Genomic DNA, 57214 nt, shown 5'->3' on the forward strand with positions numbered 1-57214 from the left:
AAGTGCGCCCGGTCATCCGCGAGCAGTCGCGGCTGACTTCGGTGCTGATCGAGGCCTACGCCACCTCGCGCGGCCGCAAGCAGCTCAAGGGCATCGAGGACGTCTCGAAGAAATACGGCTTCAAATATGGCGTGCAGACGCTGCTTTCCTTCGGCGGTCTGACCTCGATCAACCACCCGCGCCTGCACGAGACGATGATCTCCGGGCCGATCGGCGGCATCCTGGGTGCTGCCTATGTCGGCAAGCTGATCGGCAACGACTCGCTGATCTGCTCGGATATGGGTGGCACCTCCTTCGACATGGGCGTCATCACGCGCGGCCAGACGCGGATCGAGAACGAGCCGCTGATGGACCGTTTCAAGCTCAACGTGCCGACGCTGCATCTCGACACAATCGGCGCCGGCGCCGGCATGATCCTCAAGGTCGACCCGCTGACCAGAAAGGTCTCGCTCGGACCGGAAAGCGCCGGCTCCGATCCTGGCCCGATCTGCTTCGCCAAGGGCGGCACTGAGCCCACCATCGCCGACTGCGACGCCATCCTCGGCCGGCTGAACCCGCATTACTTCCTCGGCGGCAAGGTCGTGCTGCAGGTCGAGAAAGCTCGGAAGGCCTTCGAGGAGAAATGCTCGCGCCTGCTCGGCGTCGGCGTCGAGGAAGCGGCCGAAGGCATGATCGACATGCTGGAGGCCGACGCCAACAATGCGCTGCGCCGCGTCATCTCCGGTCAGGGAATCCACCCCTCGGAATTCACGCTGCTCTCCTATGGCGGCTCCGGGCCGCTGCATCTGGCCGGCTGCTCCAGGGGCATCGGCTTCAAGGACATCATCACCTTCCAGTTCGCCGCCGCCTTCTCGGCCTTCGGCTGCACCACCGCCGATTTCATGCGCCGCCACTCGGTGTCGACGCAGATCGACATCGGCGCGCGCGCCAGCGATGACGAGCTGCAGGCTTTCGGCGCGAAGGTCACAGCTGTCTGGGACGATCTCACCAGGGCAGCGGTCGACGAAATGATCGCCGACGGCCATGGCCGCGACAAGATCAAGACCGTGCCGTTCCTGATGATGCGCTACACCGGCCAGCTCGAGGACGTCGAGGTGATCGCGCCGCTGTCGGCGATCAAATCGGCTGACGACATGCGCAAGGTCATCGCCGAGTTCGAGGCGGTCTATGCCAAGGTCAACCACCGCGTCTCGCGCTACGGCGAGGCCGGCTTCTCGATCACCGAGCTCGGGCTGATCGCCACCGCCGACAAGGTCAAGCCGACGCTGGTCAAGCGGCCGCTGGGCAAGTCCGATCCGGCATCCGCCCACAAGGGCGTGCGCGAAGCCTATATCGGTGGCCGCTGGCACAGGGCTAATCTCTACGAGATGGACCTGCTCCAGCCCGGCCATGAGGTCATCGGCCCGGCCATCATCGAACACCCGGCGACGACCCTCGTCGTCCATCCGCAGGACCGCGTCCATGTCGATGAATGGACGCTGCTGCACTACACCCACGCTTGAGAAGGGCGAACGCCATGCTGGACAAACCCGCCTCTGCGCTGCGCATCCGCGAGCGGCTGATCGAATCCGAACGGCTGATGGAAGAGACCGGCTGCTATGACGGCATCACGGAACTCCATTTGCGCAACCAGGACCCGCTGAAATTCGAGACGCTGCACACCAAGCTGCGCGCCTATTGCGTCTCGGCCCGCGAGATGGCGCGCCGCATCTCCGCCTCGCCCGGCGTGCGCGAGGTCGGCGAGATGGTCGTCGCCATCTACACGCCGGAAGGCGACGCCATCGCGCTCTCCAACGGTATCATGGTGCATGTGCACACGATGAGCCGCTTCATCAAATGGATGATCCGCAACGGCTACGAGGAAAACCCGCGAATCCGCGACGGCGACATCTTCGCCAACAACGACGCCTTCATAGGCACCGTGCAGGTGCCCGACGTGATGGACGTGGTGCCGATTTTCCATTCGGGCAAGCTGGTCGGTTGGGCCGGCGCCGTCTGTCACGAGCTTGAGGCCGGCGGCATCACACCCGGCGGCGACGTCGCACTTGCACAGGAACGCTTCACCGAAGGCCTGTTCGTCTGCGCCGAGAAGGTCGGCGAGAACGATGAGCTCAGGCGCGACTACGTCATCCGCTGCGAGCGCAATCTCAGGATGCCGATCTACTGGGTGCTGGACGAGAAGGCCAAGGTGGCGTCGTGCATCGACATGCGCGAAAGCGTCAAGGCGCTCATCGACGAGATCGGCCTCGACTACTGGATGCAGGTGTCGAAGGAGTTCATCGAGGAAGGCCGCCGGGCCCAGCTCGCCCGTACCCGCCAGCTCACCGTGCCCGGCATCTATCGTGGCCACACCTTCTACGGCCATGTCACCGCCGGCAAGCCGGGCTACCAGCCGCTCGGCGATCCCGACTGGCTCTACAACATGCCTATCGAGATGGAGATTAGGTCCGACGGCAAGATCATCATGGATTTCGAGGGCACGCAGCCCTGGGGCTACCATTCGATGAACTGCACGCCGGCCGGCATGGATGGCGGCATGTTCGTGACGCTGACCCAGCACATGAACTTCGAGGGCCTGGTCAATGACGGCGCCTGGATGGCGACCGAATTGAAGCTGCCGCACGGCACCTGGACCAATCCCGACAACGAGATGGTGGCGACCGCCACATCCTGGGCGCTTCTCCTGCCGGCTTACGGCGTCTTCCAGCGGCTCTTGTCGCGCTCCTTCATCGCGCGTGGCTTCGTCGAGGAAGCGTTCGTCGGCCAGGTCAACAGCCCGATGATCGAGATGGGAGGCACCAGCCAGTACGGCACGCCGTTCGGCATGGCGCATTTCGAATGCGCCGCCGCCGGCTCGGGCGCGCTGGCGATCAAGGACGGCCTCGACACCGCCTATGTCGGCTGGAACCCGGAATCCGACATGGGCAATATCGAGATCTGGGAACAGAACATGCCGATGCTCTATATCGGCCGTTCCATCGTTCCCAACTCGGGCGGCGCCGGCAAATATCGCGGCGGCTGTTCCTTCCTGTCGACTTGGCTGGTCTCGAAGACCGATCATCTCAGGTTGGTGACGTCGGAGCACTCCTCTCGCGTCTTCGACAATGGCGGTCTCTGCGGCGGCTATCCGGCGCCGACCTGCCAGAAGCATCGCGCGGTGCGCGACTCGAACATCTTCGAGCTTGCCGAAAAGGGCGCGCCGCTGGCGCATCACACCGGCACCAACCCATACCGCTCGGAGCTGGAGGTTCGACTGGAAGGCCAGCATGTGACGATGGAAGGGCCCTATATCACCGCGCCGCACAAGACGGGCGACGTCTTCACCCACTCCTACAATGGCGGCGGCGGCTACGGCGACGTGCTGGAGCGGGACCCGGTCAAGACCGCCTGGGATGTCGAGAACGGCTTCCTCACGAGGCAAGCGGCAGAAGGCATCTTCGGCATCGTGCTCGACGAGGACGAGGAAGGTTTTCCGGTCGCCAATCTGGACGCCACCGAGCGCCATCGCGCCGATATGCGGGCCAAGCGCTTGGCGCGCGCCAGGCCGGTTTCGGAGTGGATCGCCAAGGAGCGAGAACGGGTGAAAGCCGCCGACTTCGCGCCCGAGGTGAAGAAGATGTATGCCAGCGCCATCAAGCTTTCGCCCCGTTTCACCAAGGACTTTTCGACCTTCTGGGATGTCGATGCCAAATCGACCTTCGGCGTGGAGTAAGGACCATGACCTCATACAGCAAGGAAGTCATCGCCGATCTGGTTGCCGGCACGCTGCCCTGGCCGCAGACGCGCCGCATCATGAGCGCCTACAAGGACGACGATCGTTTCTTCAAATATGTCGCGGTGCTGCAGGACCGAGTCGGCTGGAAGGACCCGATCCTGCTCCCCGTGGGCGACCATCTCTTCATCTGCCAGAGCGGCGAGGAACGGGTGACGAAATGCGAATGCGGTCATTCCTTCGGCGACTACCGCAAGAACTGGAAGCTGAACGCTTCAATCATCGTGCGCGACAGCGAGGAAACGCTGCGCGAGATCTACCCCAACAGCGACCTGCCGGATCCGGACTGGATGGAAATCCGCGAGTTCATCTGCCCGGAATGCGGCACGCTACACGAAGTCGAGGCGGCCGCGCCGGGCTACCCGATCGTGCATGATTTCGAGCCGGACCTCGAAGGATTTTACCGCGACTGGCTGGGTAAACCGCTGGAGCCGACTAACAAGGGAGGTTGACGCCGAGAATGGGCCGCGTCGCAGGCAAGGTAGCGCTCGTGACCGGGGCCGGTCTCGGCCTCGGGCGGGCGTCATCGCTTCTGCTGGCGGCGGAAGGCGCCAGGCTTGTCGTCAGCGACATCGAAGAAGGCCTCGCCGGCAATACGGCGGCGGAGATCGTCAAGGCGGGCGGCGAGACATTGGCGCTTCGCCACGACGTCTCGAAGCCCGAGGACTGGCCGGCCGTCATGGAGGCGGTCGAGCAGCGCTTCGGGCGGCTCGACGTGCTGGTCAACAATGCCGGTATCGCTATCGCCAAAAACGTCGAGGACACGACGCTCGCCGAATGGCGGCGCACCATGGCGATCAATCTCGACGGCGTCTTCCTCGGCTGCCAGGAAGGCATCAAGCTGATGAAGAAATCCGGCGGCGGATCGATCATCAACCTTTCCTCCATCGACGGCATCATCGGCGAGGCAGAGCTTGCCGCCTACTGTGCCTCCAAGGGTGGCGTGCGCACCTTGACCAAGGCGGTCGCCGTGCATTGCGCCGAGCAGCGCTACGGCATCCGCTGCAACTCCATCCATCCGGGCTATATCTGGACGCCGCAGACCGAGAACTACCTGCGTGATCTGGGCAAGCTCGAGCAGGAGAAAGCCAAGGCGCTTTCCCGCCATCCGATAGGCTTCCTCGGCGAGCCGAACGACATCGCCTACATGGTTCTCTACCTCGCCTCGGATGAATCGAAATTCGTCACCGGCTCCGAAATGGTCGTCGATGGAGGCTATCTTGCAGTGTGAACACGGAGTGCGTTCGCGATGACCAACCTCACCGGCCGCAGCGCCATCGTCACCGGTGGCTTTTCCGGCATGGGTTTCGCCATCGCCACGGCGCTCGCCAAGGCCGGCGCCAACGTTGCCGTCGGCTCCTATGTGGCGTCGCCGCAGGCGGGCAGGGTCGACGCCGCCTACTATCCCGGCGCGGACGAGATCGAGCGCGTGCGCTCGGCGCTGGCCACACATGGCACCAAGGTGCATGCCGCCCATCTCGACGTGCGCGACAGCGCGCTCACCAACCTCTTCTTCGCGCAAGCCCAGGCGGCCGTCGGCCAGGCAGACATCCTGGTCAACGCCGCCGGCACCACGGCCGAGCAGCCGGTCTGCGGTCATTCCGACGAACTCTGGGACAAGATCGTCGACACCAATCTCACTGGCGCCTTCCGCACCACGCGTGCGGTTCTGCCCGGCATGATCGAGCGCGGCTGGGGCCGCATCGTCAACATCGGCTCGACGGCCGCTTCCGTCGGCTGGAAGGACAATCCGGCCTATTGCGCCTCCAAAGCCGGCCTGCTTGGGCTGACGCGCTGCGTGGCGCTCGAAGGTGCGCCGCATGGTGTCACCTGCGTCATGATCAGCCCGACCTGGGTCGAGACCGAACTGATGCGCCGCAATGTGGCTCAAGTCGTCGAGCGCGAAGGCAAGGGCCGCAGCGCCGAGGAACTGATGGACGAGTTCAGGAAAGGCAATCCTCAGGGGCGCATGCTGCAGCCGGAGGAGATCGCCGCGCTCGCGGTGTTCCTCTGCTCGGATCTCGCCAAGGGGATCACCATGGAAAATATCCAGATCACCGGCGGCGCCTTGTGGTAGCGTCGGTCGGGGTGATGGATCCCGGTCTCGTGGGAGGGGCCGGCATAAACAGAAGGACCATCAACCAACAGGGGAACTGACATGAAGATAGGAAATGCCTTGCAAGCGGCCGGAATTGGCCTGGCGCTGATGCTTGCCGCAACGACGGCCGGGCAAAGCGCCGATCTCGGCGCGAAAGACGACCCGATCAAGCTCGCGATGCTGGAATGGACCGGCGCGCACGTCTCCACCCACATCGCCGGCCAGATTCTCGAGAAGCTCGGCTACAAGGTCGAATACGTCACCGCCGGCAACTTCCCGCAATTCTCAGGCCTCGCCGACGGCTCGCTCAGCGCCTCGGTGGAGATCTGGTTGAACAATGTCGGCGACATCTATCCGAAGGTGCTGGCTGCCAAGCAGATCGAGGACATCGGCAAGCTCGACCTGAAGACCCAGGAAGGCTGGATCTACCCGAAATTCATGGAAAAGGTCTGTCCCGGCCTGCCGGACTGGACTGCGCTGAGCAAGCCCGAATGCGTGCAGGCGCTGTCGACGCCCGAGACGGCGCCCAATGGCCGCTTCCTCGACTACCCGTCCGACTGGGGCTCGCGAGCGGCGACCATCCTTGCCGACAACAGCATGCCCTACACCGCTGTGCCGTCGGGGTCGGAAGGCGCGCTGGTCGCGGAGCTGGAAGCAGCAGAAGCGGCCAAGACGCCGCTGATCATGATGTTCTGGGGTCCGCATTACGCGCTTGCCGAGAACGATGTCGGCTGGGTGACGATGCCGCCCTGCAAGGAGCAGACCAACGAGCACTGCATCACGCCGCCCGATGTCGACAAGATCGTCTGGTCCGGCTTCGGCGCCAAATGGCCGGCGGCCTACACCTTCCTGAAGGCCTTCAAGATGGACGCGACAGAGCAGCAGAAGCTGATGCTGGCGGTTGACAAGCAGGGCAAGGACCTCGACGCCGTCGTCAAGGAATGGATCGACAAGAACGAGGCGGTGTGGAAACCTTGGCTGGATGGCGCCAAGGGATAATTCGCCGATATGCCTGACAAGGGCTGAGGGCAACAACGACCCGGCTTTCGCAATGCGCGGACCCGGGCGAACAATCGGCATGGGTTGATGGGAACGGACACTGCCGCGCGCCCGATAAAGCTTGCCTGTCGAAACGTCTGGAAAGTCTATGGCCGGCGCCCGGGCTATTACTTCGACTCGCGCGGCTATGTGATCGATCCCGACGCGCTGGCCGAGCGGCTGCGCGCGGAGGCGCATCTGCCGGCCGTGGTCGATGCCAGCTTCGAGGTGGCGACCGGCGAGATCTTCGTCATCATGGGTCTGTCCGGCTCCGGCAAGTCGACCCTGGTGCGCTGCCTGTCGCGTCTGGTCGAGCCGAGCGCCGGCGAGATCCTGCTCGACGGCAGGAACCTGCTCGCCGCCAGCGGCAAGGAGCTCATCGAACTGCGCCGCCACGCCATGGGCATGGTGTTCCAGAATTTCGGCCTGCTGCCGCATCTGAACGTGTTGGGCAACGTCGCCTTCCCGCTGAAGATCCAGGGCAAGCCGGCGAAGGAGCGCGAGGCCCGCGCCCGCGAGATGATCGCGCTGGTCGGGCTCGAAGGCCGTGAAGCGTCCTTCCCGCACCAGCTCTCCGGCGGCCAGCAGCAGCGCGTCGGCATTGCCCGTTCGCTCGCTGTGGGGCCGGAGCTGTGGTTCCTCGACGAGCCGTTCTCGGCCCTCGATCCGCTGATCCGCAAGCAGATGCAGGATGAGTTCCTGCGCCTGCAGCGCATGCTGAAGAAGACCATCATCTTCATCACCCACGACATCGCCGAGGCCTTCCGCCTGGCCGATCGGCTGGCGATCATGCGGGCCGGCAAGATCGTCCAGATCGGCCGCCCCGCCGACATCGTCCTCAACCCGGCCGACGAGTATGTCGCGCAGTTCACCGATGATATGCCACTGCTGCGCGTCATCACGGCCGGCGACATCGCCACGCCGGCCAATGGCGCGGCGCTGCCCGAACAAAGCGTCGCCGCGGACACCAGCCTCGAGGCGCTTATCCCGCAGCTCGCCTCCGGCGTCGGCGCTTTCACCGTTCCCGGTGCCGGCGGCAGTCCGCCGGCATTGCTCAGCGCCAGCGCGGTGCTTGCCGTGCTGGAGCGCGAGCAGGCGAGGCGCACCCGCGAATGACCGCGCCGGTCGCGCTCGCACCATCCCCGCAAAGGTTCGCCATCGCGCCGGCCCTTTTTCCCTGGTGCGTGCTGGCCGTGCTGGCGGTGCTTTGCCTGCTCCTGAAAGCCGAGCTTCCCTGGCTGGTCAATTTCCCCAAGGAATGGACGCTGCCGCTGGCCACTTACATCAACGCGGTGACCGACGCGGTGGTCGCCGTCATCCAGCCCGGATTCCGGGCGCTCTCCGCTTTGCTCGATGCGCCGATGCGCGGCACGCGGCTGGCGCTCGCCTGGCTGCCCTGGCCGGCGGTGATGCTGGCCGTCGTCGCTCTTGCGCTGAAGTCGAGCGGCGAGCGGCTGGCGATCTTTGCGCTGGCCACGCTCGCCTATATCCTGCTTGCCGGCTATTGGCCGCAGAGCATGAACACGCTGGCCTTGGTGCTGCTGGCGGTGCCGATCTCGACCGTGCTCGGCTTCCTGCTTGGCGTTCTCGGCTACGCTCGCCCGCGCTGGCGTCCGGTGCTGCTCGGCGCGCTCGACCTGATGCAGACGGTGCCGGCCTTCGCCTATCTCATTCCGCTCCTGCTTCTGTTCGGCTTCGGGCCGGTGGTCGGGCTGATCGCCTCGGCGATCTACGCGACGCCGCCGATGGTGCGCAACACCATGCTCGGATTGGACCGCGTGCCTGCGGCGATCAGCGAGGCCGGCCTGATGAGCGGCTGCACGCGCCGCCAGCAATTCTGGCAGGTCGAGGTGCCGACGGCGCTGCCGCAGCTTCTCGTCGGTTTCAACCAGACGACGATGGCGGCGCTGTCGATGGTGATCGTCGCCGCCATCATCGGCGGTTTCGAGGACATCGGCTGGGAAGTCCTGTCCTCGATGCGCAAGGCCGAGTTCGGCCAGAGCATCCTCTCCGGCCTGGTGATCGCGCTGCTTGCCATCCTCATCGACCGCCTCACCATCGGCTTCGCCAAGGCGCCGGAAACCGGGCCGACGCGCGCCATGCGCTGGATGACGTCGCGCCGCCTGGCCATGACGCTGGCGGTCGCGCTGGCTCTCGCCGTCGTCATCCGGCTCGCAGCCCCCGATGCGACGCTTCTGCCGGAAACCGGGCTGCGCATGCAGATGGGCGCCGTCAACCAGTGGCTGCTGGGGCTGGTGCGCGACTATGCCTGGTTCTTCAACGGCCTGCGCAATTCCGTGCTCTATTGCCTGCTTCTGCCGATGCGCGTCGGCATTTCGGGCTCGGCAACGCCGGCAATGTGGGGCTTCGTCTTGCCGCCGTCGGCACTGGCCGCCTATGTCGTCCTGGTGCTGGCCTTGGCCGTTCTGGTTGTGCGCCGTTCCGGCTGGCGGGCGGCGGTCGCCGTGGTCGCCGCCGGCCTCGTTCTCTACACCGGTTTTCTCGATCTGCCCTGGCCCATCTTCATCCTTGCCGTCGCCCTGCTTGCCGCCCAGGTGGGCGGGCCGCGGCTCGGCCTCTTCGCGGTGGCGGGCTTCGGGCTGATCCTGGTCAACGGGCTGTGGCCACAACTGGTGCAGTCGCTCTATCTCTGCACGCTGGCGGTCCTGCTTTGCCTTCTGGTCGGCGGCGCGCTTGGCACATGGGCGGCGCATAGCGACCGCGTCTCGCGCATCCTGAAGCCGATCTGCGACGCGCTGCAGACCATGCCGCAATTCGTCTTCCTCATCCCGGCGCTGATGTTCTTCAAGGTCGGCGAGTTCACGGCGCTGATCGCCATCATGCTCTATGCCATCGTGCCGCCGATCCGCTATGTCGAGCACGGACTGAGGCATGTGCGCGCCGACGTCGTCGAGGCGGTCGAGCAGATGGGCGCGACGCCGATGCAGACCTTGCTGCAGGCCAAGCTACCGCTCGCTTTGCCGGTCGTCATGCTCGGCCTCAACCAGACCATCATGGCGGCGCTGTCGATGCTGGCCATCGCCGCCCTTGTCGGCACGCGCGATCTCGGCCAGGCGGTCTATGTCGCGCTCGGCAAGGCCGATGCCGGCATGGGCCTCATCGCCGGCCTGTCGATCGCCTTCCTGGCGATCCTTGCCGACCGGTTGATCCAGGCCGCCGTCGCGCGCTCCGCGGTTGCTTCACACTGATCAGACCGGCGCCGGGACGCGGCCGTTGGCAGGTCTGTCATCCTCGGCGGGCATGGCAACCCTGCGGCGCCGGAAAGCCGGCAATGGGGTCAGCGTGAACAGGCCGTAATAGACGATGAAGGATGCCATGAAGTAGGGGCCGAGCATCTCGACCTCGAAGAAGGAGCGGATCAGCATCAGCCCGATCGCGCCGGCAAGCACCACCGAATCGGCGTTCCAGTCGCCAAACACCACTTTCGACACATGGCCGTAGAAAGAGCGCAGGATCACCAGCGCCAGCAAGGTGACGCCGATGAAGCCGATCTCGACCAGCGTCTCGACATAGGTGTTGTGGAAATGGAAGCCGGAGCGGGTCGAGATGTAGAACTCCGCCCACAGCCGCTCCGGATCGGCAAAGCCCTGCACCCAATAGGCGGCATAGCCATAGCCGAGCAGCGGATGCTGCTGCGCCGCCTCCCAGCCCTGCTCCCACAGATAGGTGCGGCCGGTGAGCGTCGAATCCTTGCCGAAGAGGCCGAGCACGACGTCCAGCAGGCCGAGGTTGAGCGCTGCGACCACGCCCGTCACCAGCGCGCCGGCGCCGACGATGAACAGCACCCGGCGATAGCGCAGCGACAAGACCTTGGTCATGGTGAGCAGCATAACGATGCCGATCACCGCCGGCAGCGAGGCCACCGACGTCGCCGAATGGGCGATGGCCAGCATATAGACCGACAAAAGCATGATCGGCGCGGTCCAGACGAAGCCAAGCCAGTTGCGCCGGTAGAAGACCAGGAATGCAAGGCAGAAGAAGATGCCGAGCGACGAGAAGAAGCCGATCTGGTTCTTGGAGCCGAAGGCGCCGACGAAATTGACCGTGCCGTCGATCGTGTCGAGCGCGTAAGCGCCGACTTTCAGGGAATAGAGCAGAACGAAGAAGATGCCGATCAGCGAGCCCACAACCAGCGTGCGCATGTTGATGGTGCGCGCCGCCACATAGGCGCAGACGATATGTGAGGAATATTGCACCGCCGCGCGCGCGCTGATGCCCGCCGCCTGGGACCAGAACACCGAGAAGCAGACATAGGCCGCAAGCAGTATGGGCAGCCAGGCGCTGGAAAGTCTCCAGGTGAAGCGCCGATAGTCGACGAACAGCAGCGGCAGCCAGACGGCGTAGTAGGCAAGGATAAGGATCTGCCCGAAATTCGGCGAATAGGCGAAGGCGAGCATCGAAACCGCGACGGCGAAGGTGCCGTAGGTTTCGTTGCGATTGGGATCGATCAGGATGGATTTCGGAATCTTCATACCGGATTTTGTCCGTTTAGCCCTTCTCTAAGCCACGGCCCGGGCGCGCTGCATTTGCCGTTGCAGGAAGCGACGCACCGGCTCGTCATAGATGCGCGTGGCGATATCGGCGATGACGATGACCAGGGCCGCCATCACGATGCCGAACCACGGATGATGGGCGAACGGGTCGATCGAGAAGGCCTTGCCAGCCCCGGCGATGATCATCAGCATCGGCGTGTGAATAATGTAGATCGGGTAGGAAATCCGCCCGAGCCAGCCATAGAAGCCGGACAGAAGCGGCGCGGTCGGCGCCACCGCGCCGGTCATCACCATGACCGGGAAGACGATGACGATCGCGGCAAGGTCGTAGGCAACGCGCGCGCCGCCGGCCGGCGCGATGGCGAAGACGCCAAGCGTGAGCAGGATCGCGCCCTCGACCCATAAGCCGCGCCGCAGAAAGCCGAGGCCATCTTGCCAGCGCGCCATCGATCGGCAGAGCAGCACGCCGAGGAAGAACGAGAAGGTGACGCGCGGCAGCCCGCTGAGGATGGTGCTGCCGGTCATGCCGAAGTCCAGCGTGCCGGCTAAGATCGAGGCGACGATCAGCAGCACGAGGCTGACGGCGACGATCCCCGTCAGGACGCGCCGCGACAAGATGACGAAGACCGCGACATAGGCGATGTTGACGATGAGCTCGAAGAACAGCGACCACGAAGCCGGATTGAGCGGAAAGATCGTGTGATAGGCATCGCTGACCAGCGGGATGAAGAACATGCCGGTCGTCAGCTGCATGGCGATCTCAGACAGCGGCATGTATTCGGCCGGCATCAGCCCGTTCTTGACCAGCAGATAGAAGAAGCCGAGCAGCGTGCCGGCGAGATAGAGCGGATAGAGCCGGATCAGGCGGATGGCCAGGAAAGTGCCGAAGCCCATGCCGTTCTCGATCTTGCGGTCATAGGCATGCGCGATGACGAAGCCGCTGAGCAGGAAGAAAAGATCGACCGCAAGATAGCTCGACGGCAGCACCTTGGCGTCGGCCAGGAACGGCGAGAAGTGGTACAGCATGACGCTGATCGCCGCCACGCCGCGGATGGCGTCGAGGTTCAGATATACGTGACGCGGGGCTGCGGCCTGCATGTTATGCCTTCAAGCGGTCCAAAACAGATCGCCCGCCCGCGCCTAGAGCATGATGCCGAAAAGTGTGAAGCGGGTTTTTGGATGACATCATGCTCTATCTCTTTGGTTTAGAGCCGGATGATTTCGGGTCATCGACCTGAAATCATCCGGCTCGACGCGAACGAGCCTGGCTTGTCCCTCCCGCCTGCGTTCCCGGCTCGCTCCGCGCAAGCCTCGGACCGGCGGCGCTACTGGCTGGCCGTCGGCGCCAGCTTCACCTTGATCACGTCGCCCGGCAGCACGGGCGTGTCTTCCTTGGCTTCGATTTCGCTGGTCTTGCCGTCTGCGACCCGCACCAGCGAATAGAGCAGGGTCGGCTCCTGGTCGCCGGTCATGCTGGCCGCCGTCGCCGGGTCCGACGCCTGCGCGATCAGGCCTTTCTGCATGCCGGCCTTCAACGTCGCCTCGTTGAGGTCCGCCTCGGCCTGCTGGCGGTTGGCGGTGAGGGTGGAATTCAGCGAGTTCTTGGCATCGATGGCGTCCTGATCTGCCTTGCTGATCGACTGCTTGGCGGTGAGGATGGCCGTCTCATAGTCGAGGATCTTGCCTTGCAGGTCGGTGACCGACTGCTGCGAGGAAAGCAGGCGCGCATTGGCAACCAGGCCTTTCTGCGCCAGCGGACCGATGCTCTCGGCCTGCTTCTCGGCCAGGTCGACCTGCTTCTGCTGGTTGGTGATCTTCTTCTGCAGCGATTCGATTTCCGACTGCAGAACACCCTTCAAATCGTCGAGCGCATCGAGCTTCAGCTTCAGCGATTTCTGGTCGGAGACCAAGATCGCCGTTTCGTCGGCAACGATGGTCGCCAGTTTCGGATCGCCCTCGATTTCCTTTGGCACCTCGAAGGTCGTCTTCCCGGCGAGGTCGGCATCGATCCTGGCGCGTTTGACGAGCAGGCGGATGCGCTGGTCGTCATAGATGTCGAAGCTGCCCTTGGCGGTGACCAGATCCTTGCCGAGCTGGGGGCCGTAATCGGCGTTGCGCCTTATGCCGCCGGCGATGCTGATTGCCTTGAGCACCGTCAGATCGGGCACGAAGGGAAACTGGCCGGGGGTCTGGACTTCGCCCGAAATGTAGAACGGCCGGAACTGCGCCATCTCGACCGAAGCTTCCGGTTTGTCGGGTAGCGCCAGCTTACGCTGCAGCGCAAGCCCGATCGCCGAGGCGACATCGGCCGTCGTCTTGCCGGCGGCTTGCAAGTTGCCGACGAACGGCACCGAGAGCGTCCCGCCCGGGCCGACCGAATACTCGCCATTGATGGCCGACCAGTCGCGGAACGTGCCGTCGACCGTCTGCCATTCGGCGACGCGGATGTTAAGCTTGTCCTGTGGGCCAAGCTGATAATCGTCGGCGGCCGCCAGTTGCGGCATGGTCAGCGACGCCGCAAGCAAAACGCCCGCGAAGCGGGCTGGTGTCCGGGATATGAGACTGCAGGCGAAAGACAGTCCTAAGAGGGCTTTTGTCAAATGAACGTTTCCGATCCGCTTTGGCCCCATCCGCCCGATGAGATCACTGCCGGATGCCTGCCCCGAGTTCGGCGGGGGCAGGCCTCGTTGGTCAGTAGCTGCCGCGCGACATCCACACGGCAGGAACGGTCTTGAAGATGATGCGAATGTCCTGGAACATCGACCAGTTCTCGACATAGTGGCGGTCGAAGGCGACGCGCGTGTCGTAGGACACGTCGTTGCGCCCGCTTACCTGCCACAGCCCGGTGAGGCCGGGACGCGACTTCAGGTAATAGACCGCGGCGCTGCCATAGATCTCCAGCTCGTCGCGCACGACCGGGCGCGGGCCGACAAGGCTCATATCGCCCTGCAGGATGTTGAGGATCTGCGGCAGCTCGTCGAGGCTGAGCTTGCGAAGCACCTGGCCGACGCGGGTGACGCGTGGATCGTTCTTCAGCTTGCGCGTCGCGATCCATTCGGCGTTGGCTTCCGGATTGGCGGCCAGATAGGCGGCGAGCACGCGCTCGCCGTCCGTCACCATGGTGCGGAATTTGAGGCAGGAGAAAATCCTGCCGCCGCGGCCGATGCGCTTGTGGCCATAGAAGATCGGACCATTGTCCGAAAGCTTGACCAGCAGGGCGACCATTAGGAAAAGCGGGCTGAGCAGAACCAGCCCGGACAGGGAACCGACGATATCGAAACTGCGTTTGAGCAGACCGCCGATGGGGGGTGGAAAATCAACGCCGACCTGCGCAAAACCCGCATTAGCCGACTTGGCGACGTCCCTCATGCAGAAGCTCCATACGTTGAACGGATGGTTTACGGCAAGATATCAAAAAAATGCTGCAGCGCAACACACAATTTCCCATCGCATTGAAATGTTCACGTCATGAATTGACTAAATAATAAACCTGCCCTGCCCAAATTTTCACCTTTGTGGCACGTTTATGACAAGATGAGAGAAAACCAGGAAAATGTAGTCCACCTTTTGGGCCATTTTTGGACAGTGCGTTCTTTGCTGCAGAAGAAACGCGGTTGCACACGGCTGGAAGCACTCGCCATGGTAAGTTATTCAGGTAAAATACTAATCAAAGTGACGGGTTTTACTGGAGTGGTAGGCGGCTAATTGAATAGCTGCCGGAGCCGGAGTGTGCGACGCAGCATGGCAGAGTCGATCTCGTAAAATCGTTGGAAACCATACCTGCGCGGCCTTGCTCCGGCAGGCGCGCCTTAATAGAGTCGCAAAATGTTCCTGTCATAGTCTGCATGGGTAAGGAAGGCCGGAAGCAACCGGCCGGATAGGGCAGCCATATAAAGCTCTTTGGCGCAACGGGGCGTTACGCGGGTGGGTAAGTCGCAGCTTCTGCATGCTCGTCTCGGTTGAGGGGCCGGCGAACATGTCTCTGCCGAAATTCATCATAGGCATGATGTTCGCGCTGGCGATCGTCATCGGCTGGTCCTATTTCGATGGCGCCTCGGCGGGCACCATCCTGCTTCGCGCCGTCGTCTGCGCCGTCATTATCCAGGCCGGCTATTTCCTTCTGGTCTTTGCCATGATCGGCAGAACCACGCCGACATCGGCCGACAAGGCCCGCGAAGCCGACCGCGGCGCAATCCTGAACAAGGTCGCCGAAGGCGAAAAGCTAAGCGCCAGACGCAGCCTCCACTGATCGTTCGGCCGGCGCCGGTATCGACCCGGCCTCGACCGATGGCGCGGTTTCGCGCTCGGCTTGCTCGCCGGAAAGCATCCTGGCCAGGCGGCTGCTGGCCTTCGCTTTCAGCCGCCGATATTGTCCGACCTCGACGATGCGTCCGTTCTCGATCGCCACGACCCAGTCGGCGAAGGCGATCATCGATGGCCGGTGCGCGATGGTCAAAATCGTCATTCGGCCGCGCAGCGCCTCGATCGATTGGGCGATCAGCGACTGATTCTGCCAGTCGAGCGCGCTCGTCGCCTCGTCGAGGATGAGCAGCGACGGCTTGCGCAGCAGCGCCCGCGCCAAGGCGATGCGCTGCCGCTCGCCGCCGGAAAGCCGCACACCGCGGTCGCCCACCACCGTATCGAGCCGCAATGCCAGCCGCTCGACGAAATCGGCGGCGTGGGCGTTGCGCAAGGCCGCCCATAGCTCGTCGTCGCTGGCCTCAGGCGCGGCAAGGCGCAGATTGGCGGCGATCGTGTCGTGCAGCAGGAACACGTCCTGCGGCACATAGGCGACCTTGTCGCGCCAGGCCCTGCGATTTTGCGCCGTGATCTCGACGCAGTCGGTCAGGATATGTCCCTCGGTGGGTTCGAGCAGGCCAAGCAGCATGTCGGCGATCGTGCTCTTGCCGGAACCGGAGGGGCCGATCAGCGCCGTCACCTTGCCCGCCGGCAGGCCGAAAGTGATGTCGCTGACCACCGGCTTGCCGTCGCCCTCGCCATAGGCGAAGGCCACATCGCGGATGTTGAGACCGGTTTCGAGCGACAGTTTTGCGCCTTGTTCGGCCATGCTTTCCTCCGGCTCGCGCTCGGCGTCAAAGCGGGCCTGGAGGTTTTGCATCGAAGCGTAGGCCGGCAGGTTGATCAGCACTTGCTGGGTTTGAAGCTGCATATCCATGAAGCGCGGCGCGACCCGCATGAAGACCAGCAGCAGCACGACGATCTCGGCCAGCGACAGGTGGAAGCGGACCAGCGCGATATAGATGAAGAGGCTGAGCCCGATCACGCTCGTAACCTGGAACAGCGCGGTGCCGAGCGAGCTGTTGCGGACAAAGGCGATGTTGTCGGCCTTCATCCTCTCCAGCGTCGCGCCGAGCTCGGAAAAGTAGCTTGCCTCGACATTCAGGCTCTTGGCGACCTTGATGCCGCCGAGGAACTCGGAGACCGTGCGGTACTGGTCCTGGCGATTGCCGGTCAGCGTGCGGCCGTAGGCGCTGGCGCGCGCCCTGAACGGCTGCAGCGCGACCAGCAGCACGAGCCCGATGAGGATGGCGAAGGATGTCATCGCCGGCGAGATGAACAGCGAGACCACGAGATAGCCGGCCAGGAGCAACGTCGCCTGGGTCAGCATCAGCAGCGAGAAGGCCGCCACCTGTACGCGGTCGACGTCGCCGTTGAGGGCATGGTCGAGATCGGAGCCGCGGATGCGGGTGAAAACGCCCCAACGCGCCTTGCCGACGCTCTCGAACAGGTTCATGCGCACGCGGTTGACGAAGTCGTAGAGCAGCCGCGCCATGTAGACCGATTTGAAGCGGTTGAAAATCGCCTGCAGCGCCACCAGCGCGACGAGCAGTGAGAGCACGGCGGCGAGCGACAGCGTTCCGCCGGGCACCAGCCAATGCAAGGCCTCCGGCACCCGAACCGCGTAATCCTGCTCGGCCTTGCCGATCAGGCGCAGCAGCGGCACGAGCAGCAGGATCGACATGCCTTCGGTGAGACTCCCCAGCATCAGGAAGGCAAGCGCCGTCGCCGTGCGCCGTCCGCCGACATGCGCCATCATGGCGCCGAAACCGGCGACGTCCCGGAAAAGCGGCAGGCGAAATTTCGAGGACCAGCCCATGCCTTGGCTCACCCTGTCCCGGACGTCAGGTCGGTTTCGATCGCGGCGACCGCTTCGTCGATCCGGGTAAGTCCGGTCGGCACTTCGAGGCGGCTGACGCCGACCCGCCCGGCGACCTGTGCGCATTGGCTGAGATGCGCGGCGGCAAGATCGCCGGGCAGCGCCTGCCGGCCGAACCGCGTGACATAGGAGAATTTGATGATCGCCGGCAGCGCGGCAGCGCCGGTTAGCGGCGAGATCGCCGCCCGCCCGCCGCGCTCGAGCACATAGATGCGCGATACCGGCACCGCCTCGCCGGCAAATCCGTCGCGCAGCCGGTGCTGCGCCTTGTCGATTTGCGGATGCACCTGCGGACGCACCTCCGCCTGATCGAGGCGAATGGCGCCGGCCGCGTCTGCGGCGAGCTTGAGCTGCGGAAATCCAGGCAGGATCATCGGCCGGTTCGGATCGGACAGATCCAGCGCCACGACATCGTCGGTGAGCAGCCGATGGCCGGCGCGGATCATCGCGCCCGCCGTCGTCGACTTGCCGGCACCCTTGTCGCCCATGAAGATCACGCTCTCGCCGCTGACGGCAATGGCGCTGGCATGCAGGACGAGCAGCCCGCGCTGGTGAAGAGCGAGCGCCATCACCGGCCCTAGCAGCGGAAAGGCAAGCAGCGGGTCGTCGATCCCCGGCGCGGGATCGACATCGATCCGCCTGCCGTCGCTGATCATGAACGTGCCGACGGCCTGCCATGAAAGATATTGGCGCCTCGGCTCGAACCGGAAGGCCGTCGCGCCCTGCGATGCGCCGTCGGGGAAGTCGACCGGCCCGACAGCAATCTCCAGGTCGGGTGTCGCCGTCGCCGCCGGTTCCAGTTCCGGCAGCGCCACGTCCGAGCTGACGATCAGCCCGTAGGCCTTGTAGAAATGGCGGACGCGTCCGGCTGGCGCCGTCGTCTCGGTGGCGGGGTCGGGCCGCGCAAGGGAAGCGATCGGGAGGTTCATGCGGGGCTTCCCTGGACTTGCCGCAGCCACAACGACAGCGATACCGAGCGCCAGACATGCTGGACGTCGGGCAGCGTCGCCTGCTCGGGCTGGCGCAGCAGGCGCTCATAGACCGCGTTCACTTCAGGCAAGTTGACATAGGGCGCGATCCGCTCGCTGTCCGATATCAGCAGCCTGTCCAGAAGCTCGCGGTGGTTGCCGAGCATGCCCTTGACCAGGTTGGCGGTGAAATCGATCTTGTCGCGCCGCCATTGCACGGCCGGTGGCAGGACGCCGTGCATGGCCCGGCGCAGCACATGGCGGCCAAAACCGTCCTTGAGCTTTTCCTCGCCGGGCAGCGCCAGGCAGAATTCGACGAGCGGCTTGTCCCAAAACGGATAGCGGGGCTCGACGCCGGAATTGGCGGCGGCCTTGTCGAGCACTTCGAAGGCGTGCGGTACCAGTCCGGTCGACAGCAGCCAGCGATGCGTCAACGCTTCGCTGGCTGTGACGGCTGTCGGCATGTAGCCGCTGCGATGGAAACGCTCGGCAAGATCTGTGCGCCTGGCAAGCTCCGGGTTGACCAGGCCTGTCCAGGCGGCGCGCGCGGCTGGCGCCGGCCTGCGCCGCACCTTGCCGACGACGCGTCTGGCCATCGACCGCATCCGCGCGATCCGCCAGGCCGGCCCGTAGATGGTCAGGAACTTGAAATAGAGGGAGAGCATGCCCTCGCCATAGGTGTTGGCCGCGCTGTGCAATTCGCGCCACAGCTCGAGCCACCTGCCGGCATTGGCGAGCTCATGAAGGTGTCCATGGCCCTGCGAGACGACCTCGTCGCCGCCATGCCCGTCGAGAAGCACTTTGACGCCCTTGGCGCCCGCCGTGCGGTAAAGGTCGCGCGTCAAGGACAGGCCTGGCGCCAGGAACGTGCCTTCCTGCTCCTCCAGGATGCGCTCGAATTCGGCGAAGGGCGCGTAATTGCCGACGGCAATCAGCGTGGCGTCGAGTGGATTGTCGTCGAGCACCGCATCGATGAACGGCTTCTCGTCCATCGACGAGCCCTTGTCGAAGACCAGCGAGAAGGTCTTGAGCTTCGGGTTGCGCTGCGCCGCCGCGCGAAGACCCGCGACGCAAGCGATCGAGGAGGAATCGAGCCCGCCGCTCAGCATGGCGCCGACGGCCGGCGTGCCGCGCATCCGGTTCTCTACCGATTGCGCGAAGAGATGCCTGAATTCCTCGGCCGCGTCCGAGCGCGGCGGCCGCTGGGACGGCTCGATCTGCCAGTAGCGCCGCAGCACCACCTGACGGTTCGCGACCGTCATGCTGTGCCGCGCCGGCAAGCGGAAGATCTCGGCATAGGGCGTGGCCTGCGGATCGTCCGGCAAGCCGGCGAGGAAACCGGAGATCTGGTGCTCGCTGAGGCGCCTGCCGACACCGTCCAGCGCCAGGATCGGCCCGATCTCCGAAGCGAAGGCAAAGCGCCTGCCGGTCGAATGATAGTAGAAAGGTTTGACGCCGAAATGGTCGCGCGCGCAAAACAGCGCCTGGCGCTCGCCGTCCCATATCGCAAAGGCGAAATCGCCCTGCAGATAGGTCGGGCAGGCTTCGCCCCATTTGAGATAGGCGCGCATGATCAGCACCGCGTCGGCGATCGACCGGTCGCGCAGGCCGAGCCGCGCCAGAAGCTCGTCGCGATTGTCCAGCCGGCAGTCCGCGGTGATGGCGAGCTTGCCGCCGGCCATGGTCAGCGGGCCGGGGCCGTCCTCGCCGGTCGTGTCGAGCCAGGCGTGGCCGAGCGCCACGCTCCCCTCCGTCCACCATGAGCTGCCGTCGCGGGCGCGGTGGCGCATGCGCGAAAGCATCTGCTGGATATCGGCGGCCGCGGCGGGCCGGCCATTGTCGCTGAGCAGGATTCCGGCGACGCCGCTCATCGCTCACGACCCATGGTCGACCAGATGGGCAAACCCGTTGATTGAGCCGCCAAGCACGATATGGCTGCCGCTCATCAGCCAGGCATGCGCCTTGAGCTCGCTGCCCGTTCCCTTCTCGATGCCGATGCTGATCTTCGAGGCGTTGCCCTGGCGGGCGAGCAGATATTGTCCGGCCAGCGCCTGGGTGAGGCAGCTGGCGCCCGGCACGAGCCGCGCCGCGGCGGCGACGCCCCATGCGACACGCCGCAGGTCGGCGATGCTGGCGTCGCGTCTGGCGTCCAGCCGCGTCACCAGGCTGCGGACATGGCTATAGGAGGACAGCGTCAGCGCAAGCCGTACCGCGCTCACCACTGCCAGGCAGCGTGCCAGAAACAGCATCTCCTGGCCGCTCAGCGAGCGGAGCCTAGACCAGTTCTTCACTGTGGAGCCTCGCAAGCCCTGCTTCGCTCAGCCCCTTGAGCAATCCCTCGACATCGGCCTTGCAGCGCTCGGCATCGACATTGTAGCGCGCGAACACCGCGCTGCGGATATCGAGGATCGATCGCGGCTCCTGGATCTGCTCCCAGATGAAGGCGCCGACGCCGTTCAGGCTGTAATAGACATTGGATTTGAGGTGGAGCAGCGCCAGCCCGGCGCCGAATTCACAAGCCACCGCCTCGTTGGTCGCGACCACGCGGTCATGGTCCGAAGGGTTCCAGTTCATCCTAAAACCTCGTTGCTGGCCCGCCGCGCCCTCAGACCTTGCCGTGGATCGGTTGCCGACGATCCTTGACAGGAAGCCGGGGGACAGAAGCCCCCCGGCTCACCTGTTGGAAGAGCATCCGGAGCCCCAACTTAGACACCCGGATGTCTGCAAGCTTAAGAGAAAGTCAGCTCGCCGACCGGCGTGTGCGCGGGAAAGCTCGCGTCAAGCGCCGTCGTGCCAGCACCGCCCTGCGTGATCGTTTCGATAGAACCGTGAACCGTCAGGCTGGGGGTCTCGTACTCATGCTTTTCAACATTCTGTTCCATTTTACTCTCCAATTAAGGACTGGAAGCGGCCGCAGAACGCCGCCAGCATACTGCTATGCTGCAGCGCGATTGCTGCACGGCACCATTCATGAGTCAAGCCTGATTTACCAAGCATTAATCAATTCTCGGTTGCGCTCGCCTTCGTTGGTGATCAAGCCGTGAGGCCCATTATCGTAAACCTCGACCGCTCTCGGATTCAACCGCAAGTCTTTGCCGTTTAAATAAGCATTTGATTTATTTGTGGTAATTTTCGGATCGCGAAAGCCATTTCGCATATGCGAAGAAATTGCCGCAAAAAATCGCCACTTTTTGGCACCGGCCGGATATCTCCTTCGTTGTCTTCAAAAGTGATTGAAGGTGCGACGATTCTAACGCTTGGGTTGCAGAGATGAAGCGGCCCGAGCAGGCCCCTGGGCGGGTCGCGATAATTTTCCCGGTGCTTTTCTTCGCAGTTGCGGTATAAGCGCCTCGGGCGGCATTTTGCGGAGAACGACATCGGGCATGGCGATGCAGGATGGCTCCTATGAAAGGCTGCGCGCCGCCAGCTGCGCCGACGAAGTCGCCTATGTTCAGGCCTGCCTGAGGCTGTTTTTCGCGCCAGGCGTCGGCATCATGGGCGGCCGGGTCGACACGCCCGCGCCGACGATCTCGTCGGCCCCGACAATCCTGCCAGCCCCAACGATCTCGGCCGCCAACGTCGCCGACATCGCCAGGCTGAACAAAGTCGCCGTGTTTCTTCTCAAGGCGCTCAAGCGTGCGCCCGTCGGTGCCGCGCCTGCGGAATTGTCTGGATGGCTCGATGGCTACCGTCGGCGCACCATGTCGATGAATGCCGCTTGCATCGGCGATTCGATGGCCATCGATCGCGTGCTGCGCGAGAGCCGGGTCGATTTCGTCTTCGTCAAGGGGCCGCTGCAGCAGCATCTGCTCTATGGCGACCATTTCATGAAGCCATCCGGTGATGTCGACATACTGGTTTCGCCGACCGGTTTCGCCAAGGCCCGGGATGCGTTGCGCACGATCGGCTATGAGGTTGCCGGCAAGTCGCGCTCGGTCTGGTGGGTGCGCTTCCTCGGCGAGCAGCATATGGTTCGCGAAGATGGCGCGAGGGTCTCGACGGTCGACCTCCACCACCGGCTGCAGCAGCCGGGTTCGCCCAGTCCTCGCGATACCGACGGCTTCCTGCGCCGCAGGCGCGAAGTCGAGGTAGCCGGCGCCGCCATGCCGGTGATCGCGGCCGCCGACACCTTGCTGTTGTCCTCGATCAGCGTCGCCAAGGCCTTTTTCAACCGCGAGCCCTGCGCCGGCTATGTCTGCGACGTCAGGGCCAGCGCCAGCCGCCTGAGCGAAGCCGAGCAGCAGATGGTGCTTGACCATGCCGCCCGGCAGGGCCTGGCGGACACGCTGCTCCTCGGCCTGCGCGCGGCCGACGTGCTGCTCGGCGCCGCCGGCACGCTGCTTTCGGATCGCGCCACCCGCGTCCTGGCCCGCATCGGCAATGCCGATCTCTTCCATATGGTGATCGCGCCCTGGCTGGCGTCCCTGCGCTGGCCGCAGCGACGCCATGTGCTTTGGGAGCTCTGCGGCCGCGAGCCGGTCCGTTACCTGGCCGAAGCCGGCTGGGCGGCCTCCGCCGACCTCAGCCGGCGCATCTTCGAGCGCCCGGCCCATATCGAGCCGGCGCGGAGCGAAATGATCAAAATCGCGGGCGGGGCTGCCACTCATGCAAGCGAAAGGTGAGCCCATGCCCATGACGACGCCTGTGACGAGCCCGGGGGTCTGCGTCATCATCGCCGCCCGCAATGCGGCGCGCACGATTCCCGCCGCCATCGCTTCGGCGCTGCGCGAGGCGGAAGTCGCCGAGGTCGTCGTGGTCGACGACGCCTCCACCGACGACACCCGCGATGTGGCTTTGGCCGCCGACGACGGCAGCGGCCGGCTGGCCGTCATCCGCTTCGACGTCAATCGCGGTCCGTCCGCCGCGCGCAACGCCGCCATCCAGGCCTCCAGATCGCCCTTCATCAGCATTCTCGACGCCGACGATTTCTTCCTCGAAGGCCGCTTCCGCAGGCTTTTCGCCAGCGCCGACTGGGATTTCGCCGCCGACAACATCATGCTGATCCGCGACGATGCCGCGACCGACCTTGCCAAGGTCGCCGCGCCGTCTTTCGCGGCCGATCCGGAATTTCTAGATTTCGAGCGCTTCATCGACGGCAACATCTCGCGCCGCCGCGTCCTGCGCGGCGAGCTCGGTTTCCTGAAGCCGGTGATCAGCCGGGCTTTTCTCGAACGGCACGGGCTGGGCTACGACGAGAATCTCAGGCTTGGCGAGGATTACGAACTCTACGCGCGCGCCGTCGCCCGCGGGGCGCGCTTCAAGATCATCAAGTCCTGCGGCTATGGCGCGATCGTGCGCGCCGATTCGCTGAGCGGTCGCCACAGGACGCTGGATCTGAAGCGTCTTGCCGATGCGGACCTGGCGCTGCTGGCGCTCGACAACCTGCCGGAGCGCTCGAAGGCCGCGTTGCGTCGCCACGAGCGCCATGTCCGCGACAAATACCGGTTGCGCAATTTCCTCGACGTGAAAGCCGAGCATGGGCTGGCGTCGGCCGCGGCTTACGCCTTCGCCAGCCAGTCGAATCTGATCCCGATCGTGCGCGGCGTCGCCACCGACAAACTCGACGCGCTGTTCCGTCGCACCGGTATTGCTGCAAAGCAACAAATACCGCCGACGCGCTTCCTGATGGCGGCAACGAGCGCCGCAAACGAGTGATCCCGCATCGCGCCGGAAGCCGTCGCCCCTCAAAAAATCCGCATTTGCAAAACTATGATGTTGCCTAGTCGCTGCGGTAATGGCAGTCTATGTTGCAATGCAGCAATTTCGAAAGGCCGATAGCATGGCTTCGATTTTTGGCTTCAGATCCCGGGATCCGGCTCGCGACCGGCAGACCGATCTCCAGCGTTTCGACCGGCTGGCGAAGCTGTTCGACCAGATTGCGGCCGAGATCGAGGCGGAGAAGACCGGGCTGGAGAATCGTTACAGGTCGACGGCCGCCAACGCGGCCTTTCTGGTCGAGGCGATGGAGAATGGTTCGGCGTCGACCAGCAAGGGCTCGGATGTCAGCGCGATGACGAATTCGATCCTGAATTGCGAGCGGCGCATTGCAGACCTCGTTCGCCAGAAAGGCCTGGTGAAGGAACTGCGTCATTCCCTTGACGCGATCGTCGAGGATGGTTCCGACCGGTCTGCTGCGCAGGCGACGGCAAGAGGCTGATGGCGCCTGCGGGCGCCGTCATCGGTCCGAGGCACTGAAGCAATTCCAGGAAAAGTGTGAGCGGTTTTCCGTCCGGAATTGCGTAAAAACAAGGAACAGAGCGGAGTTCAAAGGCGGAGGATCGGAAGGGCTCGCTCAGGCGGGCCAAGGATGACTTTGGGTTGGGGCGGAACAACACAAGGTGAGTTTGTTATGAACGCAGATCCAGACAACACCTCCACCGTGGCGGCTTGCGCGATATCGCATGCGCCAGGGAGCGGATTAACCAACCTTCGGCTCGGCGTGGTCGGCGCCCTGCTTGCGATCGCGGCGAGCCTGCATCCGGCGCACGCGCAAGAGGCGCAGCAAGAGCTGCAAAGCGCGCCGTCCTTCGTCGACAATTTCTCGAATTTCAACCAGTCCCGCTGGTTCGTCTCGGACGGCTGGACTAATGGCGCCCATCAGAACTGCACCTGGTCGAAGGATCTGGTTCGGCTTTCCGACGGCGTGCTGTCGCTGGGCTTCGAAAAGCGCAAGCTGAAGGACCGCGATTTCGCCTGCGCCGAGATCCAGACCAAGCAGCGCTACGGCTACGGCGTCTATGAGGCGCGGATGAAGACCGGCACCGGCTCGGGCCTCAACGCCGCCTTCTTCTCCTATATCGGCCCGCAGGACAAACAGCCCTGGGACGAGATCGACTTCGAGGTCCTCACCAAGGATCCGTCGAAGGTGCAGGTCAACAGCTACATCCAGGGCAAGCCGAAGAACGGCAAGCTGGTCGACGTCGAAGGCGGCGCCGACAAGGGCTTCAACGACTACGGCTTCGTCTGGGAGAAGGACCGCCTGCGCTGGTATGTCAACGGCAAGCTCGTCCATGAGGTGACCAACCCCGACGATCTGCCCACCCATTCGCAGAAAATCTTCTTCAGCCTCTGGGGCAGCGACAAGCTGACCAACTGGATGGGCGCCTTCACCGATCCCGGCAGCAAGGTGACCATGGAGGTCAAGCGCGTCGCTTTCACCGCCTTGGGTCAGCCATGCCAGTTTCCGGAATCGCTGGCATGCAGCATAAGTAATTCCAACTAGGCATGATCCCCAAAAGTGGGAACCGGTTTTGGGGTAAGATCATGCCGAACCAGCTAGGCCGTCGGGCCTGGGGGACATCTGAACCGGCCGGACCGCTTTTGCGGCCCGGCCTTTGACAGGAATAGAACCAAATGAATTTGACGGTGTTTGGGATTGGCTATGTCGGTCTCGTCCAGGCCGCAGTGCTTGCCGAGGTCGGCCACGAGGTGGTTTGCGTCGATATCGACGAGAAGAAGGTGGAGCGGCTCAACCAGGGCCTGATCCCGATTTTCGAACCCGGCTTGGAAGCCCTCGTCAAGGAAAACCACGCGGCCGGCCGCATCCGCTTCACCACCGACGCGGCAGCGGCGGTCCGGCATGGCCAGATCCAGATGATCGCGGTCGGCACGCCGCCGGGCGAGGATGGCTCGGCCGACCTGAAATATGTGCTGGCCGTCGCCGAGACCATCGGCCGTGAGATGGACAGCGCCAAGATCGTCGTCGGCAAGTCGACCGTGCCGGTCGGCACGTGCGAGAAGGTGAAGGCCAGGATCGCCGAAACGCTGAAGAAGCGCGGCCGCGAGGATCTCGCCTTCGATGTCGCCTCCAATCCCGAATTCCTCAAGGAGGGCTCGGCGGTCGCCGATTGCATGAAGCCGGACCGCATCATCGTCGGCACCTTCAGCGAGGACACCGAGATGGTGATGCGCGAGCTCTACGCGCCGTTCAACCGCAACCACGAGAAGATGATCGTGATGGATGTGCGCAGCGCCGAATTCACCAAATACGCCGCCAACTGCATGCTGGCGACCAAGATCAGCTTCATGAACGAGATGGCCAATCTCGCCGAGCAGCTCGGCGCCGACATCGAGGAGGTGCGCAAGGGCATCGGCTCGGATCCGCGCATCGGCTACCACTTCATCTATCCCGGCCTGGGCTATGGCGGCTCCTGTTTTCCGAAGGACGTGCGCGCGCTGATCAAGACCGCCGAGGGTGTCAAGTTCGATGCCAAGCTGCTGCGCGCCGTCGAGGAGCGCAACAATGCGCAAAAGTCGGTCCTGTTCGACAAGGTCAACCACTATTTCAAGGGTGCGCTCAGGGGCAAGACGTTCGCCGTCTGGGGACTCGCCTTCAAGCCCAACACCGACGACATGCGCGAGGCGCCGTCGCGCACGCTGATGGAAGCGCTGTGGGCGGCCGGCGCCAAGGTGCAGGCCTATGACCCGGAGGCGATGCAGGAATGCCAGGCGATCTACGGCCTGCGCGACGACCTGCTCTTGTGCGGCACCAAGGAGGCGGCGCTGCGCGGCGCCGACGCGCTGTTGATCTGCACCGAATGGAAGAGCTTCCGCGCGCCGTCCTTCGACGCGCTCAAGGACGCGCTGACGACGGCGGTCATCTTCGACGGCCGCAACCTCTACGATCCGAAGGTGATCGCGCGCTACGGCATCGAATATTTCTCGATCGGCAGGATGGCGGCATGACGATGGCCGCAAGCCTCGAGGACAGCCGCCGCCGCGAACGACAGCGGGGCCGACAATGACCATGCGCGCAAAGCAGGAGGGTTCGATCTGATGGTGCTCGACGTTCGGCCCGAACAAATCGCCAGCGAGCATTTCGATCTCGTCGTCATCGGATCCGGTTTCGGTTCGTCCTTCTTCCTGCACGAATTCCTGAAACGGCGCAAAGCCCGCGTCCTGGTGCTCGAATGGGGCCGCCACAACACGCATGAGTGGCAGCTCAGCCAGAACGCCAACACCGACATCGACGACGAAAGCACCTATAAGACCGACAATGCCGACAAGCCGTGGAACTATACGATCGGCCTTGGCGGCGGCACCAATTGCTGGTTCGCGCAGACGCCGCGTTTCCACCCCAACGACTTCAAGCTGAAGAGCACCTACGGCGTCGGCAACGACTGGCCGATCAGCTATGACGAGCTCGAGCCGTTCTACGGCGACGCCGAGGAGATCATGTCGATCTCCGGCGACCCCGACATGGCGCGAATGCTGCCGCGCTCGCGGCCGTTTCCGCAGCCGCCGCACCGCATGTCGACGCCCGACCGCATGATGAAGGCGGCGCAGCCGGATCAGCATTTCGTCATGCCGACCGCCCGGGCGCGCGTGGCGACGTCGCAGCGCGCCTCGTGCTGCGCCAATCTCAGATGCTGGCTGTGCCCGGCGGATGCCAAGTTCACCGTCAACAACGGCTTGATGCATGTCTTCCAGCATCCGGAGGTCTCGGTCTGCCTCGGAGTCGAGGTGCGCCGGTTCGACCATGTCGGCGGCGCGGTCCGTTCCGTCGTCTTCACGCAGCAGGGCAAGGAATATTCGGTCAGCGGCGATCTCTTCATCCTCGGCGCCAATGCCATACAGAGCCCGGCGATCTTGCTGCGCTCCGGACTTGGCGGCGAGTTCGTCGGCCTGGGTCTGCACGAATCCTATGGCTGGAATTACGAGGCCTATCTCGGCGGCGTCGACAATTTCGACGGCTCGACCATCACCACTGGTCTGAATTTCGGCCTCTACGACGGCCCGCATCGCGCCGAGCACGCGGCGGCGCTCGTCTATTTCGAGAACCGCTGGCAGCACGGCATGCGCGCCGAACCGGGGCGGCTGCGGCAGGTGCTGCCGCTGGTCATTGTCACCGAGAACCTGCTCGATCCGGAAAACCGCGTTATCCTCGACAAGGACGACAACGCCTTCGTGACCTTCAAGGGCGCGTCGGACTATGCGACCAAGGGCATGGCGAAAGCGCTGGAAAGGCTGCCGGAACTGCTCAAGCCGCTGCCGGTCGAAGAGATTTTCGATCGCGGCATAAGGCCGACCGAATCGCATGTGCAGGGCACGCTGCGCATGGGCACGGGCCCGGCCGACTCCGTGGTCGACCGCGACATGGTCCATCACCAGCTTAGGAACCTCGTGGTTGTCGGCACCAGCACCTATCCGAGCTGTTCCTGCGCCAATCCAAGCCTGACCGCGGCTGCCCTGTCCTTGCGGGCGGCGGGCAAGCTGGCAGCATGAGGGAGAGCCCGATGAAGATCACGCGCCGCACCGCACTGGCCATCGTCGCCGGCGGGATTGCCTCCACCGGCATCGCGGCCGCTGCCGTCTCGTCCTTCTCGGACGAGGACCTGGTTCGCGTCACGCTGGAGAAATATTTCGGCCCGCTCAACATGCGCATCGAACACCTGCAGCAGTTCGTGCTCGAATTCCAGAACCGCAACCCTTGGATATTCCCGAGCGCCAAGGTGGCGGACGTGGTGACGCTGGCGGAAACGGTGAAGCTCGGCAAGGCGCGCGAGCTGCTGCCCCAGGACAAGCGGCGCGACCTCCGCCATTTCGACCGCTGGGTCATCGCCGAGTTCCACATGCTGACCGATTATGCCTGGCGCAGCTCGCCCGACGATCCGATCCGCTTCACCGGCTGGCATCCATGCACCAATCCCTTCGCCAATCTGGAACCGCAGAATGCGTAAGGCAGGCGGAACAGAAGCTCTTTGCTTTCACGCAATTCCGGACGGAAAACCGTCCCGCACTTTTCCTGGAATTGCTCTAGCATGAGGTCCCCAATGGCTGCGCAGCGCAAACCGACGGTCACCGTCATCGTCCCTACCTTCAACCGGGAAAAGTTCCTGCCCGAAGCCATCGACAGCCTGCTGCGGCAGACTGTGGTGCCGGATCAGATCCTGATCGTGGACGACGGCTCGACGGACAACACCGGCGCGGTGGCGGGCGCTTTTCCCGCGCCGGTCGAATATTACCGCAAGGAGAATGGCGGCAAGTCGACGGCGCTGAATTTCGCGCTGAAGCACTGCAGGGGAGATTTCGTCTGGATATTCGACGACGACGACGTCGCGCATCCGACGGCGCTCGAGCGGTTTCTCGCTGCCTTCGAGCAGGATTCGGCGGCGGACTTCGCTTTCGGCGAATATGCGCGTTTCCAGCGTTCGGCACAGATCGCGGAGCAGGATTACGAGATCGTCGCCTTCGGCCATGTCGCCCAAGACAATTTCTTCCCGTCCCATCTCGAATATTGCCACGTCCACCAGCCGGGCCTCCTGGTGCGCCGCAAATGCTATGACGAGGTGGGAGGCTTCAACGAGACCCTGGTCCGGTCGCAGGACTACGAGATGATGCTGAGGCTGGCGCGGCGGTTCAAGGGCGTCAGGGTCGACGGCCTGATGTTCTTCCAGCGCCAGCACGACATGGTGCGCGGCAGCACCAAGGTGGTGATTTCCTATACCGACCGGATCAAGGCCTGGGGCTCGTACGACCGGGTGATCATGGAAGCGATCTACAAATCGGTCGATCTGCATGAATATCTCGACCGCTCGGAGCAGGCCTTGCCGAAGACGGCCGATCTCGAGATGCAGGCGCTGCTGCAGCGCTCGAGCATCATGGCCAGGAAGGGCCTATGGCACCACGCGGCCGAGGATATCCGCCGCTATGCCTTGCTTGCCGAGCGGGCCGGAAAGACGTCGCTCAGCGACAAGGAACGCGCCATCGTGCGGCGCACCTTCGAAGCCTACGACACGGGCCTGGCCACCGCCCCCGCCGACGAATTCGTCTCGGCCGTGAAGGGATGGAAGGCGGGAGCCCTGAAGACCGATATCGTCAGGGAATACATGCACTCCTTCCCGCATTTCCTCGTCCGCGATTTGAAGGCGGGAAAACTGGTTCCTGCATCGAGGCTCTGGCGGGAGTACTCGACGTTGTCTCTTTCAGGCTCGGTCGGGCGCCTCTGTCGGGCGATGACGTCGAAGCTTCCGTTGCTGCGCGGCGCAAGCTGACGGCCTGCAATTGAGCGCCGGATTGCCGGACAACGCTGGACCGAATTAGGAGCCGACCGATGAAAGTGCTTTTTGCAAGCGGCAACGGATACATCCCCGAGTTTACCGGCGGCGTGCAATCCAACACCCATCATCTGGTCGAGCAGCTGATCGAGCACGGTCACCAGGCCTCGGTCCTCGCCTCGCTGTTCGGCGACGGCATGTTCGGCTTCAAGGCGCGCGCCAAGATGAAGCTGCTGCGGCAGCCCGCGGTCGTCGACACTTTTCCAGGCTATCCGGTGATGCGCGCCTGGTTCCCCTGGGAAGCGGCCGGTTTCGCCGTCGGGAAGACCAGACCCGACGTCGCCGTCGTGCAGTGCCATAAGTCGGTCCTGCTCGGAAAGGCGCTTCTGGCCGAAGGGGTGCCGTTGGTCGTCTATCTCCACAATGTCGAATTCCATGAGCTCGCCGGCGATCCGCGTGAGCTCGGTTCGGCCTTATTCATCGCCAATTCGGAGTTCACGGCGCGCACCTACAAGGAAAAATTCGGCATCGAGTCCATCGTGCTTCCGCCGACCATCAACGACGCGCTCTACTGCACGCACACGACCGGCGAATTCGTCACCATGATCAACCCCTACGAGGAGAAGGGTTTCGACCTGGCGGTCAGGATCGCGGCTGCCTGTCCGGAGATCCCGTTCCTTTTCCTGGAAAGCTGGAAGCTGGACGACGACCATCGCGCCCGCATCGACAAGACCATCGCGCCGCTTCCGAACGTTACGCTCGAAAACCGCACCAACGACATGAAGACGGTCTATGGCCGCACCAGGATCCTGCTTGCCCCGAGCAAATGGGAGGAAGCCTGGGGCCGCGTCGCGTCAGAGGCGCATTGCAGCGGCATCCCTGTCGTCGGATCGAAACGGGGCGGCCTGCCGGAAGCCATCGGGCCCGGCGGCGTGGTGCTCGACTACGACGCCCCGCTCGCCGACTGGGCTGCGGCGGTGAGGCGCCTGTGGAACGATCGCCAGGAATACGAACGGCTATCGGCCGCGGCTGTTGCCTTCTCCAAACGCCCGGAACTCGATCCGGCGCGGCAGCTGGTTGTGTTTCTCGATCTGCTCGAAAGGGCGGCCCGGCAGGGCGTCCGGCGCGCGGCCTAAAAGCATGTCTCCCGAAAGTGGGAACCGGTTTCGAGGCAAAGACATGCGCAAAATCAAAAGCCTAAAGCGCAAGGAGCGAATCTGAAAGATCGCGACGCGCTTTAACGCTCTACGCCGGGCGCTTCACCCGGTTCTTCAGGGCCGCGTAGCCGCGCTCGCCGAGCAGCGCCCGGGCCGTCGCCTTGACGGCCTGCTTTCGCCCGTCGGTCGAATTGATCTGCCTCAGCCGCGCCGGCAGGTTGCGCGCCGCCTGCTGCAGCGCCGGCAGCGACATCGGGTCGGGCAGGCTCACAACGTTGGTTTCGACGCACAGCACCGGCTTGCCGGAGAGCCTGGCGATCCTCTGCGCCTGCTCGTGCTCGCTCTCGATGAACAGGATGGCGTCCGATTTGCGGTAGAATTCGGCCTTGAAGCTGCCATGCGCGCCAAGCCGCTGCCGCTCGGCCTTGTTCGGCAGATCGAGCATGATGAGATGATCGTATTTGATGTCGCGGCTGGCGAGCCATGCCTCGGTCAGCTTGCGGTATTTTTCCAGCCGGCTCGTCACCAGCCAGCCGATCTTGCGTGTCGGCGCGAGCAACGGCCGCGCCTCGGCCAGGAATTTCTCGTAGGCCGGGCCGTCGTCGTTTTCGTCCTCGGTCGGGTCGAGGCAAAGCACGCCGTCAATGTCGACGCAGCACTGCTCGAGGAACATATGATGCATGAAATTCCACTGGAACATCCTGGGATGCGGCACGGCCTCGAAGACCATGTCGGTTTCCTCGTGCTGCAGCGACAGGCCGAACACGGCGGCGAAGATGAAATCGCCCTTAATGCCGCTGACCGCGACCTTTTCGCGCGCATCGCGCATGGCGGTGCCGCCGATGATGCTGTCGTCGATCACCAGGACCTTGCGCATCTCGGAAGCCTGCCGGTCGAGGCCTGCCCAGCGCTTGGTGATCCCGGACGTATAGATCCTGCCGGCCAGGAAGCTGTCGAGATCGGTCATCGGGATGTTCGCGATCAGGCTGACCATGGTGCCGGCGAGGATGCCGCTCCTCGGCACGCCGACGACCAGGTCGATATCGCGCGGCAGCCGGTGCAGGTTGCGCACGATCGCGTCGTTCATGTCTGAAATCGATCGGTAGTTCATGCGGTTATCCCTGTTCTGAGATCAGCGTGTCGCGCGGGCTCATTTCGCCCCGCTGGGGGCGGCGGAAAACCCTCGTGCCGGGACCAGCCGCAAGGCCTCGCGAAGCGCGTCGCGGCCGGCGCCGAAGGCGAGCGCGACGACAATGGTGGCGGCATAGGAGAGCGCCGCGCCGGCGGCCAGCGCGACGACGGGCGGCGCCTGCAGCATTGGTTTGACGATCCAGACCAGGCCGAACGCCACATGCGCGCCAAGCACGAAAGGCAAGGCCGCGTGGAGCACATGGCTGGCCTTGAGCGGTCCGTGCCTGCCGACATAGAGCCACAGGAAGGGCGTGCGCATATACTCGCTGATGGCGTAGGCGACCGCGACGCCGAGCGCGCCGTAGGGAAGGCCGATGGCGAAGGCCAGCACCGAGGTCACCGCGGTGACGATGCCCCAGCGCATGAAGTCGCCCGAGCGGCCCTGGCTTACGAACAGCCATCCCGCGGGGTTGTTGAGCGGCTGCAGCAATCCGGCAAAGCCCAGCGCCAGGAAGATCGGCGCGCTTCCCCGCCACTGCTCGCCGAGCACGAAGGGAATGAGCGTGTCCGACATGGCGGTGGCGAAGGCGACGCCCGGGAGCGCCACCAGAAGGATCAGCGGCATGACTCGCAGATACGCGCTGCGGTAGCGGTCCGGCTCGTCCTTCAATCGCGACAGCGCCGGCACCATCACCTTCGCCAGCGGATTGGTGATCTGGCTGAGCGGGAAGAGCAGAAGCTTGTAGGCGCGGTCGTAGAGGCCGAGCTGCGCCTCGCCCCAGTATTTGCCGATCAGCACATTGTCGAGGTTGCGGGCGAAGAAATTGGCGAAATTGAAGCCGGTGATGCCGGCGCCGAAATTGATCAGCGCGCCGATGCCGTCGACCTTGCGCGGCAGGCCGGGACGCCAGCGCGAAGAGTACCAGTAGCACAACGTCGGCAGCACGGCGCTTGCCAGCGTGCCGGCGAAAAGCGCCCAATAGGAGCGGTCGATGAAGGTCCAGGCGATCGAGACGCCGACACCGACGATGGCGCTGGCGATGTCGATGATGGCCAGCCGCGTGAACTCCATGCGGCGCGTCAGCAGCGCCACATGCTGGGCCCCCAGGCCATAGGCTATGATCTGCAGGCCGAAGGCGGCGACGAGGCCTGTCACGCGCGGCTCGCCATAGAAGGCGGCTACCAGCGGCGCCGAAGCCGCAAGCACGCAGGCAAGCAGCGTGCTCACCGCCACGTTGATCCAGAACAGGTAGTTGACTTCCTCGTGGCGGATGCCGGTCTTCTGGATCGTCGCCTGGGTCAGGCCGAAATCCTGGAACAGCGCGATGAAGGCAAGCACCGGCGCGCACATCGCCACGACGCCGAAATCCTGCGGCGACAACAAGCGCGACAGCACGATGACGGAGATGATCTGCGTCGCCACCCGCACGCCTTGCGCTATCGCGGTGACGACCGCGCCGCGTCCGACCGATTTGCGCAGCGAGCCCTCAGGCGGATCGAATGCACTGGTTTCCAAATTCAGGATCCCTGATCTTGCATCGGTCCGACATCGTCGAGACCGGCGCCCGCCGCCATGCATAAGCTACCGCAATACGTTTTTGCAGTGCAACAAAAAATGTGCGGGCATTTGCTACGCCGCACCAAAATTGTTGCGATGCAGCAAAAGCTGTACTAGCATCCCCGATGGGTGGGCCCAACAGCGGTCGAGTTACATGCTGCATGTCTTGTACCTTGTGCATGACGTATCCGACCCGGCGGTGCGCCGGAGGGTTCAGATGCTCAAGGCAGGCGGCGCCAGGGTCACCCTGGCGGGCTTCCGCCGCACCACCAGCCCGGTCGCCGAGATCGAGGGTGTCGAGCCTGTCGACCTCGGCGCGACGCGCGACGGCCGATTCGCGCAACGCCTCGGCGCGGTCGCCAAGGCAGCCATGTCGATCGGCGCGAAGCTGGGCGCCATGCCCACGCCCGATCTCATCATCGCGCGCAACCTCGAAATGCTGGCGCTGGCCCGCCGCGCCAATGGCGCGCTCGGAGGGAGCATGCCGATCGTCTATGAATGCCTCGATATCCATCGTCTTGTGCTGCGCGACGATTTCGTCGGCAGGACGCTGCGCGGCGCCGAGCGTCGTCTCGCCCGCGACGTGAAGCTCCTGGTGACGAGTTCGCCCGCCTTCATCGCCAATTATTTCGAGCCGTTCGGGCAGATCGGCGCGCCCGTCGAGCTGATCGAGAACAAATATTTCGAGGCGGCGTCCGTTGTCGCCGCGCAGTCTTTCGAGGACGACAGCCCGGCGACGCCGCCGTGGCGCATCGGCTGGTTCGGCGCGCTGCGCTGCCGCCGCTCGCTGGAATTGCTGGCCGATTTCACCCGCCGCCAGGCCGGGCGTTTCGAGGTCGTGCTCAGGGGCCGCCCGGCGCTGTCCGAATTCCCGGACTTTCGCGGTTTCGTCGAGGCCGAGCCCTGGCTTTCGTTCGAGGGGCCTTACCGCAACCCGGAGGACATGGCGGCCATCTACGGGGAAGTGCATTTCTCCTGGGCGATCGATTTCTTCGAGGCCGGCCAGAATTCGGAATGGCTGCTTCCCAACCGCCTCTATGAGGGCTGCCGCTTCGGCGCCGTGCCGATCTCGATGGCCGGCACCGAAACCGGCAGGTTCCTCAAGGGGCAGGACATAGGCGTGCTCCTGTCCGAAGCCACGCCTGAAGCCATCGAGACGATGCTCGGCCGGATGGATCAGGACCGATATCGCGGCCTGAAGTCGCGGGTGTTGGCGCGCAATCCCAGGATCTGGAGCTACGACCGCAGCGACTGCGCAGCCTTCGTCGACAAACTGCGCGGCCTTGCCGCGATGCCTTCAAATTTTGCGACGACGGAGGCGGCGGCGTGATGGCGGGAGACGCACAAGAACCGATGACGCGGGCATCGATCCTGATCGTCATTCCCTGCCTCAACGAGGCAGCCCATATCGGCGGCCTGCTCGACCAGTTGCGGCCCGCGGCGGCACAGCTTGGCGGCCGCATCGTCGTCGCCGACGGCGGCAGCGACGACGGCACGCAGGCCATCGTCGAAAAGGTCGTGGCGCAGGATCCCCGCGTTATCCTGCTCGCCAACCCGAAGCGCCTGCAGAGCGCCGCCATCAATCTCGCGGTGGCGACCCTCGGCGAAGGCGCCGACTACCTGATCCGCATCGACGCGCATGGCGGCTATCCGGACGATTACTGCGACCGGCTGGTCGAGGAAGCGCTTGCCACCGGCGCCGATTCGGTCGTCGTTTCGATGCTGACCGCGGGCACCGGCGCCGTGCAGAAGGCGGTCGCGGCGGCGCAGAATTCCAAGCTCGGCACCGGCGGCTCGAAGCACCGGCATATGTCCGAGGGCGAATGGGTCGACCACGGCCATCACGCGCTGATGCGCATCGCCGCGTTCAAGGATGTCGGCGGCTATGACGAGAGTTTCAGCCACAACGAGGACGCCGAGCTCGACTACCGGCTACGCCAGGCCGGCTACCGCATCTGGATGAGCGGCAGGACGCAGATGGTCTACTATCCGCGTTCGACGCTGAAGAGCCTTTATTTCCAGTATCTCGGCTATGGCCGCGGCCGCGCCAGGAACGTGCTGAAGCATCGCATGGTGCCGAAGGTCCGCCAGATGATCCCGCTGCTGGTGGCGCCGGTGGTGCTGCTCGCCCTGTTCTCCTTCGTCCACTGGCTGGCGGCAGTGCCTTTCCTTTTGTGGGCGGCGGTGTGTCTCGGCTACGGCCTGGCGACGGCGATACGCCAGCGTAACGCCAGCATCGCGCTGGCCGGGGTCTCGGCCATGGTTATGCATTTCGGCTGGTCGGTCGGCTTCTGGCAGCAGCTTTTGACGCCGCGCTCGCAGCGCAAGGTGGCGTGATGGCCGGGCGCTCGATCGATATCTGCATCTGCACCTTCCGCCGGCCGGAGCTGGCCGACACGCTGCGCTCGGTCGCCGCGCTGGAGAAGCCCGCGGGACTGGAGATCGGCATCGTCATCGCCGACAATGACGACGAGCCCAGCGCCCAGAAGCTGGTGAAGGCACTGGCCGAGGAGCTGAGGCTGCCGGTCCGCTATCGCCACGCGCCGGCGCGCAACATCTCGATCGCCCGCAACGCCTGCCTCGATGCCAGCGTTTCGGACTTCGCCGCCTTCATCGACGACGACGAGACGGCATCGCCCGGCTGGCTGGTCGAGTTGGTCACGACGGCCGATGCCACGGGCGCCGCGGCCGTGCTCGGACCGGTGCGGGCGCATTATCGCCAGGACGCACCGGCCTGGATGCAAGAGGGCGACTTCCACTCGACCTTGCCGGTCTGGGTGCGCGGCGAGATCCGCACCGGCTACACCTGCAACGTCCTGCTCAGGATGACCGATGCGAGCCTGCGCGGCCGTCGCTTCAGCCTGGCGCGCGGCCAGACCGGCGGCGAGGATACCGAGTTCTTCGATGCCATGGTCAAGGCCGGCGGCCGCATCGCCTTTGCGCCTGATGCCTTCGTCGACGAGGTGGTGCCCCGCGCCAGGGCCGCATTCGACTGGCTGCGCCGCCGCCGCTTCCGTTTCGGCCAGACGCATGGCCATCTGATCGGGCACGGCACCGGCGGCGTGCGCCGCGCCGGCCAGGTCGGGCTGGCTTCGGCCAAGGCCGCCTACTGCTTCGGCATGGCGATTTTGACCGCGATCAGCCCGGTGCGACGGAACCGCAGCGTGCTGCGCGGCATTATGCACGTTGGTGTCGTCAGCGGTTTGGTCGGCGTCCGCGAAATCCGCCAGTACGGCCTCACTTCGCCAGAACAAGGGAACAAGCGTGCAGCCTGACGTCAGCTTCGTCATCGCCGCCTATAACGCGGAGGCCACTCTCGACCGCGCCATCGCCGGCGCGATCGCCCAACTTGGCGTGACCGTCGAGGTCATCGTCGTCGACGACCAGTCGCGCGACGGCACGCTGGATGTGGCGCGCGGCTATCCGCAGGATATCGTCAAGGTGGTCGCGTTGCCCGCCAATCGTGGTCCCGGCGGCGCCCGCAATGCCGGCCTCGACCTCGCCAGGGGCCGCTGGGTGGCGGTGCTCGATTCCGACGATGCGGTGCTTCCCGACCGCCTTGCCACGATGATCTCCCGCGCCGAAGCGGCGGGTGCCCAGATTGCGGTCGACAATGTGCAGGTCGTGCGCGAGGACGGCACGCCCGACGACACCATGTTCCCGGCCGGCTATCTCGAAGGCTTGCGCGAAATTTCGCTCGCCGACTACATCGCCGGCAATCTGGTCTTCGAATCGCGCTTCAATTTCGGCTATCTCAAGCCGATCTTCCAGCGCCGCCTCCTCGACGACAACAGGCTGCGCTACGACGAGAAGCTGCGCATCGGCGAGGACTACATTCTTTTGGCGAGCGCGCTGGCCAGCGGCGGCCGCTGCGTGGTCGAGCCGACCGTCGGCTATGTCTACCACATCCGCACCGGCTCGATCTCGCGGGTGCTCGAATTGCATCATGTCGAGGCAATGATGCGCGCCGACGCCGCCTTCGCGGCGGCATATCCCATGGACAGCGGCGCCCGGGCGGCCTTCGCCAGGCGCGGCCGCAGCCTGCGCAAGGCAGCGTCGTTCCTGTCCCTGGTTCAGCACATCAAGGCGCGCGCGCCGCTCAAGGCGATCGGCGCGGCGATCAGGGATCCGGCCGCGATCGGGCATATGAGCATGCCTATCGCGGTCCGGCTGAGAAGGATTGCGGCACAAGTTCGCCGTCGGGGCGGGGAGACGAAGCATGCGGGCGATTTGATAGCCAGCGATAAGTAGAAATCTTTTTCTCTCAGAAGGAATATCAGATGCAGAAAGTCAGGAAGGCAGTCATCCCGGTCGCGGGGCTCGGAACGCGGTTCCTGCCGGCGACCAAGTCGATGCCGAAGGAGATGCTGCCCGTCGTCGACAAGCCCGTCGTGCAGTATGCCGTCGACGAGGCCTTCGAGGCCGGCATCGAGCACATTGTCTTCGTCACCGGCCGCAACAAGGCGGTCATCGAGGACTATTTCGACCTGCATCCTGAACTGATCGGCACGCTGGAACAGACCGGAAAGAAGGCGCAGCTCGAATCGCTGGAGAGCCTGCTGCCGATGGCCGGCGCCACCTCCTTCATTCGCCAGCAGTCGCCGCAGGGTCTCGGCCACGCCGTATGGTGCGCGCGCGACGTGATCGGCAACGAACCCTTCGCGCTGCTGCTGCCCGACATGGTGTCCTTCGGCGCGCGCGGCTGCCTCGCCGAAACGGTCGATCTCTACCAGCGCACAGGCGGTAATGTGATCGCCGTCGAGCGCTGCGACCCGGCCGAAACCGGCAAATACGGCATTGTCGGCCGTGGCGACGAGGTCGGTTCCGGCTTCAAGGTCACCGAGATGGTCGAAAAGCCCGCACCGGCCAAGGCGCCGTCGAATTTCTACATCAACGGCCGCTACGTGCTGCAGCCGGAGATATTTGCCCTGCTCGGCAACCAGCAGCGCGGCGCGGGCAATGAAATCCAGCTCACCGACGCCATGGTGCGCCTGGCCCGGAGCCAGCCCTTCTACGCCCAGCCTTTCGATGGCCGCATGTTCGACTGCGGCTCCAAGGAAGGCTTCATCGAGGCCACCATCGCGTTTGCCCTGGCGCGCGACGACATGAAGGGGCCTGTCTTCGAGATGCTGCAGCAATTCGTCCGGTCGCATGAGCGCCGGGAAGTAGCCGCATAATGCCCATGTTTCGGGTGCATATGCGAACCCGCGATGGCGCGACAGCCATACAAGCGCCCGGGCCTTCCGGCCCGGCGCATCCTGGCAACGACGTTGCGCGGTCTTTTCTGGTCACGACGCCGATCTACCAAGGCCGATAGCGCCTGCAACCTGGAATTGGACCGAAGATGAACTATGCCAACTTCCCTCTCGACAAGAGGATGCCCTTGCCCAGTACCGATCCGGAAAAGGGTGAAGACTTCATCGATGTCGAGCGTCTGCTTGGCATGGCCGCCCGACAGGCCAAGGTGGTGGCGGTCTGCGCCATCATCGGCCTGTTCCTGGGCGTGATCTATCTGCAGACCACTCCCAAGCAATACATGTCCGTGGCGAGCGTCCTGATCGACGAGGGCCTGAACAAGGTCGTCGACGACATTTCGGCGGCGTCGCAAACCGTTCAGACCGACGCTTCCTTTCTCAGCCAGGTCGAGATTCTCACCTCCGCACGGCTGGCGTCGGTGGTGGTCGACAAGCTGAAGCTCGACCAGAACGACGCATTCATGAACCCGCCGCAATCGGCCCTTGCCAAGGGCGTCGGCTTCCTGCGCGGCGTGGTCGGCTATTTCCGCGGCAGCTCGGCCGATGACATCCCCGGCATGCAGAATGTCGACGAGGCGACGCGCCAGGCCATGATCAGGACGGCGCGCCACGACTATGCGGTGCTGAAGCTGCAGAGCGAGGTGCTGGCGCAGCGCAACGGCCGCAGCTACGTGCTTTCCATCGGCTACCAGGCGCCCGATCCCGCACTGGCCACGGCCATCACCAAGGCCTATGCCGATGCCTATCTGGCCGACCAGCTCAACGCCAGCTTCGACGCCACCGAACGCGCGGCCTTGTGGCTGCAGGGCAGGCTCACCGAATTGCGCGAAAGCTCACAGCAGGCAGCGATGGCGGTCGAGAAGTTCAGGGCCGAGCACGGGCTCTCCGCCAACAGCGACGGCCAGTTGCTGAGCGACAAGCAGCTCGCCGACCTCAACGCCCAGCTCATCGTCGCCCAGGCCGATACCGCCAGGGCCAGCGCCCGCTATCAGCAATACAAGGCGATCGTCGACAGCGGCTCCGAAAGCGCCTTCAACGATTCGGCCATCGGCGCCGACCAGCCGAGCAGCTCGGTCATCATCGCGCTCAAGACCCGCTATCTGGCCATCGCCAAGCGCCTTCAGGACGTCGAGACGAATTTCGGCAAGGACCACCCGCAGGCGGTCGCGCTGACCAAGGAAAAGGCCGATGTCTCGGCGCAGATCTTCGGCCAGCTGAAGCAGCTCACCGAAAGCTACCGCAACGATTTCGAAGTGGCGCAGGCGCGCGAGACGGCGCTGCGCGACAAGATTTCCACCGCCGCCGGCAAGAGCTCGATCGACAACCAGTCGCAGGTGAAGCTGAAGGAGCTCGACCAGCAGGCCCAGGCGTTGACCACGCTCTACCAGACCTTCCTCAGCCGCTATGAGGAGGCCTCGCAGCAGCAGTCCTTCCCGGTCGGCAAGGTCCGCATCATTTCCGACGCGACGATGCCGCTCGCGGCTTCCAGCCCGCGCACCTTGCGCGTGCTGTCGCTGTCGCTGGTGCTCGGCCTGATGCTTGGCGCCGGCTTCGGCGGCCTCAACGAGTTCAACGAGCGGTTCTTCAGGACGGGCGAGGACATCCGTGACCGCGTCGGCCTGAAATTCCTCGGCTACCTGCCGACGATCGGCGGCGGCAAGGCAAGGGATTCCAAGCCCGACGACCTGCCGGCCGACGGCAAGGTCGCCAGCCTCTCCGCGGCCGAGAAACGGGCGCGCATGCGCGTCAGCATCGACGCCCCGGCCTCGATGTTCGCCGAGACGCTGCGCAACGCCAAGATCGCCTTCGACGTCGTGATGGAAGACCGCGGCAGCCGGGTCATCGGCGTCATTTCGGTGCTGCCTGGGGAAGGCAAGTCGACGGTGGCCGCGAACCTCGCCGGCCTGCTCGCCGCCAACGGCGCCAGGACCCTGCTCATCGACGGCGACCTGCGCAATCCGGGCTTGAGCCGCAGCCTCGGCATGGAGACCGAGCAGGGCTTGATGGAGGCGGTGGTCAACGGCCAGACCTGGCAGTCGGTCGGCAAGGTCGACCGCCAGACCAAGCTTGCGATCATTCCGGCCGTGCTGCGCGGTCAGTTCTCGCACACCAGCGAGCTTCTGGGCTCGGCCGGCATGCGGCGTTTCATCGAGAACGCCAAGGAGACGTTCGAATACATCATCGTCGACCTGCCGCCGCTCGGGCCCGTCGTCGACGCCAAGGCCTTCGCGCCGCTGGTCGACGGCTTCGTGATGGTCACCGAATGGGGCCGCACGCCGCGCAACATGGTGCGTTCGATGCTGGAATCAGAGCCCTATATCGCCAACAAGGTGATCGGCGCGGTGCTCAACAAGGTCGATCTGAAGAAGCTGGCCAAATACGGCTCACTCGGCGGCTCGGAAAGGTTCTTCGACCGCTATTCGACCTACTATCTGGATAAGTCGGAATCGCGCGCCAAACAAGCTGCTTGAGGCGGCCTTACGGTTGGAAAAACAAGGACACGGGGCGGCTCAGCCTGAAATGGCGTGCCGCCCTAATCCTGTGAAGACAGCAGCCGGCCGTATTTGCCGACGATCCTGAGCGCGGTCAGCCGCCCCGTTTGAAAGGCGCCGGTGTCGATGTCGAGTCGGCGCCCGTCGAGCGTCGGGGCGTCGACGATCGTGTGACCGTGCACCACCCAGCGGTCGAGGCGGTGCGCCGCCTGGAAGAACTCTTCGCGGATGTTGAGGAGGTCGCCTTCGTCTTGCGCCTCGAGCGCGATGCCGGGCCGGATGCCGGCATGCACGAAGACGAATTGGTCGGAGCAGATCATCGCCGGCAGCGTGCGCAGGAAGTCGACATGGCCGGCGGGAATGGCCTCGCGGATGCGCGCGTCCGCCTGCTCGCCCGAACCGTAGAGACTTGTCAGGCGATCCGGGTCGACGCCGTAGGAGAACAAGGTTTCGCGGGCGCCATAGCCGAGCCAGGGTTCGCGCGAAAGATGGCCGTCCAGATAGAGGAGCAGCGCGACCTCATGGTTGCCCACGAGGCAGACGCGCTGAAAGCCTTTCGGCGGCGACGCCATCAGATGTTCGATCACGCGCCGCGAATTCGGTCCGCGGTCGATATAGTCGCCCAGCATGATGATGATCTTGCGGCCGCGGAACCGCTGCGCGTCGAGCTGGATTTTTCCTTCCAGCGCGCGCAGTTCGTCATAGCAGCCATGCACGTCGCCGATCGCGTAGACGACCGTGTCGCGCATATCCATGACAAGGCGCTCGCGTGGAGCGGGTCGAGGACGTCTCGATCGTTGGAACAGGCTCACGGATTGAGGCTCGAATGCTTGCACTGATTTGCGCCTCGATATCATGCCGAATGCAAACAATTCCACACCGGCGCGTGCTCGGCGGCCGCGGTCGTCAGGCGGCCTTCAACCGATAGCGGAACAGCGTGTGGTCGAAGAGCAGCCGGACGCGCGGCTCGGCTTCGGCCGCGATCAGCCAGCTCACCGCGATCATGGCGGCGCCGACAATGGGAATGGCGGCCAGATAGGGCACGCCGGCGCGCGTCAGGGCGCCGAGCATCGCCGCGCCGACGACATCGTGGATGAGATAGAGCGGATAGGTCATCAGCCCGATGCGCCGCCAGCCGCGCCAGGAAAGGTCTAGGCGCAGCGACCAGGCCATCAGGGCGACCGCCGTGAGGAAGATGATGATCGGCGTCGCGTAGGGCATCGCGGCTTCCACCTTGACGGCGTGCACGTCGACCGAGCTCGCGATCTGCAGCGCGCCCCCGAGCAGGAACAGGGCCGCGAAGGCAAGGCGCGGCAGGGTTATCGCCTTGAAGCGCATCAGCCACAGAAGCACGCCGACGGCGAAGAATGCGCCGTGATGCACCAGCGTCAGCTGCAGCCAGCGCGTCTCGGCGAGATCGGTCCAGCCGAAGGCGAAATAGGCGCACCAGAACAATGTGCTGACGAGGCCGATGACGATGGCCACGGTCTCCATCAGGTCGAAGCGACCGAGCCGCAGCAGCACCCAGACGATCGCATAGAACGCGATCTCGATGCCGAGCGTCCAGTAGACGCTGTCCACCCATGGCTCGAAGGGCACGAACAGCCCCGTGCGGACGAGGCGGATCACGGCGTCCGTCGGCCAGGAGAGGCCCACCATAAGCAGGACGATCGCGGTGAACGGCGCGCAGATCCACACTGCCGGCACCAGCCGCCTGAAGCGCGCCTCGAAGAATTTCAGCGACGTGGCGTTCTCGGCGCTGAAGGCGATGACGAAGCCGCTGATGACGAAGAACACCTGCACGCCGACCCAGCCGGAGCCGGCAAAGGCCATCTCGGGATGGGGCGGGATGCCGCCGGTGGCGCGCGCCGAAATGCCGTCGGGGAAGGACCAGACCCAGAAACCATAATGATAAAACATCACCATGACGGCGGCCAGGAAACGCAGGATGTCGACGCCGCCGAATGTCGTCTTGTGCTGAGCCATGCCGTGCTTTCGGTATGGCCCCCCACGCGAAGTCTAGGCGCTATTGCTGCATTGCACAACAGACGATTGCGCTGCGGGAGAAATTCGCCGCTTTGCCGTCTTGCGTCTACACCCCGATGCCGCGGCCCTTCAGCACTGCAGTGATCTCGTCGAGGATCACAGGGTCGTCGATGGTCGCCGGCATCGTCCATGCCTCCTTGTCGGCGATCTTCTGCATCGTGCCGCGCAGGATCTTGCCGGAGCGGGTCTTGGGCAGCCGCTTGATCGTCACCACCGTCTTGAAGGCGGCGACCGGGCCGATGCGCTCGCGCACCAGCCCTACGACCTCGCCTTCGATCGCGCCGGTATCGCGCGACACGCCTGCATTGAGCACGACGAAGCCGAGCGGCACCTGGCCCTTCATGGCATCGGCAATGCCTATGACCGCGCATTCTGCGACATCGGGATGCGCCGCCAGCACCTCTTCCATGGCTCCGGTCGAGAGCCGGTGGCCGGCGACGTTGATGATGTCGTCGGTGCGGGCCATGACGTAGAGATAGCCGTCCTCGTCCATCATGCCGGCATCGGCCGTCTTGTAGTAACCGGGGAACTCTTCCAGGTAGGCCTGGCGGAAGCGGGCATCGGCATTCCACAGCGTCGGCAGGCAGCCGGCGGGCAGCGGCAGCTTGACCACGACATTGCCGAGCGTGCCGCGCGTCACCTCGTGGCCGGCATCGTCGAGGATGCGGATGTCGTAACCGGGCATCGGCACGCCGGGCGAGCCGTATTTCACCGGCAGCAGCCCCAGGCCCGCCGGATTGATCGTCATCGGCGAGCCGGTCTCGGTCTGCCACCAATGGTCGACAACCGGCCGGTCGAGCTTCTGCTCGGCCCATTTGATGGTTTCGGGGTCGGCGCGCTCGCCGGCCAGGAACAGCGTGCGGAACTTCGAAAGGTCGTATTTCGGCACGAACTCGCCCTTGGGGTCCTGGCCCTTGATGGCGCGGAACGCCGTCGGCGCGGTGAACAGCGCCACCACGCCATGCTGCGAGATCACCCGCCAGTAGGTGCCGGCGTCCGGCGTGCCGATCGGTTTGCCCTCGAACAGCACGCTGGTGCAGCCATGCAGAAGCGGCGCGTAGACGATGTAGGAATGGCCGACCACCCAGCCGACATCCGACGCAGCCCAGAACACTTCGCCGGGCTTGACGCCGAATTCGTTGTCCATGGTCCATTTCAGCGCGACCATGTGGCCGCCATTGTCGCGCACGATGCCTTTCGGCTGGCCGGTCGTGCCGGAGGTGTAGATGATGTAGAGCGGATCGGTGGCCAGCACCGGCACGCAGTCGACATTGGCGCCGGCGGCGCGCTCGCGGGCGACCGCATCGGCATAGTCGAAATCGTAATTGTCCTTCATCTCGCAGCGCAGCTGCTCGCGCTGCAGGATGAGGCAGGCGTCGGGCTTGTGCTTCGACACCTCGATCGCCTTGTCGAGCAAGGGCTTGTAGGCGACGACGCGTCCGGGCTCGAGCCCGCAGGAGGCGGTGATGATCAGCTTCGGCTTGGCGTCGTCGATGCGGGTAGCGAGCTCATGCGAGGCGAAGCCGCCGAACACCACCGAATGCACGGCGCCCAGCCTCGCGCAGGCGAGCATGGCGATGGCCGCTTCGGCCACCATCGGCATGTAGATGATGACGCGGTCGCCCTTGCCGATGCCGCGATGCCTGAGCACCGAGGCCAATGCGACGACCTCGCGCTTCAATTCGGCATAGGTGAATGTCCGGATCGTGCCGGTGATCGCGCTGTCATGGATCAGCGCCAGCTGGCCGGCGCGTCCGCCGGCGACATGGCGGTCGATTGCGTTGTAGCAGGTGTTGCAGGTGGCGCCGGTGAACCAGCGGCCGTAGACGCCTGCCGTCGGATCGAAGACCTTGTCGGCCGGCGTATACCAGTCGATCGCCTTCGCCGCCTCGGCCCAGAACCCTATGGGGTCGCGTTTCCAGCCCTCATAGACTTCGTGGTAGCGTGAAGCCATGTGGTCTTCCTCCCCAGGAACGTTTTGCTGCCTGGGAATAGCCTAAGTCGTTCTTGCCGGCCATGTCTTCCTGCATTTTGGTCGACATCGCCGCCAAACGGCTCCGTTCGGCGCCTGCCTGGAGACGTCGCCGTCACAATCCGCGATATCGGCTGGCTTAAAGCGGCAGCGCCGCCAACATCAACCCGACGCCGCCGGCGATCAGGATAGCCGCCGCAAGCGCCTTCCGATGGCGCTCGAACGCCGTCGGAGCCCGTTCCCAATTGTAACGCATACAGATCACTCCCCAAAGCCCGGCGGACTCATAGCTTACCTAAGGACAGGAAGGCAAGACCTCGCTAATATTCGCCCCGTGGCGGGCAGGGAGCCGGCCATCGCTTTCGGATGTGGAATCGAGGGAATTTCATGAAGCGGATTTATGAGAAGCCGGTGCTGACCAAACGCGGGAAGTTGTCGATTCTCGCGGCGGGCAATTCAAGCGGCCCGACGGGTCCGAGCGGCTGATAGGTCGCAACCCGCCTAGGTACCGTCACTCACGGCGATGGACAGCCTCGCGGTGCCGCGCTAATTGCTCTTGAGCGAAGGGAGCGGGCGGATGGCTGAAATCGGCTCTGAAACGGTGCTGCGGATGGCGGACGACGCGTCCGTGCAGCATGTCGGCGATGGCGCCGTCGTGCTTCTGGCCCGCAGCGGCCAGCTTTACACCTGCAACGACACGACCGAGGCTTTCCTAGGCAAGGTCGATGGTGCGCGCAACCTCGACCAGATCGTCGACCTGCTGTCGGACGAATTCGAGGTCGACAAGGCAACGCTCGACGAGGACATGACCGCATTGGCCGCCGAGCTGGTGGCCGAAGGCATCCTCGCCGACCCGGGCGCGTGATGGCCGACGGACCGGTCCTGCGCGTCCTGTTCCGCGTTCATTTGTGGTTCAGCGCCAGGCTGATGCCGGTGCTGGTCGGAAGGCGCGATTTCGAAAGCGTGTTGAAACTGGCGCCGTTGCAGTCGCCTGCGCCTTATCGCGACTTGCCCTGGACCTACATCGTGCAGCGCGTCAAACGAACGGTGCGGCGCCCCTGGTTGATGCGCGACCGCAGATGCCTTCGGGAAGGTCTGCTCGGTTTTCGCTTTCTGCGCATGGCCGGTCTCGACCCGGAGTTGCGTTTCGGCGTCGACGCCAAGTCGATGCAAGAACCCCGCCTGTCGGCGCATTGCTGGGTCTGCCTCGACGGCAAGCCGGTGGTCAGCGACAGCCAGCCCGGCATGGTGGAGATCTACCGCCACCCGGCCAGGACGAAGGCGACAGCCGCTTGAGCGACCAGACTTTCCGCTACGACCTCAACGGCCAGGTCATAGGCATCACCGCCGCGCGCGCCGATCTCTGGCCGAATTTCGACCTGATGCTCGGGACGTTGCGTGTGGAAGCAGCTGTCCAGCCCGGCTTTCGCATCGACATCGTCGAAACGCTCGAGTTGCAGGAGAATCCCCAAGGAAAGCTGGCTTTCGACGGCGAAGTGCCGCTGGACGGCCATTGCCGCATGATCGACGCCGGAAGCGTCTTCCATCTGGTTTTCCCAGGCCAGCAGACCGTGTCGATCCACGACGGCGAGGGCCGAGCCCAAATCCGTCTCCATCCGGACAGCAAGATCAAGTGGACTCTGCTGATGATGGTGCTGGATGCAGCGCTCGATGCCGACGGCCAGCATATGCTGCACACGGCCGGCCTGACGCTGCCGGACAGCGAGGCGCTCGTGCTGATCCACGCGCCGAGCGGCACCGGCAAGTCGACGACGTCGCTGGCGCTCGCCTCTCAGGGCTTCGGTCTCTGCTCGGACGACGTCATGATCCTGAAGACGACAGCCGATGGCATCACGGCCTGGGGCATGCCGCGCAAGGTGAAGGTCCATCGCCACACTGCCGCGATGCTGCCTTTCGTGTCGCCCTGCCTGGGGGAGACATGGGACGCCGAGGGCGAGCAATCCGTTTCGCTGGACCGCCTCGGCGAAATCATCCGCGTCGAGGATGTGCGCCCCAGACCCGTCGTTGCCCTCCTGCATCTTGCGCGTTCGGCGGACACCGAGACCCGGTTGCTGCCGATGGCCAGGACCGACGCCATGGTGGCGCTGGCCACGGACAATGTCAGGACCGGCATGACTGGCCTGCTGTCGGTGCAGAAAAGGCGGATGGCGGCGATTGCTGCGCTGGTCAAGAGGGTGCCGACCTTCACGCTGGAAATCGGGGCGAGGCCGGTCGAGGCGGCGGCGCTGATCCGCGCTGCGGTGCAGGGCTGAGGCGCGTCAGTCCTTCGCGCCGAAGCGCCTGATGTCGAAGGATCGTGGCTCTTGTCGAGCCGGATAACGCTTCGCCTTCCATCGCATCAACAGCCGGGAAAGCTTGTTGTAGGCCAGATGCACGACGCGCGCGTCGGCGCAATCGAACTCCACCAATCCCCATCGGAATTTCGCCGCTTCGCCGGTGGGCGGCCCCAGGCGACGGATCGGCTGAGCCAACCGAACCGGCTTTCCATTGATCAGGACACTGACCGGCACGCTCGACCCGACGATCCGGCACAGCCGCGCGACATGGTCGCCTGGCGATTGCCTGCCGACGATCAACGGACCGCGCTCGATACGCGCCCAGACATATGCCCCGTCAGGCTGGGGCGATCCGGCAAGCCTGCCACGGCAAAACTCAGGCGCAATATCCGCCGCGAGCACGGCCATCGCGTCGGCCACGGCCCGGTTCACCGTTGCGGCCGAGCGCCAGTCCTCCGCTGCAAAACCGACCTGTGCCAGGATATCGCCTTCATCGAAGCCGGACGTCATCCTGTGCAAGGTCATGCCGCCATGCGCGTCATGCATTTGGTCGATAGTTAGCCGGTGAATCGGATTCGGGCCGCGATAGTGCGGCAGAAGCGCGGGATGCAGGTTGAGGCCGCCTTTTGGAAACAGCTCCAGCGCGGTTTGCGGAATCAGCCTGCCGTAGCCGAAACAGATCAAGACATCGGCGCCAGGCGCGCTGAGCCGCGGCCCGAGCGTAGCCCAGTCATAGGGCGGGCTGAATTCGATCAGCGGGGGCACAGCGTGTCCGAGATGAGACCTCAACGCAAGCCTGCGCCGCAGGCGACGGCGCAGGACGCTGAAGCTGCGGCGTTTGGCGGTACGTGGGCCTGGCACCACCACAGCCGCAATCCTGTGGCCGTTATTTGCCCAACGCGCAAGCATCGGCCCGGTGACGGAAGAAACCTCGGTGACGAACACGGCCGAGAGCGGCTTCTCCATGCCGAGACTCAGGCTGGATACGGTCGCGGCCGCGCCAGCCTCTGCACCCAGCGGAAGGCATCGCGGCTGAGGCGCGAGCGCAGCTTTTCGCGGGTATTGACCCGAAGCAGCATGTTGCCGGTGATCAGCCATTTCGCCAACCGTATCGAGAGGTCCGGCTTGATGCGGTTGGCAAGCTCGATCGCGCGTGGCGCGCCGAAAAGGTGCCCGGTGACGTTGAGGACCGTGGCCAGCTCGAGCTCGATGCCGGTCATGCGGGCGGCCTCGAGCAGGCGCGCTTCCTCTTCCGGCGATTTCAGCGCCCGCACGCCTTGCAGCACATCCACGCAGAGCTGCAGCCGGTGGAATTTGTGGCCGCCGGCGGCATGGACGATGGCGATGGTGAGCAGTGAGGCCGGCGTGTCGGTCTCGCCGTCGTCGATTGTCTGCAGTTCCCGAAATCCGAGCGACAAGCGCCGGCGCATACCGGTGTCATGCACAAGATTGCCATGCAACTCGATCAGCAGGCTGGAGTTCTCTTTCTCCAGCCATTTGAACTCCTGCAATTCGTGCGACTCGGCCTCGTCGCTTCCAAGCTCGAAGCCGCATTCGCCGATCGTCCGGTTGGCCGCCTCGATGCTGGTAGGCTCGACGAGGATGTCGATGTCGGTGAAGGGACGGTCCGCGACCTGGCGATAGAGCTTGCGTGCGAACACCGGTCCCTTGACGATCCGGGCCGGCACGCCTTTCGCAGCCAGCGCTTTCATGATGCGGTCGCCGTGATACTGCAGCAACATCGACTGACCGGTTGCCATTGTCGCTCCGTCGCGCAATTCCGACAATTTCCGCTGCAGCGCTGCGTCCTGCGGCAGTCGGGCGTCGCCGATCTCCCGGAGTTTGCGCAGCATGATCGGCAGCACGCCGTGGAACTCCGCGTTGGCGAGCAGCGCCAGCAGGGTTTTGGCCGCAAGACCATTGCCAATGGCGGCCGATGCCTCGGGGTCGGCGAAGGTCAGCAGCAGTTTCTCATCGGCAGGCGCAAGAGAAGGCAGCATAGATCTGTCGGGGTTCGTTCCTGGAAGACAAATATGGCGGGCATGGTTGCAGAAAAGCATCAGGGATGCCAGCAGCGCGAGGGCAAAGCCCGCGCATGAATTGACAGTGCCAATAGCTTTGCCGCATCCTTACAATCTGAAGTCGGAGGCATGAAATGACCAAGAAGCCGTATCAAGCGCCGGTTTTGCGCAAGGCAGGCAGGCTGCCCACCGTGGTGGCCGCCTCGAAAACACCGGTCTAGCCCGGAATTCGCCGCTCAGCCTCGGCTGACGCCGGCTAAATTCCCCAGCGCAGCGCCGCCGTATGCACCGGCGCGTCCCATAGCGCCGCGGTATCGTCGTCGAGCATCGTCAGCGTGATCGAGCATCCGGCCATGTCGAGCGAGGTCACGTAAGACCCGACCAGCGAGCGGACAACCACCACCCCCTGTTTCTCGAACATTTTGCGGGCGCTGTTGTACATCAGATAGAGCTCCATCGACGGCGTGCCGCCGAAGCCGTTGACGAGCAGCAGCGCCGGCCCTTTGGCGCGGTCGCCGAGATCACCGGCGATTGCCGCGCAGACCTCCTCGGCGATGGCATCGGCGCTTTTCAACGTGTCGCGTCGCCGGCCGGGTTCGCCATGGATGCCGACGCCGAACTCCATCTGGCCGTCGCCGATCTCGAAGGTCGGCTTGCCGGCGGCGGGCACCGTACCGCTGGTCAGCGCCACGCCCATCGAGCGTGTCGCGGCGTTGACGCGCTCGCCCAGCGCCTTGAGCGCGGGCAGCGCCATGCCTTGCTCGGCCGCGGCGCCGACGATCTTTTCCACCACCAGCGTGCCGGCCACGCCGCGCCGCCCGGTCGTGTAGGACGAGTTCTCGACCGCGACGTCGTCATTGGTCACCACTTGCAGCACGCCGTCCGCCATCTCGGCCGCCATGTCGAAGTTCATCACATCGCCTTCGTAGTTCTTGACGATGAACAGGCAGCCGGCGCCGGTGTCGACGGCCTGCACGGCCGCCAGCATCTGATCCGGCGTTGGCGAGGTGAACACCTGGCCGGGGCAGGCGGCGTCCAGCATGCCATGGCCGACGAAGCCGCCATGCAGCGGCTCGTGGCCGGAGCCGCCGCCGGAGATCAGCGCCACCTTGCCGGGCTTCAGCGCTATGCGGCGGATGAATTTGTGGTCGTCGCCCAGCACGAGGATATCGGCATGAGCGGCCGCAAAGCCATCGAGGCTTTCAGCCAGGACCGTGTCCACCGAATTGATGAATTTCTTCATGGCAGTCCTCCCATGCTCCCGCTCTAGCCGCTGCCCTTGCCGGCGATGCTGGTTATTTTCTGGATGAATTCGTTGATCGCCCGGTCGAGCGCGGCGTTCTGCCTATCGTCGCCGAAATCCGGCACGATGAGCGAGACATGGCGTGTCCTGCGCGGACCGGAGGTCGCGGGCACCTTGCCGGGATGCGCCTGGTGATAGGCGGCCATGAACTGGTCGCGCTCGGCCTGGCTGAAATGGCAGACGGAAAAGATGGACGGCAGATGCTTTGACGGGATCGGGATCGAATAGGCCGGGCTGGAAATCTGCGTGACGAAGCTGCGGTGCTTGCCGAGCGCATCGGCCAGGCGTTGCCGCATGCCCGACGGGCGCTGGTCGATGACCTGCGACAGGATCGTCTTATAGGCGCGGATCGCCTCTTCCGAGCCGGCTTCCGGTATCTTCTCGGTCCCGGCCATGACGCGTTCTATACCGGAACGTCCGCAATGGCCGCCTTGGCCATGGCGAGTTGCGCGGGGGCGACCGACAGGTCGCGCAGGCCGGCCTCAAGCAGCGCCGGGATGGCTGCCGGATCGCCGCCTGCGTCACCGCACAGGCTGACGGGGATTCCCTTGTCGCGCCCGAAGGCGGCGACGGCTGCGATCAGCCGCAGCACCGCCGGGTGACGGACGGTGTTCAGATGCGCCACGGCCGCATTGTCCCGCGCGGCCGCCATCACATATTGCGTCAGGTCGTTGGAGCCGATCGAGAAGAAGGCGACATCGGCGAAGGCCTCGGGCGCCAGCGCCACCGACGGCACCTCGACCATGATGCCGAGCGGCGGCAGCTTGCGCGCGACGCCCTGCGCCGCAAGTGCTGCCTGTTCTTCGGCGAACAGCGCCGCGGCTTGGCTGTATTCATCGGATGTGGCGATCATCGGAAACATCACCTTCAGATTGCCGTGGATGGCGGCGCGCAGCAATGCCCGGATCTGCACGCGGAAGATATCGCGACGCTTGAGCGAAAGCCTTATGCCGCGCAGGCCGAGGAACGGGTTGGTCTCCTCGACGGTGAAACCCGGCGACGGCTTGTCGCCGCCGGCATCGACGGTGCGGATCGTCACGGGCTTGTCGCCGGCCCATTCCAGCACCTTGCGGTAGGCACGGTACTGCGTCTCCTCGTCAGGCAATGTCTTGCCGAACAGGAATTCGGTCCGCATCAGGCCGACGCCGTCGCAGGTCGCGATATCGATGCCGTCGACGTCGGAAGGGTAGGCGATGTTGACCTGGACGCGCACCGCTGTGCCGGCCTTGGTCACCGCCGGCTCCGTCAGGAATGGTTTTGCCGCGCCCTGGCGGTCGGCGAAGGCGGCGGCCGATTGCCGGAACGCTTCGATCTCGGCCGGCGACGGCGAGAAGACGATCCCGCCGCGTTCGGCATCGAGCAGCGCGTCGCCGGTGACCGGTCGGGCCGTGGCGCCCAGACCGACGACCATCGGCACGCCGCGCGAGCGCGCCAGCATGGCGACATGGCTGGCGGTGCTGCCACGCTCGAGCGCGATGCCGCCGCCTGTGCTCCAGTCGGTCTCGAGGAAGCGCGTGGGCGCGATGTCCTGGCCACAGAGAATCGCGCCCGGGGGCGCCGCGGCTTCGCTGTCCTCGCTCAGCGCCCGCAGCACCTGGTCGCGAATATCGCGCAGGTCCGCCGCGCGGGCGCGAAAATAGTCCTGGTCCGATGCTTCGTAGCCGGCGATCTCGCTGTCGAGCGCCGCGCGCCAGGCGGCGTCCGCCGGCTGCCCGGAACCGATCGCCGCGATGGCCGGACCGCTCAGCGCGTCGTCCTCCAGCATGGCGATGTGGAATTCGAGGATGCCGGCGGCGTCGCCATCGGCGGTTTCGATCAACGCAGCCAGCCGGCCGACGGCCTTGCCGATCGCCCCTTCCAGCGCGGCTCTTTCCTCGGTCGCGTTTGTTTTGCCTTGATAGGCGGCCGGCGGCTGGTCCAGGTCGAACAGCGGGCCTTCGGCGTAGCCGGGAGAGGCGGGAATACCGTCAACCCGCATGGCTCGCTTTCCTTGCGGGCCTGTGGGCATGCGGATCCGTCTCAAGCGGACCGGGCATGATCCGCGTCCTCGTCGAAGTCGCGCTGCACCAGATCGACCAGCGCCTTGACCGCCTGCGCAGCACCGTCGCCCTTGGCGCGGATATGCAGCAGGGTGCCCTTCGGCGCCTTGGCCGCCATCACCTTGACGATGCTCTTGGCGTCGAGCCAGGGGCCGTTTGCCGCCACCGCCACCTCCACCTCGGCCGCGAACGTCTTGGCGAGCTTGGTGAACTTCACCGAAGGGCGCGCATGCAAGCCCACCGCGTGGGTGATCAGGACGGTTGCTTCGGCGGATGCTGACATTCAGTCGGTTCCCGTTCGTTCACGACGGCGACAATTCATGCGCCGTCGCCACCACTTCCTTGAGCGAGGCGCCGCCGGAGGATTCGGTTGCCGCCATCACCGCGCCTTCGACGATCGGCGCGTTGCAGACGACTATTCTGTGCGAGCGCGGCTCGCCGATCATCTCGACCGCCATCTCCGAGTTGGTCTCGGCACCGCCAAGATCGACCAGGATGGCGACGCCCGCTTCCGACCAGGCCTTGTCGATCGCGCCCATGATCGCCTCGACGCTGGTGCCGAGCCCGCCTTGGCCGTTTCCGCCGCACCATGCAAGCGGCACTTCGTCGCCTACCATCTGGCGCACCATGTCGGCCGTGCCCTCGGCGACCAAAGGCGAATGCGACACGATGACGATACCGACATTGCTCATCAAATACCCTCTATCGCTTCCGCGACTGCGCGCACCAGAAGCGCGGTCGAGCGCGCTCCGGCGTCCATATGCCCGATCGAGCGCTCTCCCAGGAAGGAGGCGCGCCCGCGCAGGGCCTTCATCGGCACCGTGGCCTCCGCAGCCCTGTCGGCTGCATCGACGATCTCGGTAGCCGTCTTGCCTTGCGCCAGCGCCTCATACACCGGCCGCAGCACGTCGAGCATGGTTTTTTGGCCAACTTGCGATTTACCCCGCGCGGCGACCGCCTCGATCGCCTTGCCCAGCGCCACGGCCAGCCCGTTTCGATCGGGTGCAACCGGCAGGTCCTTGCCGAGCGCCATGAACAACGTGCCGAACAGAGGCCCGGAGGCGCCGCCCACGGTCATCACCAGTTTGGTTCCCACCGCTTTCAGCGCCTCGGGCAGCGGCTTCGCCGAGAAGGCGTCCGCCTCGGCGCGCACGGCCTCGAAGCCGCGCTTCATGTTCAGCCCGTGGTCGCCGTCGCCGATCGCCTGGTCGAGCGCGGTCAATTCCTCGGCATGCGCCGCGATCGTATCGGCCGCCGCCGCGATCAGTCGGGAGAAATCGAATGCGGCCATTGTCCGTCCTTCATGCCGGGGCGAACAGTACTGCCACGGCAGTGAAGACCTCGGCGACCGCGAAGGCGCCGGGGTCAGCAACGTCGAGCTGCCTGCCGATATAGGCGGAACGGCCGGCCTTGGCCTTGCGCATGGCGGCGGTTGCTTCGGCGCCTTGTCGCGCCGCTTTGGCGGCCGCTTCCGGTCCGGCCACGTCGAAGGCTTTCAGCGCCGGCTCCAGCGCATCGACCATGGTGCGGTCGCCGATCTTGGCGCCGCCGTAGAAGGTCATCCGGTCGAGCCCGGCGAGCAAAGCCTTGCTGAGCGACGCGCCGCTGCCGAGCGACTGCGACGCGGCGGTGAAGAAGATCGACAACAGCACGCCGCTGGAGCCGCCCATCGATGTGCCCAGCGTATCGCCGACCGCGGCGGCGGTCGCGGCGCGATCGGCAAGCGGCAGCGTCTCGATGCGCCCGAGGATGCTGCGCGCCCCCGTCGCCACGGTCGAGCCGGTGTCGCCATCGCCTGCCTTGGCGTCGAGCGCGTTGAGCGGCTCTTCGAGCGAGATCAGCTTCTGGCAGACGGCTCTTATCAGTCGCTCGGCGGCCGCATCGGGGCTAGAGGGCTTGGTCGTTGCGCCGGCAGCGGGCCTTGCCATCGACACGACGACGGGCGCGCGAACCGGCTTCGCCGGCAACCAGGCATGCGGGCCGACCGGAGCCAACAGCGCCGCCTCGCGTTTCGCATCCAGCTTGAGCAGTGACAGCGAGAACCCGTTCATGTTGAGCGCCGTCATCAGATGCCCGGGGCCGATCGTCAGTGCCACGGCCTTCGCCAACGGCGAGGCGAGCACCGCGTTGGCGATCAAGGACATTTCGAGCGGCGGCACCGAGCCGAGATTGTTGATCAGCAAGGCATAGCGGCTGCCAGAATCGAGCCGCGCGGCGAGGCGCTCCGCCATGATGGCGACGAATGCGCCGGCGCTCTGCAGCGCGATGCGCTCGACGCCTGGCTCGCCATGGATGCCGAGGCCGAGCTCGCCATCCTCCGCGCCGAAGCGATCCTCATGCGCCTGCCCGGGGATCGAGCAGGAGGACAGCGAGATGCCGAGCGAAAATATGTCCTTGGCCGCCGCGCGCGCCGCGGCCGCGACCGCCGCCAGGTCCTGGCCGCTTTCGGAAAGGTGACCGGCGATCTTGTGGACGAACAGCGTGCCGGCGACGCCGCGCGGCTGCGCGATGTCGGGCAGCGCGATGTCGTCGCCGACGATCACCATCTCGACCGCAAGGCCTTCGGCGCGCGCCTTTTCGGCGGCGAGGCCGAAATTGAGCCGGTCGCCGGTGTAGTTCTTGACGACCAGCAGGCAGCCGGCCGGGCCGGTCGTGGCGCGGATCGCCGCCAGCACCGCTTCGACGCTCGGCGAGGCGAAGATCTCGCCCGAGACTGCCGCCGTCAGCATGCCGGCGCCGACGAAGCCGGCATGCGAGGGTTCATGCCCGGCGCCGCCGCCTGAAACCACGGCCACCTTCGTCTTGTCCCAGTCGGCGCGCAGCACGACCTTGATCTCGGGATAGCCGTCGAGGCGGGCGAGCGCGCCCGACCCCGCCGTGGCGAGAAAGCCGTCGAGCGCCTCGGTGACGATCGTGTCCTTGCGGTTGAAAAAGTGCTTCATGGATTTCGTCCAGTCCGTATCTGCGTCGTCAATCAGTGCGAATATTGGGCGCGAGGCGGCTACATCAGTCCCCGCTACATCAATCTTTGCCCGTCCGAGCCGAAATAGAGCGGCGCGATGTAGCGGATCGTCACCTTGTCCCCCTTTGCGAGCGGCGTGTCGGGATCGGTCAGCGTCACCAGCTTCTTCGCCCCCACCGTCACATGCAGGTGGTTCTGGTCGCCGAGATGCTCGACCCAGTCGACGACGCCGTCAGCATGCCCGTTCGCCGCCTTCTCGATCGCGAGGTGCTCGGTGCGGGCGCCGATCGTCGCCGTGCCGGTCGGCGTGCCGCCATCGGGCAGCAGCCCGGCCGGCAGAAGGTTGATTGCCGGCTGGCCGAGGCGCGCCGCGACATGCAGGTTTGCCGGCTCCGAATAGATCGCGCGCGGCGTGCC

51 protein-coding genes and 1 pseudogene (1 of these 52 cut by a window edge) are annotated in these 57214 nt (G+C 64.8%); 27 read left to right on the forward strand and 25 right to left on the reverse strand.

The window, feature by feature from the left end:
• From FJ471_RS04570 to FJ471_RS04605, 8 genes are all read left to right on the forward strand, one after another.
• Positions 1 to 1502 (forward strand): hydantoinase/oxoprolinase family protein (locus FJ471_RS04570; RefSeq protein ID WP_140801976.1); only part of this gene is annotated, 1502 nt, incomplete at its 5' end.
• A 14-nt stretch (positions 1503 to 1516) separates the two neighbouring features.
• A complete protein-coding gene (locus FJ471_RS04575) occupies positions 1517 to 3712 on the forward strand; it encodes a hydantoinase B/oxoprolinase family protein (protein WP_140801977.1) in 2196 nt (731 codons plus the stop codon).
• 5 nt (positions 3713 to 3717) lie between these two features.
• Positions 3718 to 4224 carry an acetone carboxylase subunit gamma gene (locus FJ471_RS04580; RefSeq protein ID WP_140801978.1) on the forward strand — a complete coding sequence of 169 codons (507 nt, stop codon included), beginning with the start codon at positions 3718 to 3720 and terminating at the stop codon, positions 4222 to 4224.
• An 8-nt stretch (positions 4225 to 4232) separates the two neighbouring features.
• Positions 4233 to 5003 (forward strand): glucose 1-dehydrogenase, encoded by a 771-nt coding sequence (locus tag FJ471_RS04585; protein ID WP_140801979.1) that lies wholly within the window; start codon positions 4233 to 4235, stop codon positions 5001 to 5003.
• 18 nt (positions 5004 to 5021) lie between these two features.
• On the forward strand, positions 5022 to 5849 hold the full coding sequence (locus tag FJ471_RS04590) for an SDR family oxidoreductase (protein ID WP_140801980.1): 828 nt from the start codon (positions 5022 to 5024) through the stop codon (positions 5847 to 5849).
• An 81-nt stretch (positions 5850 to 5930) separates the two neighbouring features.
• Positions 5931 to 6869 carry an ABC transporter substrate-binding protein gene (locus tag FJ471_RS04595; RefSeq protein WP_140801981.1) on the forward strand — a complete coding sequence of 313 codons (939 nt, stop codon included), beginning with the start codon at positions 5931 to 5933 and terminating at the stop codon, positions 6867 to 6869.
• A gap of 87 nt (positions 6870 to 6956) precedes the next feature.
• On the forward strand, positions 6957 to 8024 hold the full coding sequence (locus tag FJ471_RS04600; protein ID WP_140801982.1) for a betaine/proline/choline family ABC transporter ATP-binding protein: 1068 nt from the start codon (positions 6957 to 6959) through the stop codon (positions 8022 to 8024).
• Positions 8021 to 10117 (forward strand): ABC transporter permease subunit, encoded by a 2097-nt coding sequence (locus tag FJ471_RS04605; protein WP_140801983.1) that lies wholly within the window; start codon positions 8021 to 8023, stop codon positions 10115 to 10117. The genes FJ471_RS04600 and FJ471_RS04605 overlap by 4 nt, the downstream gene beginning before the upstream one ends.
• Here the strand turns inward: FJ471_RS04605 and FJ471_RS04610 are convergent, their stop codons facing one another.
• The 4 genes from FJ471_RS04610 to FJ471_RS04625 form a co-directional block, all read right to left on the reverse strand.
• Entirely contained in the window at positions 10118 to 11401 is a 1284-nt protein-coding gene (locus FJ471_RS04610) for an O-antigen ligase (RefSeq protein ID WP_140801984.1), read from the reverse strand. It lies immediately after the preceding gene.
• A gap of 27 nt (positions 11402 to 11428) precedes the next feature.
• Positions 11429 to 12520, reverse strand: a complete 1092-nt coding sequence (locus tag FJ471_RS04615) for an acyltransferase (RefSeq protein WP_140801985.1) — start codon at positions 12518 to 12520, stop codon at positions 11429 to 11431.
• Positions 12521 to 12747: 227 nt separating this feature from the next.
• Entirely contained in the window at positions 12748 to 13926 is a 1179-nt protein-coding gene (locus FJ471_RS04620; protein ID WP_246684610.1) for a polysaccharide biosynthesis/export family protein, read from the reverse strand.
• A gap of 187 nt (positions 13927 to 14113) precedes the next feature.
• Positions 14114 to 14791 (reverse strand): sugar transferase, encoded by a 678-nt coding sequence (locus FJ471_RS04625; protein WP_041001197.1) that lies wholly within the window; start codon positions 14789 to 14791, stop codon positions 14114 to 14116.
• 607 nt (positions 14792 to 15398) lie between these two features.
• On the opposite strand from FJ471_RS04625, the gene FJ471_RS04630 reads away from it, so the two are divergent.
• Complete coding sequence (locus FJ471_RS04630; RefSeq protein WP_140801987.1) at positions 15399 to 15671, forward strand: exopolysaccharide production repressor exox; 273 nt, start codon at positions 15399 to 15401, stop codon at positions 15669 to 15671.
• Here FJ471_RS04630 and FJ471_RS04635 read toward each other — a convergent pair.
• The 6 genes from FJ471_RS04635 to FJ471_RS04660 all read right to left on the reverse strand — a co-directional run bounded on the left by FJ471_RS04635 (position 15645) and on the right by FJ471_RS04660 (position 21450).
• Complete coding sequence (locus FJ471_RS04635; RefSeq protein ID WP_140801988.1) at positions 15645 to 17540, reverse strand: ABC transporter ATP-binding protein; 1896 nt, start codon at positions 17538 to 17540, stop codon at positions 15645 to 15647. The two genes, FJ471_RS04630 and FJ471_RS04635, sit on opposite strands and share 27 nt — an antisense overlap.
• A gap of 8 nt (positions 17541 to 17548) precedes the next feature.
• On the reverse strand, positions 17549 to 18529 hold the full coding sequence (locus tag FJ471_RS04640; RefSeq protein ID WP_140801989.1) for a serine kinase: 981 nt from the start codon (positions 18527 to 18529) through the stop codon (positions 17549 to 17551).
• The gene (locus FJ471_RS04645; RefSeq protein WP_140801990.1) at positions 18526 to 20439 is read right to left on the reverse strand and encodes a lasso peptide isopeptide bond-forming cyclase; all 1914 of its coding nucleotides are present in this window, start codon (positions 20437 to 20439) and stop codon (positions 18526 to 18528) included. Before FJ471_RS04645 ends, FJ471_RS04640 begins: the two co-directional genes overlap by 4 nt.
• Before the next feature lie 3 nt (positions 20440 to 20442).
• On the reverse strand, positions 20443 to 20859 hold the full coding sequence (locus tag FJ471_RS04650) for a lasso peptide biosynthesis B2 protein (RefSeq protein ID WP_224667635.1): 417 nt from the start codon (positions 20857 to 20859) through the stop codon (positions 20443 to 20445).
• Entirely contained in the window at positions 20843 to 21142 is a 300-nt protein-coding gene (locus FJ471_RS04655) for a PqqD family protein (protein ID WP_140801991.1), read from the reverse strand. Before FJ471_RS04655 ends, FJ471_RS04650 begins: the two co-directional genes overlap by 17 nt.
• Before the next feature lie 155 nt (positions 21143 to 21297).
• Positions 21298 to 21450, reverse strand: a complete 153-nt coding sequence (locus FJ471_RS04660; RefSeq protein WP_095769314.1) for a lasso RiPP family leader peptide-containing protein — start codon at positions 21448 to 21450, stop codon at positions 21298 to 21300.
• Positions 21451 to 21951: 501 nt separating this feature from the next.
• Between FJ471_RS04660 and FJ471_RS04665 the strand changes: the two genes are divergently transcribed.
• From FJ471_RS04665 to FJ471_RS04705, 9 genes are all read left to right on the forward strand, one after another.
• Complete coding sequence (locus FJ471_RS04665; protein WP_140801992.1) at positions 21952 to 23190, forward strand: nucleotidyltransferase family protein; 1239 nt, start codon at positions 21952 to 21954, stop codon at positions 23188 to 23190.
• Between the two features lie 10 nt (positions 23191 to 23200).
• Complete coding sequence (locus FJ471_RS04670) at positions 23201 to 24223, forward strand: glycosyltransferase family 2 protein (RefSeq protein WP_140801993.1); 1023 nt, start codon at positions 23201 to 23203, stop codon at positions 24221 to 24223.
• Between the two features lie 124 nt (positions 24224 to 24347).
• Positions 24348 to 24725, forward strand: a complete 378-nt coding sequence (locus FJ471_RS04675; protein ID WP_140801994.1) for a hypothetical protein — start codon at positions 24348 to 24350, stop codon at positions 24723 to 24725.
• Positions 24726 to 24917: 192 nt separating this feature from the next.
• Complete coding sequence (locus tag FJ471_RS04680) at positions 24918 to 25790, forward strand: glycoside hydrolase family 16 protein (RefSeq protein ID WP_140801995.1); 873 nt, start codon at positions 24918 to 24920, stop codon at positions 25788 to 25790.
• A gap of 131 nt (positions 25791 to 25921) precedes the next feature.
• Positions 25922 to 27253: a UDP-glucose/GDP-mannose dehydrogenase family protein gene (locus FJ471_RS04685; protein WP_140801996.1), complete on the forward strand. Its 1332-nt coding sequence runs from the start codon at positions 25922 to 25924 to the stop codon at positions 27251 to 27253.
• 90 nt (positions 27254 to 27343) lie between these two features.
• A complete protein-coding gene (locus FJ471_RS04690; protein WP_140801997.1) occupies positions 27344 to 28792 on the forward strand; it encodes a GMC family oxidoreductase in 1449 nt (482 codons plus the stop codon).
• 11 nt (positions 28793 to 28803) lie between these two features.
• The gene (locus FJ471_RS04695; protein WP_140801998.1) at positions 28804 to 29247 is read left to right on the forward strand and encodes a hypothetical protein; all 444 of its coding nucleotides are present in this window, start codon (positions 28804 to 28806) and stop codon (positions 29245 to 29247) included.
• A 93-nt stretch (positions 29248 to 29340) separates the two neighbouring features.
• Positions 29341 to 30561, forward strand: coding sequence for a glycosyltransferase family A protein (locus FJ471_RS04700; RefSeq protein WP_181179167.1), 1221 nt, complete (start codon positions 29341 to 29343; stop codon positions 30559 to 30561).
• A gap of 59 nt (positions 30562 to 30620) precedes the next feature.
• Entirely contained in the window at positions 30621 to 31700 is a 1080-nt protein-coding gene (locus FJ471_RS04705) for a glycosyltransferase (protein ID WP_140802000.1), read from the forward strand.
• Between the two features lie 109 nt (positions 31701 to 31809).
• On the opposite strand, the gene FJ471_RS04710 is transcribed toward FJ471_RS04705, so the two are convergent.
• Positions 31810 to 32832, reverse strand: a complete 1023-nt coding sequence (locus FJ471_RS04710; protein ID WP_140802001.1) for a phosphoribosyltransferase — start codon at positions 32830 to 32832, stop codon at positions 31810 to 31812.
• A gap of 39 nt (positions 32833 to 32871) precedes the next feature.
• On the reverse strand, positions 32872 to 34368 hold the full coding sequence (locus FJ471_RS04715; RefSeq protein WP_140802002.1) for a lipopolysaccharide biosynthesis protein: 1497 nt from the start codon (positions 34366 to 34368) through the stop codon (positions 32872 to 32874).
• Between the two features lie 196 nt (positions 34369 to 34564).
• Here FJ471_RS04715 and FJ471_RS04720 point away from each other — a divergent pair, with 196 nt between their 5' ends.
• The 6 genes and pseudogenes from FJ471_RS04720 (at position 34565) to FJ471_RS04745 (ending at position 42136) form a co-directional block, all read left to right on the forward strand.
• Complete coding sequence (locus FJ471_RS04720) at positions 34565 to 35740, forward strand: glycosyltransferase family 4 protein (protein WP_140802003.1); 1176 nt, start codon at positions 34565 to 34567, stop codon at positions 35738 to 35740.
• 23 nt (positions 35741 to 35763) lie between these two features.
• Positions 35764 to 36747: a glycosyltransferase family 2 protein gene (locus FJ471_RS04725; RefSeq protein WP_140802004.1), complete on the forward strand. Its 984-nt coding sequence runs from the start codon at positions 35764 to 35766 to the stop codon at positions 36745 to 36747.
• Complete coding sequence (locus tag FJ471_RS04730) at positions 36747 to 37685, forward strand: glycosyltransferase (protein WP_140802005.1); 939 nt, start codon at positions 36747 to 36749, stop codon at positions 37683 to 37685. The genes FJ471_RS04725 and FJ471_RS04730 overlap by 1 nt, the downstream gene beginning before the upstream one ends.
• Positions 37675 to 38644: pseudogene (locus FJ471_RS04735) on the forward strand (glycosyltransferase family 2 protein). Before FJ471_RS04730 ends, FJ471_RS04735 begins: the two are co-directional and overlap by 11 nt.
• Positions 38645 to 38690: 46 nt before the next feature.
• Positions 38691 to 39587 (forward strand): UTP--glucose-1-phosphate uridylyltransferase GalU, encoded by an 897-nt coding sequence (galU, locus tag FJ471_RS04740; protein WP_140802007.1) that lies wholly within the window; start codon positions 38691 to 38693, stop codon positions 39585 to 39587.
• 167 nt (positions 39588 to 39754) lie between these two features.
• Positions 39755 to 42136: a polysaccharide biosynthesis tyrosine autokinase gene (locus FJ471_RS04745; RefSeq protein WP_140802008.1), complete on the forward strand. Its 2382-nt coding sequence runs from the start codon at positions 39755 to 39757 to the stop codon at positions 42134 to 42136.
• 62 nt (positions 42137 to 42198) lie between these two features.
• Here FJ471_RS04745 and FJ471_RS04750 read toward each other — a convergent pair whose 3' ends face one another.
• The 3 genes from FJ471_RS04750 to FJ471_RS04760 all read right to left on the reverse strand — a co-directional run bounded on the left by FJ471_RS04750 (position 42199) and on the right by FJ471_RS04760 (position 46157).
• Positions 42199 to 42912 carry a metallophosphoesterase gene (locus tag FJ471_RS04750; RefSeq protein WP_246684611.1) on the reverse strand — a complete coding sequence of 238 codons (714 nt, stop codon included), beginning with the start codon at positions 42910 to 42912 and terminating at the stop codon, positions 42199 to 42201.
• A gap of 151 nt (positions 42913 to 43063) precedes the next feature.
• Positions 43064 to 44143 (reverse strand): acyltransferase, encoded by a 1080-nt coding sequence (locus tag FJ471_RS04755; protein ID WP_140802010.1) that lies wholly within the window; start codon positions 44141 to 44143, stop codon positions 43064 to 43066.
• Positions 44144 to 44249: 106 nt separating this feature from the next.
• A complete protein-coding gene (locus tag FJ471_RS04760) occupies positions 44250 to 46157 on the reverse strand; it encodes a propionyl-CoA synthetase (protein WP_140802011.1) in 1908 nt (635 codons plus the stop codon).
• 595 nt (positions 46158 to 46752) lie between these two features.
• Between FJ471_RS04760 and FJ471_RS04770 the strand changes: the two genes are divergently transcribed.
• Genes FJ471_RS04770 through FJ471_RS04780 form a run of 3 tightly spaced genes read left to right on the forward strand, consistent with a single transcriptional unit; the run spans position 46753 to position 48448 of the window.
• Positions 46753 to 47040: a PqqD family protein gene (locus tag FJ471_RS04770; protein WP_140802013.1), complete on the forward strand. Its 288-nt coding sequence runs from the start codon at positions 46753 to 46755 to the stop codon at positions 47038 to 47040.
• A complete protein-coding gene (locus tag FJ471_RS04775; RefSeq protein ID WP_140802014.1) occupies positions 47040 to 47471 on the forward strand; it encodes a lasso peptide biosynthesis B2 protein in 432 nt (143 codons plus the stop codon). Before FJ471_RS04770 ends, FJ471_RS04775 begins: the two co-directional genes overlap by 1 nt.
• A complete protein-coding gene (locus tag FJ471_RS04780; protein WP_140802015.1) occupies positions 47468 to 48448 on the forward strand; it encodes a serine kinase in 981 nt (326 codons plus the stop codon). Before FJ471_RS04775 ends, FJ471_RS04780 begins: the two co-directional genes overlap by 4 nt.
• Positions 48449 to 48454: 6 nt before the next feature.
• Here the strand turns inward: FJ471_RS04780 and FJ471_RS04785 are convergent, their stop codons facing one another.
• From FJ471_RS04785 to FJ471_RS04830, 10 genes are all read right to left on the reverse strand, one after another.
• The gene (locus FJ471_RS04785; protein ID WP_181179168.1) at positions 48455 to 49438 is read right to left on the reverse strand and encodes a formyltransferase family protein; all 984 of its coding nucleotides are present in this window, start codon (positions 49436 to 49438) and stop codon (positions 48455 to 48457) included.
• Between the two features lie 8 nt (positions 49439 to 49446).
• Complete coding sequence (locus FJ471_RS04790) at positions 49447 to 50472, reverse strand: nucleotidyltransferase family protein (RefSeq protein ID WP_140802017.1); 1026 nt, start codon at positions 50470 to 50472, stop codon at positions 49447 to 49449.
• Positions 50473 to 50749: 277 nt separating this feature from the next.
• Entirely contained in the window at positions 50750 to 51736 is a 987-nt protein-coding gene (gene dhaK / locus FJ471_RS04795; protein WP_140802018.1) for a dihydroxyacetone kinase subunit DhaK, read from the reverse strand.
• Between the two features lie 23 nt (positions 51737 to 51759).
• Positions 51760 to 52191 carry a hypothetical protein gene (locus FJ471_RS04800; protein WP_140802019.1) on the reverse strand — a complete coding sequence of 144 codons (432 nt, stop codon included), beginning with the start codon at positions 52189 to 52191 and terminating at the stop codon, positions 51760 to 51762.
• Between the two features lie 8 nt (positions 52192 to 52199).
• Positions 52200 to 53774 (reverse strand): phosphoenolpyruvate--protein phosphotransferase, encoded by a 1575-nt coding sequence (ptsP, locus tag FJ471_RS04805; RefSeq protein WP_140802020.1) that lies wholly within the window; start codon positions 53772 to 53774, stop codon positions 52200 to 52202.
• A gap of 41 nt (positions 53775 to 53815) precedes the next feature.
• Positions 53816 to 54118 carry an HPr family phosphocarrier protein gene (locus tag FJ471_RS04810; protein ID WP_140802021.1) on the reverse strand — a complete coding sequence of 101 codons (303 nt, stop codon included), beginning with the start codon at positions 54116 to 54118 and terminating at the stop codon, positions 53816 to 53818.
• Positions 54119 to 54137: 19 nt separating this feature from the next.
• Positions 54138 to 54527, reverse strand: a complete 390-nt coding sequence (gene dhaM, locus FJ471_RS04815; protein WP_140802022.1) for a dihydroxyacetone kinase phosphoryl donor subunit DhaM — start codon at positions 54525 to 54527, stop codon at positions 54138 to 54140.
• The gene (gene dhaL, locus FJ471_RS04820; RefSeq protein WP_140802023.1) at positions 54527 to 55126 is read right to left on the reverse strand and encodes a dihydroxyacetone kinase subunit DhaL; all 600 of its coding nucleotides are present in this window, start codon (positions 55124 to 55126) and stop codon (positions 54527 to 54529) included. Before dhaL ends, dhaM begins: the two co-directional genes overlap by 1 nt.
• Positions 55127 to 55136: 10 nt before the next feature.
• Entirely contained in the window at positions 55137 to 56777 is a 1641-nt protein-coding gene (locus FJ471_RS04825; RefSeq protein WP_140802024.1) for a dihydroxyacetone kinase subunit DhaK, read from the reverse strand.
• A gap of 74 nt (positions 56778 to 56851) precedes the next feature.
• Positions 56852 to 57214: the end of an ABC transporter ATP-binding protein gene (locus FJ471_RS04830; protein ID WP_140802025.1), read on the reverse strand. 651 nt of this gene lie beyond the right edge of the window; only the last 363 of its 1014 coding nucleotides appear in the window; its start codon lies off the right edge, out of view — the gene reads right to left on this strand; its stop codon occupies positions 56852 to 56854.

The sequence above is a fragment of the Mesorhizobium sp. B2-7-1 genome, from assembly GCF_006440735.1.
Lineage (GTDB): Bacteria > Pseudomonadota > Alphaproteobacteria > Rhizobiales > Rhizobiaceae > Mesorhizobium.

Coding starts and splice junctions, on each gene's coding strand:
- FJ471_RS04575 (WP_140801977.1), top strand. CDS start 1,517: ATGCTGGACAAACCCGCCTCTGCGCTGCGCATCCGCGAGCGGCTGATC.
- FJ471_RS04580 (WP_140801978.1), top strand. CDS start 3,718: ATGACCTCATACAGCAAGGAAGTCATCGCCGATCTGGTTGCCGGCACG.
- FJ471_RS04585 (WP_140801979.1), top strand. CDS start 4,233: ATGGGCCGCGTCGCAGGCAAGGTAGCGCTCGTGACCGGGGCCGGTCTC.
- FJ471_RS04590 (WP_140801980.1), top strand. CDS start 5,022: ATGACCAACCTCACCGGCCGCAGCGCCATCGTCACCGGTGGCTTTTCC.
- FJ471_RS04595 (WP_140801981.1), top strand. CDS start 5,931: ATGAAGATAGGAAATGCCTTGCAAGCGGCCGGAATTGGCCTGGCGCTG.
- FJ471_RS04600 (WP_140801982.1), top strand. CDS start 6,957: ATGGGAACGGACACTGCCGCGCGCCCGATAAAGCTTGCCTGTCGAAAC.
- FJ471_RS04605 (WP_140801983.1), top strand. CDS start 8,021: ATGACCGCGCCGGTCGCGCTCGCACCATCCCCGCAAAGGTTCGCCATC.
- FJ471_RS04610 (WP_140801984.1), bottom strand. CDS start 11,401: ATGAAGATTCCGAAATCCATCCTGATCGATCCCAATCGCAACGAAACC.
- FJ471_RS04615 (WP_140801985.1), bottom strand. CDS start 12,520: ATGCAGGCCGCAGCCCCGCGTCACGTATATCTGAACCTCGACGCCATC.
- FJ471_RS04620 (WP_246684610.1), bottom strand. CDS start 13,926: ATGCCGCAACTGGCGGCCGCCGACGATTATCAGCTTGGCCCACAGGAC.
- FJ471_RS04625 (WP_041001197.1), bottom strand. CDS start 14,791: ATGAGGGACGTCGCCAAGTCGGCTAATGCGGGTTTTGCGCAGGTCGGC.
- FJ471_RS04630 (WP_140801987.1), top strand. CDS start 15,399: ATGTCTCTGCCGAAATTCATCATAGGCATGATGTTCGCGCTGGCGATC.
- FJ471_RS04635 (WP_140801988.1), bottom strand. CDS start 17,540: ATGGGCTGGTCCTCGAAATTTCGCCTGCCGCTTTTCCGGGACGTCGCC.
- FJ471_RS04640 (WP_140801989.1), bottom strand. CDS start 18,529: ATGAACCTCCCGATCGCTTCCCTTGCGCGGCCCGACCCCGCCACCGAG.
- FJ471_RS04645 (WP_140801990.1), bottom strand. CDS start 20,439: ATGAGCGGCGTCGCCGGAATCCTGCTCAGCGACAATGGCCGGCCCGCC.
- FJ471_RS04655 (WP_140801991.1), bottom strand. CDS start 21,142: ATGAACTGGAACCCTTCGGACCATGACCGCGTGGTCGCGACCAACGAG.
- FJ471_RS04660 (WP_095769314.1), bottom strand. CDS start 21,450: ATGGAACAGAATGTTGAAAAGCATGAGTACGAGACCCCCAGCCTGACG.
- FJ471_RS04665 (WP_140801992.1), top strand. CDS start 21,952: ATGGCGATGCAGGATGGCTCCTATGAAAGGCTGCGCGCCGCCAGCTGC.
- FJ471_RS04670 (WP_140801993.1), top strand. CDS start 23,201: ATGACGACGCCTGTGACGAGCCCGGGGGTCTGCGTCATCATCGCCGCC.
- FJ471_RS04675 (WP_140801994.1), top strand. CDS start 24,348: ATGGCTTCGATTTTTGGCTTCAGATCCCGGGATCCGGCTCGCGACCGG.
- FJ471_RS04680 (WP_140801995.1), top strand. CDS start 24,918: ATGAACGCAGATCCAGACAACACCTCCACCGTGGCGGCTTGCGCGATA.
- FJ471_RS04685 (WP_140801996.1), top strand. CDS start 25,922: ATGAATTTGACGGTGTTTGGGATTGGCTATGTCGGTCTCGTCCAGGCC.
- FJ471_RS04690 (WP_140801997.1), top strand. CDS start 27,344: ATGGTGCTCGACGTTCGGCCCGAACAAATCGCCAGCGAGCATTTCGAT.
- FJ471_RS04695 (WP_140801998.1), top strand. CDS start 28,804: ATGAAGATCACGCGCCGCACCGCACTGGCCATCGTCGCCGGCGGGATT.
- FJ471_RS04700 (WP_181179167.1), top strand. CDS start 29,341: ATGGCTGCGCAGCGCAAACCGACGGTCACCGTCATCGTCCCTACCTTC.
- FJ471_RS04705 (WP_140802000.1), top strand. CDS start 30,621: ATGAAAGTGCTTTTTGCAAGCGGCAACGGATACATCCCCGAGTTTACC.
- FJ471_RS04710 (WP_140802001.1), bottom strand. CDS start 32,832: ATGAACTACCGATCGATTTCAGACATGAACGACGCGATCGTGCGCAAC.
- FJ471_RS04720 (WP_140802003.1), top strand. CDS start 34,565: ATGCTGCATGTCTTGTACCTTGTGCATGACGTATCCGACCCGGCGGTG.
- FJ471_RS04725 (WP_140802004.1), top strand. CDS start 35,764: ATGACGCGGGCATCGATCCTGATCGTCATTCCCTGCCTCAACGAGGCA.
- FJ471_RS04730 (WP_140802005.1), top strand. CDS start 36,747: ATGGCCGGGCGCTCGATCGATATCTGCATCTGCACCTTCCGCCGGCCG.
- galU (WP_140802007.1), top strand. CDS start 38,691: ATGCAGAAAGTCAGGAAGGCAGTCATCCCGGTCGCGGGGCTCGGAACG.
- FJ471_RS04745 (WP_140802008.1), top strand. CDS start 39,755: ATGAACTATGCCAACTTCCCTCTCGACAAGAGGATGCCCTTGCCCAGT.
- FJ471_RS04750 (WP_246684611.1), bottom strand. CDS start 42,912: ATGGATATGCGCGACACGGTCGTCTACGCGATCGGCGACGTGCATGGC.
- FJ471_RS04755 (WP_140802010.1), bottom strand. CDS start 44,143: ATGGCTCAGCACAAGACGACATTCGGCGGCGTCGACATCCTGCGTTTC.
- FJ471_RS04760 (WP_140802011.1), bottom strand. CDS start 46,157: ATGGCTTCACGCTACCACGAAGTCTATGAGGGCTGGAAACGCGACCCC.
- FJ471_RS04770 (WP_140802013.1), top strand. CDS start 46,753: ATGGCTGAAATCGGCTCTGAAACGGTGCTGCGGATGGCGGACGACGCG.
- FJ471_RS04775 (WP_140802014.1), top strand. CDS start 47,040: ATGGCCGACGGACCGGTCCTGCGCGTCCTGTTCCGCGTTCATTTGTGG.
- FJ471_RS04785 (WP_181179168.1), bottom strand. CDS start 49,438: ATGGAGAAGCCGCTCTCGGCCGTGTTCGTCACCGAGGTTTCTTCCGTC.
- FJ471_RS04790 (WP_140802017.1), bottom strand. CDS start 50,472: ATGCTGCCTTCTCTTGCGCCTGCCGATGAGAAACTGCTGCTGACCTTC.
- dhaK (WP_140802018.1), bottom strand. CDS start 51,736: ATGAAGAAATTCATCAATTCGGTGGACACGGTCCTGGCTGAAAGCCTC.
- FJ471_RS04800 (WP_140802019.1), bottom strand. CDS start 52,191: ATGGCCGGGACCGAGAAGATACCGGAAGCCGGCTCGGAAGAGGCGATC.
- ptsP (WP_140802020.1), bottom strand. CDS start 53,774: ATGCGGGTTGACGGTATTCCCGCCTCTCCCGGCTACGCCGAAGGCCCG.
- FJ471_RS04810 (WP_140802021.1), bottom strand. CDS start 54,118: ATGTCAGCATCCGCCGAAGCAACCGTCCTGATCACCCACGCGGTGGGC.
- dhaM (WP_140802022.1), bottom strand. CDS start 54,527: ATGAGCAATGTCGGTATCGTCATCGTGTCGCATTCGCCTTTGGTCGCC.
- dhaL (WP_140802023.1), bottom strand. CDS start 55,126: ATGGCCGCATTCGATTTCTCCCGACTGATCGCGGCGGCGGCCGATACG.
- FJ471_RS04825 (WP_140802024.1), bottom strand. CDS start 56,777: ATGAAGCACTTTTTCAACCGCAAGGACACGATCGTCACCGAGGCGCTC.